A 57671-nucleotide genomic window follows, 5' to 3' on the forward strand; every position below is an offset into this window, starting at 1 on the left:
CCGCATGATGGCCTCGACACCGTCCAGCCGGGGCATCTGCAGGTCCATCAGCACCACGTCCGGTTGCAGATGCTGGTACTGCGCGATGGCTTCTTCACCGTCGGCAGCTTCGCCCAGCAGCCTCAGGTCCGGCTGGGCGCCGAGCAGGGCCGCCAGGCCGTCGCGCAGCAGCGGGTGGTCATCGACCACCAGCACGCCGATGGGAGGGGAGAGCTCAGTCATGGTCAGGTCTGCTCCAGGGCCAGCGCCAGCGCGACGGCCTTCGGTGATAGAGGCGGCGCGCGGGGACCGACAGCGCCACTTCAGTGCCCAGGCCGGGCCGCGTCCACAGCTTCAGCGCCGCGCCCAGCCGCTGCGCGCGCTCGCGCATGCCCTGCAGCCCCCAGTGGCCGGCACCGGCATGGTCGTCGGCAATGCCAACGCCGTCATCGCGGACATGCAGCAGGAAGCAGCGGGCACCGTAGGACAGCTCGACCTCGATGGCGCTGGCGTGCGCATGCCGCAATGCATTGCGGATCGCCTCGCGGCCGATCAGGAACACCTCCTCGGCAGCATCCGGCTGCAGGCGGGGCGGGGTGCCTTCCACGGTCAGGCGCAGTGGGTTGGTGCCCTGGCCGGCGTACTCAGCGTGCACATCGGCCAGGGCCGAGGCCAGATCACGACCCGCGAAGGGACCGTCGCGCAGGGCGTTGACCCGTTCGCGGCCCTCGGCCAGATTGCGTTCGGCCAGCTGCATCGCCGATTCCAGCTGGCTGCGCACGGTTTCCGGTGTCTGTGGTGACTGGCTGATCGCGTGCAGGCGCAGGATCAGGCCCTGGCTGCCCTGCAGCAGCGTGTCATGCAGGTCACGGGCGATGCGCTCGCGTTCGCCGTTGCGCTCCTGCAGCCGGGCCCGGAACAGCGCGGCCAGCTGTCCGCTGCGGATCCGTACGGCCATCACCAGCACCGCCAGCACCAGCAGCGCGCACAGCAGCTTGAACCAGACCGTCTGCATGAAGGTCGGTGCGATGCGGAAGCTGCGATGCGCCGGCACCCGGCTCCAGATGCCGTCTTCGTTGGCGGCCTCCACCTCGAAGCGATAGCTGCCGGGGGCCAGGTTGGTGTAGTAGGCGCGGGTGCTGCTGCCGGCGTCCTGCCAGTCCTCGTCGACACCCGACAGTCGATAGCGGTAGCGGTTGCGTTCGGGCCGGGCCAGTGAAAGGGCCACGTAGTCGATCTGCAGCTGGGTGGTACCAGCGGGCAGGCGCATATTGTCACGCAGTGGTTCGTGCACGTTGCCGTACAGCACATCGCCGATGCGGACGCTCGGCGCCATGCTGTTGACGTGCGCGTGGGTCGTGTCCAGCCATGCCAGGCCCTGGTTGGTGGCCAGCCAGAGCAGCCCGTCACCGGCCAGCACCGCCGTGGAGATCGGACCGCTCTGCAGGGCGACGCCCGGCATGCCGTCCACGGCATCGAACAGGCGCGGCGTCACCGGCAGGCCGGCGCGCAGCGCGTGCCGCAGATGCGCGCTGTCCAGACGCACCAGGCCGCGGCTGCCGTTGAGCCAGAGCCGGCCCTGTGCATCGGCCACCATGCCGGTGATGCCTTCGAGCACGCCCGCAAGGTCGGTGCGTACCGGCATGAAACGTCCGCCGCCCAGGCGTGCGGCCAGGCCCGATTCGCCGGCGACCAGCAACAGATCGCGCTGCCGCAGCAGGGCAGTCACCGGCCCCACTGACAGCCCCTGCGCGGCACCGAAGGTCTCGATCGTGCTATCACCCAGATGGCGCAGGCGTCCATCGGCATACCCCAGCAGCAGCTGGCCGTTGTGGTCCATTGCCAGGGAGGAACAGGCCTGCTCGGGCAGGCGCGGTTCGCGCTGCCAACGGCCCTGCGCGTAATGCAGCACGCCGCGCTCGCCGGCACAGACCCAGGCCTGCTCGTCATCGGGAAACAGCAGTGCGTGCAGTGGCTGGCCGGTGAACGGCGCCGGCAGTGCGATCCGTGCGGTCCGGCCGTTACGCGTGCGCGCGAGATTGACCCAGTCGAATTGCCAGATCGGCGTCGGCGCGCCGCGCGCAGCGGCTTTCAGTTGCGCGCCACTGCCGTCGAGCAGCTCCCGGCGCAGGTCATAAGGTGCCAGATCCTCGCCGTAGCCATACACGCGGCCATCGCTGGCACGGACCAGCGAGCGATACGGATCGGCAGGACCGGCCGACAGCGTTTTCACGCTGCGCGCGCGGAAGCGGTTGAGGCCGAGATTGGTGCCGACCCAGATATTGCCTTCGCGGTCGGCCATGATCGGCACGGCCGACGTTGCGGTCAGGCCATCCGGTGAATCGAAACGTTCCATGCGCACGGCGCGCTTGCCATCGAACGTGACCCTGGCGACCCCACCGTGCGGGCTCATCGTCGCCCACAGCGCGCCATCAGCGGTGAACTGCAGCCGCGCAGCGACCAGCTCCGGCAGGCGGCGTGCTTCGCGCTCGTGCTGTGGCAGCACACCCTCCGCGTTGGCCAGCGGCGAGGTGCCGCGCACGCGGTCGGCCAGCCACACCTCACCCAGCGGGCTCTCCACCAACGTGGCCATCTGCGAGACAGCGATGCCGGTGTCCTCGAAGCGGACGGCACCCGGCGCGCGTTTCCAGATCTTCAGGTCGGCCAGCACCCAGAAGGTATTGCGGCTGTCCTGCAGGACCCACTGCACGCGCCGCTCGGGTAGGCCTGCGCTGGCCGGTGGCGGCCGCCAGCGCTTGCCGTCGAACCAGCGCAGCCCGCCGTTGATGGCGGCCCAGCGGCGTCCCTGCTGGTCGCGGCTGAAGCGCGGCACCACGCCGACCGGAACCCCTTCCGCGCGCCCGAAGTTGCGCAGCTGGCCATTGGCGAACTGGCTGATGCCCGCCTGGAAATAGCCGATCCACAGCGCATCGCCATCGCCGGGCACCAGGGTGACCATGTTGGTGGAGGGAAATCGGCTGCCGGGCGGTGCGGGCTGCCGCTCGAAGCGACGCCCGTCGAAGCGGTACAGCCCGGAGCCGGTGGCCAGCCAGAGCAGGCCGTCGCGATCCTGGGCGATGTCCCAGATATCGCCGGGTGCGCCCTGTCCCACCCGCCAGGCGGTGTGCTCGTAGCCGGGCAGCCCGCTGCTCACTGCCGGGCGCTGCACGGCGTGGGCGGGCAGGGCGATGCACAGCAGCAGGCACATCAGCAACGCCGTCAGGCGACGCAGGGAAGGGAAGGGGCAGCCATGCATGCAGCGCATTCTCGCAGGTGCGGGGCAGGGCGGGGTGACCCGAACGGGGTAGGCGCCTGCCGCGGCACTCGGCTATCACGCCGGCATGGACCACAGAGACTCTCCATGCAGCGCCTGTTCGTGATGTTTCCTGACCGCGGTCCCGGCGCCGGCCTGTTGTGGCTGCGGCTGTGCATGGTCGCAGCGCTGTGCGTGCGCCCGTCCGACGCGGGCTGGCTGACGGCTGCCTGCCTGCTGGTCGCCCTGTCGCTGCTGCTGGGGGTGCTGACGCCGCTGTCGGCGCTGCTGGCCGTGCCGTGCCTGTTCTGGCAGTCCGTGCCGTGGGCCCTGGCGTTGCTGCCGTTGGCCCTGCTGGCACTTGGGCCGGGTGCCTACTCGCTGGACGCGCGGCTGTTCGGACGACGTGTGCTGGAGCGACGGTCTCCCCCATTCGGGTAGGTGCTGCCCTCGTCCGTCGGGGGTAGGGCATCGTGCCGGCGCCCCGCACCATGGGGCACCCCGTCGTGGCACCCCTCCATGGCTACCGTATCCCGCCCTGTTCCGACCGTCGCGGCGCTGCCGCCCCGGCAGGCTGCCGCTCTGCAGCGTGCGCTGCATTACATCGATGAACACCTGTCACAGCCGATGCGGGTCACCGAGCTGGCTGACGCGGCCTGCGTGAGCCGCTTCCATCTGGTGCGGCTGTTCCGCACCGGAACCGGCGCGAGCCCACTGCGCTACGTGCGCCGCCGCCGTATCGAGCGTGCCCGCCAGCTGCTGCCCGTCGTGCAACTGCCGATGTCCTGCCTGGCGCAGCAGCTGGGCTTCTTCGACCAGAGCCATTTCGTCCGCAGCTTCCGCGCGGAGACCGGCTGCAGCCCCGGCCAGTACCTGGCGGGAGATGCAGCCCTGTCCCTTCCCCCTGCCCTTGTTCGCAACGGAGTCCATCCATGAGCCTCGCTACCGCAGTTCCTGCCAAAGGCCTGCTATCGCGCACCGATCACGCACTGGTCCTGATCGATTTCCAGTCGCAGATGGCATTTGCAACCCACACGATCGACATCTCGGCGCTGCGCAACAACGTCGCGCTGATCAGCAAGGGCGCGCAGGGTTTCAATGTGCCTGTGGTGCTGACCACGGTCGCGGAGACCTCGTTCTCCGGCCCGATGTTTCCGGAGCTGCCGGTGATCTTCCCCGGGCAGAAGGTGTTCGATCGTACCTCCATGAACACCTGGGAAGACCAGCCGGTGATCGATGAGATCAATCGCATCGGCAGGCGTCGCCTGGTGATGGCCGGGCTGTGGACCAGCGTGTGCATCGTGGGGCCTGCGCTGTCAGCGCTGGAGCAGGGTTTCCAGGTGTACGTGATCACCGACGCCTGCGGCGATGTCAGCGTGGAAGCACATGAGCGGGCGATCGCCCGCATGGTGCAGGCCGGTGCGGTGCCGATGACCAGCGTGCAGTACCTGCTGGAGCTGCAGCGCGACTGGGCGCGCGGCGAGACCTATGACCTGACCACCGGCATCGCCCGTGATCACGCGGGCGGTTACGGCATCGGCATCCAGTACGCCAAGACCATGTTCGGCGCCCAGGAAGGCGGGCACTGACCATGGATCCGGGGCTCGACCTGGCGCTGCTGATCCTGCGCGTGGCGGCGGGCGGCTTCCTGCTGCCCCACGCGCTGGGCAAGCTGTTCGGCTGGTTCGGTGGCCCTGGCCTGAGCGGTTTCGCGGCCGAACTGCGTGGCTTCGGCCTGCCGTCGGCGGCGCCTCTGCCATTGCTGCTGGCCGGGCTGCAGGTGCTGTCCGGAATGGCCGTACTGCTGGGCTGGCAGACACGCATCGCTGCGCTGGCCGCAGCGGCGTTCATCGGCTTCACCGTGCTGCTGGCCGTGCCCAAGGGCTGGTTCTGGATGCGCGCCGGCGCCGAGTACCCCCTGATGTGGACCCTCGTCTTGCTGGCCATCGCGCTGGCCGGGCCGGGAGCCTGGGCGCTGGACAGCCCCGTATTTCCCGGAGACATCGCATGAACCATGAGCCACTCGATCCCGGCCGCCGCAGCGTCGTACTGGGCACCGGCGCTGCCGTGGCGCTGGGCCTTGCCGGACAGGCCGGTGCCGCCCTCGATTCCGCCCCCAAGGAGCGCCGCATGCACACACTGGTCATCCGCAACGCCCGCATCACCACGCTCGATCCACACCGTCCGCATGCACGGGCGCTGGCCGTACAGGAAGGGCGCATCATCGCCGTAGGCAGCGATGAAGAGATCATGCGTGGTTGGGGAGCCGAAGCCACGCTCATCGACGCGCAGGGCAGGCGACTGGTGCCCGGCCTCAACGACAGTCACACCCACCTCATCCGTGGTGGCCTGAACTACAACCTGGAGCTGCGCTGGGACGGGCTGCGTTCGCTGGCCGATGCAATGGCCATGCTCAAGGCACAGGTCGATCGCACCCCGGCGCCGCAATGGGTGCGCGTGGTGGGGGGCTTCACCGCCGCGCAGTTCCACGAGAAGCGCCTGCCGACCCTGCAGGAGCTCAACCAGATCGCACCGGATACGCCGGTGTTCCTGCTGCACCTGTATGACCGCGCGCTGCTCAACGGGGCGGCGCTGCGTGCATGCGGCTACACCCGCGAAACGCCGGACCCGCCCGGTGGCCAGATCGTGCGCGATTCGCTGGGCAACCCCACCGGCCTGCTGCTGGCCAAGCCCAATGCGTTGATTCTGTATGCGACGCTGGCCAAGGGGCCACGCCTGCCGGTCGAATACCAGGCCAACTCCACCCGTCACTTCATGCGCGAGTTGAACCGGCTCGGCATCACCTCGGTGATCGATGCCGGGGGAGGCTTCCAGAACTATCCGGAGGACTACCAGGTCATCGAGCAGCTGCACCGCGACGACCAGCTGACCGTGCGTATCGCCTACAACCTGTTCACGCAGAACAAGGGCAAGGAAGTGGATGACTTCCGTGGCTGGAGTGAGATCCTGCAGCCCCGCCAGGGCGATGATCTGCTGCGCCACAACGGTGCCGGCGAAATGCTGGTGTTCTCGGCAGCGGACTTCGAGCTGTTCAGCGAACCACGCCCCGAGCTGCCGCCGGAGCTGGAGCCGGAGCTGCATGATGTGGTGAAGCTGCTGGTGCAGAAGCGCTGGCCGTTCCGCATCCACGCGACCTATGACGAGAGCATCGGCCGCATCCTCGATGTCTATGAGCAGGTCAACCGAGAAGTGCCTTTCGATGGACTGCACTGGTTCATCGATCACGCCGAGACCATCACCCCGCGCAATATCGAGCGGATCCGGGCACTGGGTGGAGGCATTGCGGTACAGCACCGCATGGCCTACCAGGGCGAAGCGTTCGTCGAACGCTATGGCGTGCAGGCGGCACGGCACACGCCGCCGGTGAAGCGCATGCTGGCCGAAGGCGTGCCGGTCGGCGCGGGCACCGACGCCACCCGCGTGGCCAGCTACAACCCCTGGGTCGCGCTGTCGTGGCTGGTCACCGGGCGCACCGTCGGCGGCCTGGCGCTGTATGGGGAGGAGAACCTGCTGGAGCGCGAGCAGGCCTTGCGCCTGTGGACGCAGGGCAGCGCATGGTTCTCCGGCGATGAAGCGGTGAAGGGCACCTTGAGGGAAGGCCAGTTGGCCGATTTCATCCTGCTCTCGGCCGATTTCTTCCGCGTCGAAGATGCCCGCATCGCCGACATCACCAGCGTGCTTACCGTGGTCGGTGGCCGCATCGTGCATGCCGGCGAAGACTATGCCGGACTGGCGCCGCAGCTGCCGCCGGCGATGCCGGACTGGTCGCCGGTCAACCGGTTCGGGGGGTATCACGTGGGCGGCGCGGCCACCGGCCTGGCGATGGCGCATCACCATCACCATGGTGCGGCCTGCAGGACCCACGGTGCACACGACCATGCCGCGCGCCACGCAGCACCCAGCAATGATCTGACCGCATTCTGGGGTGCGATGGGATGCTCGTGCTTCGCATTCTGAGCCTCGCCCTGCTGGCCGCGCCGTCCCTTGCGCTCGCCTGCGAGGGGGGCTACTGCAGCGATGCCGCTGATGGCACGTTGCAGTGGGATGCCTCGATGCGTCTGCGCGGCATGTACTACGACCCGACCCGCTTCGGTATCGGCGGCGGCGAGGATGGCTACGGCCTGCTTCGCGCATTGGCGTCGGCCACCTACGGTGAACGCGACTGGAAGGCGATGCTGCAGCTGGGCGTGCACGGCGAGCGTGGGAGGGCCGGTGGACCTGGCAGGACCGATCGGGGTGCGCTGGACGTGCAGCAGGCGTACTGGCGCTGGCAGCGCGGCGGCCTGCATGTGCAGCTCGGGCGGCAGGAGGCGGGCCATGGCAGCTCGCGCCTGCTGTCGGTGCGCGACGGGCCGAATATCCGCCTGGCCTTCGATGGTGCCAGGGTCGGATGGCAGGGCGGACTGGGCGTGCTGGAACTGATGGCACTGCGTCCGGTGGAGAACCGGCCGGGTGCGTTCGATGACCGTGGCGAACGCGGTGCGCATCTGTGGGGTGCCTATGCAACCACGGCGCCAGGCCAGGGTCCGGGCCAGTGGGACCTCTATCTGCTGGACTATCGCCGGGAGGACGCCCGCTTCGCGGCAGGCGCCGGCATCGAGCGCCGGCAGACTCTCGGGGCGCGCTGGTTCGGCCAGGCCGGATCGTTGGACTGGAACAGCGAGCTGGTCGTGCAGGGCGGTGAGCTGCGGACCACCAGCGAGCAGCTTGATATCCGCGCGTGGACGCTGGCCACCGATACCGGTTGGCGTTGGCCGCAACTGCCCTTGCAGCCACGGCTGGGACTGAAGGCCGACATCGCCAGTGGTGATGGCCGCCCGAACGACGCCCGGCTGGGCACCTTCAATGCCCTGTTCCCGAAATCGGCCTACTTCAGCGAAGCCAGCCTGCTGGCGCCGGCGAACCTGATGGACGTGCAGCCAACCCTCACACTGCGGTTGCACGAATCCGTCACCACTGAACTGGGCATGCAGATGGCCTGGAAGCACCGCCGCGCCGATGCGGTGTACACCACGCCCGCACCGCTGGTGGCGTTGCCCGGCGGCGCAGGCGGCGCGCGCAGGATCGGCCGCCAGTACAAATCCGAAACCCGCTGGCAGGCCAGTGCACACTGGCAGTGGCAGCTGCAGCTGGCCTGGGTCGATGCCGGTCCTGCGCTGACGCAGGCCGGTGGCCAGGACACGTTGTTCGCCTCGATCGTTGGAGCATGGCAATGGTGAATGCACGCACATCGCAACCTCCCGCACCGGCCGCAGGTGCCTGGTCCCCGCTGAAGATCCGCATGTTCCGCTCGATCTGGCTGGCGATCCTGGCCAGCAACATCGGTACGTGGGTCAATGACGTGGCCGCGGCCTGGGTGATGGCCGAACGCACAGGATCACCGTTGATGGTGGCCCTGGTGCAGTCAGCCACAACCGTACCGATCGTGCTGCTGGCACTGGCCGCAGGAACCCTGGCCGACATCGTCGATCGCCGCACGTACCTGCTGGCCACCCAGGGATGGATGCTGGCAGTGGCGGCCTTGATGGCGGTGCTGACCTCGCTCGGCATGCTGACGCCGCAGCTGCTGATGCTGCTCACGTTCTGCATGGGATGTGGCGCGGCGATGGCGATGCCGGCGCAGGCAGCGATCGTCTCCGAGCTGGTTCCGCAGCCGATGCTGCCGTCGGCAGTGGCGCTGAATTCGATCGGCATCAACATCGCCCGTTCGATCGGGCCTGCTGTCGGTGGCCTCATCGTCGCCCAGCTGGGAGCCGTGTGGGCCTTTGGCTTCAATGCCATCACCTTCGCTGCGATGCTGTTCGTGGTCTGGGGCTGGAAGCGTGACCCGAAGGCATCGAGCCTGCCGCCGGAAGGCTTCGGTGCCGGACTGAAGGCCGGACTACGCTATGCCAGCCGCGCCGGGCGTCTGCAGGCGGTGCTGATCAAATCGGTCGGCTTTTTCTTCTTCGCTGCGGCGATGAACGCATTGTTGCCGGTGGTGGTGCGAGGGCAGATGCATGGCGGTGCAGGGCAGTACGGCATGCTGCTGGGCTGCATCGGCATCGGCGCGGTTGCCGGGGCGCTGCTGCTGCCTAGATTGCGCGCACAGCTGGACCGCGATCTGCTGGTGTTGCTGGCGACGCTGGCGCTGGCACTGAGCCTGGTTGGACTGGCGCTGACCCGCAGCTGGTACCTGCTGCCGGTGGTGATGCTGGTGAACGGTTTTGCCTGGATCACGGTGCTGTCCTCGTTGCAGATCGCCGCACAGACGGCGGTTCCGGCGTGGGTGAGGGCACGAGCGCTGGCGCTGTACATCATGGTGTTCTCGGCAGGCATGGCCGCCGGCGGCCTATGCTGGGGCGCGCTGGCGCAGCGAACATCGCCGGAACTGGCGCTGCTGGTTGCGGCAGCAGGCGCGGTCATCGGCGGGCTGCTGGTGTGGAGGGTGCGAATCGCTGGCACCGAAGATCTCAACCTGCGCCCTGCGGGTCATTGGCCGGCGCCGGAACTGTCGGTGCCGGTCTCCAACGATCGCGGGCCGGTGCTGGTGACGATCGAATACCGCATCGATGCCGCTGACCGTGCATCGTTCCAGGCGCAGATGCGCGCGCTGGGCACGGTCCGGCGCCGCGACGGTGCGGTGGTGTGGGGCGTGGTCGAAGATGTGGCCAGCCCGGGCATCCATCTGGAGTATTTCGTGACCCCGTCCTGGCTGGAGCACCTGCGCCAGCACGAACGCATCACGGCCGACGACAAGGCGATCCAGGAAGTGCTGCGTGCCCTGCACCGTGGTGAACGCGCGCCGGTGGTACGTCATTTCGTCGGCGGGCATGACCCGTTGCCCACGGCGGTACCGCACCATCACAGCGATATCTGACAGGTAGCGCCGGGCAATGCCCGGCGGATGCTGGATACGTTCGCCGGGCAATACCCGTCGCTACCCCGCAGGAGCGGCGGCGCAGTGGGGCGCCGCCGCGGGACATCATTTGCGGGCGAACGCCAGCAGGTCGGCGTTGAAGCGATCGGCATGGGTGACGGTCAGGCCGTGCGGCGCGCCGGGGTAGACCGTCAGTTCGGCGTCCTTGATGATCTGCGAGGACAGCTTGGCCGACGCATCGAAGGGGACGATCTGGTCGTCGTCACCGTGCACGACCCATGCCGGCACGTCGATCTTCTGCAGATCTGCGGTGTAGTCGACTTCCGAGAATTCATGGATGCAGTCGTACTGGCCCTTCACACCGCCCAGCATGCCCTGCAGCCAGAACGAATCGCGCATGCCCTGGGTGACCGTGTTGCCGTCACGGTTGGCGCCGAAGAAGGGCGTGGCCAGGTCCTGGAAGAACTGCGAACGATCACCGCCGGTGCCCTTGCGGATGCCGTCGAAGACCTCCAGTGGCGTTCCGGCCGGGTTGCCCGCGGTCTTCAGCATCAGTGGCGGTACCGCACCGACCAGCACCACCTTCGCCACGCGCGCGCTGCCATGGCGGCCGATGTAGTGGGCCACCTCGCCACCACCGGTGGAGTGGCCGACCAGGATGGCGTCCTTCAGGTCCAATGCGTCGATCACCGCGGCCAGGTCGTCGGCGTAGGTGTCCATGTCGTTGCCGTCCCAGGTCTGGCTGGAACGACCGTGGCTGCGCCGGTCGTGGGCGATCACGCGGAAGCCGTTCTGGCCCATGAACAGCATCTGCGGGTCCCAGGCGTCTGAGGACAGTGGCCAGCCGTGCGCGAACACGACCGGTTGCCCGGTGCCCCAGTCCTTGTAGAAGATGCGGGCGCCGTCGTTGACGGTGATGTAGTTGCTCATTGCGGTTTCCTTGGCGGAAGGGAAGGACGGCGGCGGCGAAGGTGGCCGTCGCCTGTGGCAGTACAGCGCAGAGGCGATGCAGTGGCTTGCACGGCTGTGCTGGATGAGCACGGATGTGACGCGGATCGCTCTGGCGCGCGGCGCTCGTCGTACCGACCATGAGTGCTGGTCGTGGGAGGGGGTGAAGATGAGGACTCTGCCGGGATGGGGGCTGCTGGCCATGCTGCTGGCGACATCCGCAGCGGCGCAGACCCAGGTCTACAAGTGCACGGACGGCGGGCGTGCGCTGTACCAGCAGACGCCTTGCCAGGGGCAGGCGGAGTGGCGCTGGGAAGTGCCCGCCGAGCAGTCGCTGCCGCGCGGCAGTGCGCCGCCCACCGCCGAGGTGACCCCCACGGGTAACGGTGGACGCAGGCCGGTGCGGCGATCGGGCCGTGCACAGGGGGCGTTGATTCCGATCAGTGCGGATGCTGCGGCCTGTGCACGGGCGCGCAGGGTGCGCACGGAGGCGCTGGCGAGAACGCGCCGGGCGGATTTCGTCCAGCGCAGGCAGTGGGACGATGCCGTGTTCGAGGCCTGCCGCTGAAACGGGTCGCAATCAGGCCAAAAACGACAACGGCGCCGTTCGGCGCCGCTGTCGGGTTCTGTCGGGGGATTCAGCGAACGTCGCTGGCCGCTGCCGGCGCGGGTGTGCTGTCCGGCTTCGGCAGGCTCAATTCGGGGTTGCCCTGTTCGGCCTGCAGGATCTGGATGCGGCGCTGCAGGGCGTCCAGCTGGCTGTTGGTGCTCTGCACATCGGTGCTCAGGCTGACGGCCTGCTGCTGGGCCTGCTGCAGTGACGCGCTGACCTGGGCCGACTGCGCCTGCTGCTGCTCCATTTCCTGCTGCAGGGTACGCAGGCGCTCTTCGTTGTAGGCCACCAGGCGCTCGGTATAGCGCTTGCCGGCTTCCAGGCGGGTGGTATCGATGTAGACCTGCGCGAGCTGTTCGGTCTGCTGCACGAACGTGCGATAGACCCGCTCGGCGTTGTCGACGGCATCGGTCTTGATGACGCGCCAGAAGTTCTTTTCCTGGAACAGGGCGACGTAGTAGGTCAGGGTACTGGCATTGAAAAGCAGGCTGGCGCCGTAGTTGCCGTTGTACGTGGTACGCAGTTCGGTCAGCTGGCGTGCGTCCATCAACTGCTTGAGCTCGTCCACCGTGTTGCGTACCACGGGTGCGCTGCTGCGTACCGGTTCGGCTGCGGCTTCGCGGCTGCTGCGCGCCGCCAGTGCGGACGGTGCCGCCAGCAGCATGGCCACGGCCAGCAGTGCCGCGCCGCGCGCGTGGCGGGCGAAGACGGTGCCCCCTGAAGTTTCTCGCATGTCTGGACCATCCACGGATGAGTGTGGGTTGAGATGGAAGTGTTCCCCGCCCGGGAGTCTAGCATGCGCGGCGGCGGCGCCAAGGGCGCCGGCCCGGCTCAGAACACAAGCTGTGCGCCATTGCACTGGATGGACTGGACGTTGACATCGGTGCGGCCCAGCTCCAGCCCCAGCAGGCTGGCCAGGGTCGTGCTCAGCAGGGAGCCGACGGTGTTGAGCACCGGCTTGAGCGCGGCCAGCACCGGGTTCAGCACGGTGCACAGCACACCGCTGCAGGACACGTTGTTGCCGGGCGTGGTGACACCGCCGCCGGCCGCCGCGTCGAGGAAGCCGTCCGGGGCGGTCTGGATGTACGAGGCCAGATTGGTGCGGACGCAGCCGTTGTAGTCGATCAGGTTGCCCAGCAGGCTGTCGCAGCGGTTGATGAGCAGCCCGCCGACCAGTGAGCCGAGCAGCCCGTCGAGCAGACCCAGGCCCTGTCCCGTCACGGTGGCGCGGTAGCCTGCCCACACCGAGCCATCTTCCCAGCAGGTGCCCAGCCCGATCAGGCAGGGTTTGGGCACGCCCTTCTTGACCGTCCAGTTGCCCAGCGGTGCCAGGTTGCGCGACGGGTCGCCGTCGCGAAGCAGGGGAATGAGCTGGTCGACGTTGTAGCGGCCGCCCGAGGGGAACGCTGCCTGCAGGTAGCGGTCGGCCAGTGCCTTGGCCGTGTCGTTGGCATTCATGCCCTGTGCCGGCGAGCTCAGCATGCCCGACAGGACACGCAGCAGCTCGTTGACCAGGTGCGAGACCGCGTCACCGACGGCCAGGGGATTGATCCGGGTGGTGCCGGTCTGGCCGGCGGCCAGGGTCAGGCTCTGCGTGCCGGTCAGCGCCGGCAGGGTGATCTTGTCGTTGATCAGCGGCCGTCCCAGCAGTGTCAGCAGTTGTTCGTTCTGCAAGGTGGCGTCGCAGACATTGCTCTTGGAGAAACGGTCGGCGGCATTGACCTTGCCGACGCACGCGCGCAGTACCGAGGAGTCCACCTGGATGGTGGCGGTGGGCGGTGCCGCGCTGCACTGGATGCTGGTCAGTGTTCCCATCGCGTTGGCCACGTCCACATGCAATGGCAGGTGCAGGCGCGTGCCCAGCAGGTTGAGCAGTGGCCCCACCCCGAACAGGCGGTCGCTGTCGACGTCGACCATCAGCCGGACCTGTGCGTTGTAGGCCCGCGAACCGACACCGCCGATGGCGATCGACGGCGGTTCGACAACACCTGCCTTGATATCCATGCCGAGCAGGTTGAGGTTCGGCACCGCTACGCCATTGCCATCATTGGCGATGGAGATGGCTGCATTGACCAGGTCAAGCACGTTGATCTGCGACTGCAGCGCACTGCCCACCGTGCCGTCGGGAGAGATCACCTCGGCGAACAGTCCGCCGCCGCCGTTCTGGCTGCCCAGCGCGATATTCACCCGATTGATGTCAAGGCGGGTGGCCACCAGGTCGGACAGCGCACGCAGCTGCACGCCCGCGGTGGTGCTGCGGCCGACCACCGTGGCGGTGGCGTCCACCAGCCGTGCCAGTGAAACCTGGTTCAACGACAGCAGGCGATTGAAGTCGGCCACGCTGAGATTGGCGGTGACCGGAATGCCGAGCGCATTGAGCAGGCCTGACGGTGTGATGTTGGCCTGTGCCAGTCCGTCGTACGACAGCACCGTGGCGTTGGTGACGTCCAGCCCCACCAGGCGCAGAGTGCCCATCAAGGGCGAGTTGCCGTTCGTGCGCAGCAGCTGCGAACCCACCGCGAACACCGCCGTCGGTTCCGAGCGGCGTGCCACGGCCTGCACGGTGATGGTCGGCAGGCTCCCGTTCTGGCCGAAGAATGGCAGCACGCTGCGGGTCGCAACCACCCGCACCGCATTGCGCGGATTGCTGGCGTCGACCGTCTCGCTGAAGCGGTTGCCTCCGCGTGCGGCGCTCCAGTTGCCGCAGCGGACCTGCACCGTGCCCGGGAACTGGTTCTGCGTGAGTGCGCTCTGCCGCGCGGCGCTGTTGTCGCCGTTGTTCGATGTACACAGCTCAAGTCGCTGTGCACCTGCCAGCGCCGCCAGGTCCACGACCTTCTGCGCATCGCGCTTGGCCCAGAACAGGAAGCCGACCTCGATCAGACCCAGCATGGCCACCAGTGCCAGCATCACCAGCATCATGGTGACGGACATGCCGCCGCGCGGGCGGTGGAAACGGGGCTGGCGAGAGCGGTTCATGGCATGCCTCAGCGTCCGGAGTTGGAGGTGCTCTTGGAACTGCCGACATCCGTGTCGAAGAAGGCGGGGATGTCCTGCTCGAAACTCTTCAGGTAGCGCGCGTAGCTGGCGGTGGCCTGATCACCGAGGATCGGCAGCCGCGGGCCGGCCTGTTGCCCGGACGCCTGCAGCTGGAACAGCTGGCGCGTGGCATCACCGACCTCGTTGCGCCGCGGCGCAGCCGGTGCAGCGGCCACCCGGGCAGGAGGCGCGGGCGGCATCGCGGGGGGCGGCGCAGGCGCCGCGAGGTCGACGGTTGCCAGTGCTTCGGCCTGCTGCGGCGCGATGGCAGGGGCCGCTGCCGGGCTGCCTCCCAGCATCTGGCCGGTCAGCGGCGCCTGTGGCGCCTGTGCGTGGGCTCCCGTGGCAAGCAGGCAGCAGGTGACCGCAGGCAGCAGGCGTCGGATCAGGGTCATCGCGGTCATGGCGTGTTCTCGGTCGGGTGGTCGGACGTGCCGAAGCGCTCCAGCATCGACGGCGGCAGACGGGAGGGATCGCGATCGCGGGCGTCACGGCGTGTTTCGGCCGCCAGCCGGCTGCCGGCCGGGGCGGGGGCGGGGGCGCGGGATGGCACAGTGGCGATCCGTGCCGTGCTGCTGGCCGCCGATGCCTGGGCTTGGCGCTGCTGCAGCCGGCTGCGGATCTGCTGGGCCTGCTGCTGGATGCTGCGCCGGGTGTCTTCGTTGAGGTTGGCCTGCGCAGCCAGGCGTTCGGCCGTGGCGTTGTCGCCGCGCAGGACCGCCCACAGCGCCAGGTTGGCGGTCGCCTTGGCGTTGCCCGGTGACAGTTCCAGTGCTTTGGCCAGCGGCTCGCGGGCCTGATCGAAGCGGCCGGCACGCAGACGCGCATACCCCAGGTCACCCAGGTAATCGGTATTCAACGGCTGCAGCTGGGTGGCGCGGGCCAGCGACAGTTCGCTGCCGGCCTCGTCATCGCGATGCGCGGCGATCAGGCCCAGGCCATGTGCCGCGGCGGCGGCCTGCGGCCCGCTGCTGAGTTCGCGGTACAGCGCGGCCGCGGCGTCGGTCTGGCCGGTCTCGCGCAGTGCATTGGCCTGCAGCAGGCGCAGCGCCGGAGGATCGCCGTAGCGCTGGCGGAATGCATCCACATGCGCCAGCGAGGCGTACCAGGCCCCTTGCAGCTGCATGCGCTCGATCAGCTCAAGGTAGGCATTGCGGCTGTCCTGCGGCGCGGGCCCGGGCTCGGCCAGGGTGGGCGCGCGCAGGTACTTCGGGGTGGACGAGGCGCATCCCGCGACGGCAGTGGCAAGAGCAAACAACAGACAGGCGTGGCGCAGAGCAGGCATGACGGTCATCCCATGTTCGACAGGGTTTTGGCCAGCGCGACCAGCGCAGGCCCGGCCAGCACCAGCATCAGTGCAGGCAGCAGGGTCAGCATCATCACCACGGTCATCTTCACCGAGAGCTTGCCGACCTTCTCTTTCAGAGCATTGCGGCGCTGTTCGCGCAGCCGGATGCTGAACTGGCGCAGCGGCTCCTGCACCGCGCCGCCGTGGGCGTGCACCTGCAGGATCAACTGCACCAGGCTGGACAGGTCGTCATCGCCGTAGACATCGCTGAGCCGGCGCAGCGACTGGGCGCGAGTGCGTCCATGGGTGTAGGCGACGTTCGCCTCCTGGATCTCGCCACCGAGCACCGGCAGTGCGTCGCGCAGCTTGTCGCCCAGGGTCTGCAGGCTCTGATCCATGCTGAAGCCAACCCCCTGCAGCAGGCGCAGCAGGTCGATCAGCAGCGGCAACTCGTTGTTGACGGCGCGTCGCTGCCGTTTGACCCACGCGGCCAGCACGAACTTGGGCAGCAGCAGGCCGGCGGCGAGCGCGCCGACGATCACCATGATCCGGGCCAGGCCGGTGGCATCGCTCACGGCCAGGGTCAGCGCCAGCACCAGTACTGCCAGCAGAAGGCGCAGGCCCAGATAGATCGCCGTGCCGCGACGAGTGTTCCAGCCGGCCAGATCAAGCAGCAGGCGATCCTCGCCTGCCAGCAGTGCGGCTTCCAGGCGCCCGCCGCTGAGCGTCCGTCCGAAGCGCTCCAGCCAGCCCAGTGAATCCCTGCGGGCCGCGTCCTCGTCGGCGATCGGATCTCGTGGCTGCAATGCGGTCTTCAGCGTTGCCGCACTGCGGTCCTCGCGATGGCTGCGGACCCAGCCGCCCACACCGAGCAGGGCGACGCCGGCGGCCAGGACCAGCAGGGCAAGTGCGAACCAGGCAGTTGCGCTCATCGGAAACCTCCGCTGCGGATGCTCATAGCGACTTGGCCAGGCGATACAGCAGGAAACCACCGAGCAGTTCCAGGCCCAGGGCGATCAGCAGGATCTTGTGACCGAGCGGATCGTGCAGGACGGGCTGGAAGAACTCGGGGCTGGAGATCGCCATCAGTACGGCGCTGGCGGGCGGAAGCAGTCCCAGCACCCAGGCCGACATGCGGGTCTCGGACGTGGTGGCTGACAGCTCCTGCTGGGCCTGCTCCAGGTCGCGCATGAAATCGCCCATGCGCTGCAGGATCTGATCGGCGCGGCCGCCGATGCGGACGCTGACGCCCATCACCACGGCCAGCACCTTCAGCACCTCCATCCGATAGGGCTGCGCGGCGAGGTTCAGTGCGCGGTCCAGGTCCATGCCGCCCCGCGCGTATCGCACCGTGGTGTCCAGCAGCTCACGCAGCGGCGGCGTCGCCTGCTGCGACGCGACCTGGAAGGCCGACTGCAGGCTGTTGCCGAGCGCGGTCAGGCGGACCAGGTTGTCGAGGAAGTCCGGCAGCTGATGCAGCAGCTTGGCCTGCAACTTGGCGGTGCGGCGCATGATCCACAACCAGCAGCCCAGCAGGTACAGCAGCAGCGTCAGCGGCAGCATCCATGCCGTTCCCAGCCGCAGCATCGCGAACAGCGAGAGGGCCAGGCCGGGCATCAGCAGCATCAGCGGCACCTTCCAGCCGGTGGCGAGGCCCGCGCGTTGCAGCAGGCCATTCCAGGGCAGCGCGCGACGGCCAGCTGCTGCCGGCAGCGGCCGCGATCCATCGTTGGCCGCAGCCGCGTTGCTGCCTGGGCCCGCGCTGCCACGTGCCAGCTGCTGTTCGGCATGCTGCAAGGAGGCCTGCCGCTGTTCGCGGCTGTTGGCGGTGCCCCACAGCCATACCGCCAGCGCCAGCAGCACCGACACGATGCTCAATACGCCCAGCAGCAGGCCAGTCCCCATGTTCAGTAGTCTCCGTAGAGGGATTCGCGCAACAGTTGGCGGAACGGCTCGAGCTTGTGCGAGTGCGGCTGGAAGCCCAGCCCGATCCAGCGGTCGGTCTCCTTGCCACTGCCGTCGATCTGCACTTCGTGGCGGAACATCTCCTGGGTGGTGATCAGGTTGTCGCTGACGCCGGTGATCTCGGTGATCGATACCAGCACGCGCCGGCCACTGCCGAGGCGCGAGATCTGCACGATGAAATCGATCGCGCTGGCGATCTGCCGGCGCAGGCTGTCTTCGCTGCCCTGGAACCCGGCGAAGCCGGCCAGCATCTCGATGCGATAGAGACAGTCGCGTGGCGAGTTGGCATGGATGGTGGCCATCGAGCCGTCGTGGCCGGTGTTCATCGCCTGCAGCATCTCCAGCACTTCCGCGCCGCGCACCTCGCCGACCACGATGCGGTCGGGGCGCATGCGCAGGCTGTTGCGCACCAGGTCACGGATGCTGACGGCGCCCTGTCCCTCCGCACCACCGATGCGGCTCTCCAGGCGCACCACATGCGGATGATTGAGCGAGAGCTCGGCGGTGTCCTCGACGGTGATCACGCGCTCGGTGGGTGGCACGTAGCTGGCCAGGGCGTTCAGCAGCGAGGTCTTGCCCGAGCTGGTGCCGCCGGAGACCAGGATGTTGCAGCGACCCAGCACCATCGCCTTCAGCAGCGCCTGCATCGGCGCATCGAAGGTGCCCTTGGCCAGCAGTTCATCGGGCGTGAACGGGTCCTTGCGGAACTTGCGGATGGAGACCATCGGTCCGTCCACCGCCAGCGGCGAGATGATCGCATTGAGGCGGCCGCCGTTGGGCAGGCGCGCATCCACCATCGGGTTGGAGTCGTCCAGGCGCCGGCCAAGTGGCGCGAGGATGCGGCGCAGGATGCGCAGCAGATGGGTGTCGTCGGTGAAGCGCTGGGTTGCGCGCTTGAGCTGTCCGCCCTGCGAGACATGCACATCCTTGAAGCCATTGATCAAGATGTCTTCGATGGTGGGATCATGCAGCAGGTCGTCCAGCGGGCCGAAGCCGGTCAGCTCCTTGACCAGGCCCTCGGCCACCACCTGCATCTCCTCTTCATTGATCGGGATGCGCCACTCCTGGATGAAACCCACGGTCTGCACCTGCACCCAGCGCGCGATCGTGTCCGGTGCCCAGGAATCGATATCGATGCGCTCGTCCTCGATGCTGTTGAGCAGGTGCTCATGCGCCGCGGACAGCACCTTCTGGTACTGCTCGGTCTCTGCGAACGGCAGATTGCCCGCAACGTGGTCAGGCACGGTGTGGCGGGCGACGGCGTGCGGAAACGGGGTTACTTTGTCTTCCATTGCGATCCACCCAGGGCAAGGGCAAGTCTTTCCCGCAGGCCGTGCGTCTGGACCGGGCATGCAGCCGGATCCAGGCGTTGGACGAGCGGGGCGAGGGCACGCAGGTACGGATCACGCGGCGCGTCCTGCAGCAGCAGGTGGCCGTGGCTGGCGGAGGCACGTACGCGTGGTCGTTCGGGGAGCGTGGCCAGCAGTGGAAGCTCGAACCGTCGGGCGATCTGCTCCGGGCTCATGCCGCTGCTGTCGTCATGGCGGTTGATCACCAGTTGCAGGCGCTTCTCCCGTTCGCGCTGGCCGGACAGATGCTTGAGCGCATGGTCAAGCGAGACCAGGGTGGCGATCGAAGCGTCCGCGACCAGCCAGATCTCGTCGGCCTGGTCCAGCAGCAGCGGTGGCAGTTGACGCAGCGGGCAGCCGCCGGCGTCGCACAGCACGCTGGCAAACACGCCGCGCAGCCGCTGCAGCAGGGCGCCCGGGTCGGACGGTGGCAGCGCATCGCTGCCGCTGGCGCGGTCGAGCAGGACCAGTCCGCTGTCATGGCGCGCCATCGCAGTGCGCGCCAGGGTGGCGTCGATGCGGCTGGCATTGCGCAGTGCGTCTTCGTAGTGGAAGCGGCTGTCCAGATTGAGGTAGAGCGCCAGGTCGCCCGCCGGCTGCGCCAGTTCCAGCAGCAGACCGTCCTGGGTGCTGGCCTCGCCCTGCGCCAATGCATGGGTCTGCTGTGCAAGCACGGCCAGATGCGCGGCCAGTGTGCTGGTGCCGACCCCGGCACGTACGCCCAGCAGCAGGATCAACCGCGCCTTGTGCGGCTGGTGTGCGGCAGCGGCGGGCCGGGGCGAGAGCGCGCGGCGCAGCGCGGCCTCGATGCCGGTGTTGTCGCTGTCCAGGTCGAGCACATCGCGCAGGCCGGCGCGCAGCGCCATCACCACGCCTTCGACCTGCCCGGCACTGGTGGCGCCAACGGCGACCAGCGCAAGGTCCGGCTGGGTCTGCTGCAGCTGCTGCGCCAGCACGGTCGAGGCGGCGGCGTGCTCGGGGCGGAAGTCGAGCAGTACCAGATTCTGCGGACCGCGTTGCAGGTCCTGCGCGGATGTCGGCTCACCGCTGTCCTGCCAGTGCAGGGTGGTGGCAGGCGGCAGCTTGGCCGCCAGCCGCGGCAGCAGTTCGCGATCCATCCCGTACAGGACCAGGTTCATCGGCGGTCCTTGCGGATGCAGCGGCTGGGCAGTGGCGTAGGGCATGGGCGTGGTATCGCAGGCATCATGGATTCAACGTGAGAAACCGGGCACCGGGTCTTGGCTGACCGGACCCAGCAGCCAGGAACCCCACTCAGGCAGGTTGGGCCGGGCCTCGCGCTCGCCTGGCAGTGCCAGCTCGGCATTGCGGGCGAGGGGCTGCACCAGCCGTGGCGTGACGATGATCACCAGTTCCTTGTCCTGGCGCTTGTAGTCAAAATCGCGGAAGAACGAGCCGATGATCGGCAGGTCGCCCAGCAGCGGGATCTTGTTCACCGTGGAGGCGACCGTCGAGCTGACGAGACCGCCGATCACGAAGCTCTCGCCATCGCCCAGTTCCACCGTGGTATCGGCACGGCGGGTGCTGATCGACGGAATCTGCACACCGTTGAGGGAAATGGCGTTGGTGTAGTCGAGGTCGCTGGCTTCCGGCGCCACCTTCAGGGCGATGCGGTTGGGCGCGAGCACGGTCGGGGTGACGGTCAGGCCGATGCCGAACGGCTTGTAGGTGATGGTGGTGGTCCCCAGGCCCTGGGGTTCGAGGATCGGCAGTTCACCACCGGCGAGGAAGCTGGCGCTCTGGCCGGACAGCGCGACCAGGGTCGGCTCGGCCAGCACCCGGGCCATGCCATTGGACTGCAGCAGATCGAGGTCCGCATTCCACAGGCCCTTCGTCGAGCCGAACACCAGGCGGAAGGCCGACGAGATGGGCGATTCCGATTCGTTGCTCGAATTGCCCTCCTGCATGCCGGGCAGCACGCCGGTGTTGCCCGGCAGGATGCCGCCCGGACGAGCGAAGCCATAGGCAAAACCGCCGTTGCGGTTCTGGAAGCTGATGCCGACCTGTTTCAGCGCGGTCTTGTTGAACTCGACCACCTTCACCTCGACCTGGACCACACCGCCGCTGGCGATGGTGGAGGCATCGGCCAGCTGGCCATCCTTGCCCAACGCCATCGCGGCCGCCTTCTGTTCCTGCATGTGCGAGAGCGCACTGTCGGTGCTTCCCTGCAGCAGGCCCTGCTGGTCCTGCTGGGTGAACACCAGGCCGCTGGAACCCGCATCGGCCGCCCCCTGCACCGCGCTCTGCACGCGGACCTGCACGCGCTGTGGCTCCGACTGCTTGCGGTGCCACAGCAGCAGGGTGGTGGTGCCGGGGGCCTTGCCGACCAGCAGCGCCTGGCGCTGGCCTCGCAGCATCACGATATCGGCGACGCCCGGATCGGCGATGGCCACCCGTTCCAGGTCCGCGGGCAGTGTCCATGGCCGCTGTTCGCGGGCCTGCAGCACCAGGTCGTCAGCAGCCACGCTGGTCGCAGGCGCCAGCAGCACCAGCAGCAGAGCGAGCCAGCGCTGGCGGGAGGAGGGGCGTGGACTCTGGCGACGTTCGGTCATGGAAGCTCTCGGTGCAGGTCAAAGGGAGCCGCGGGGCGCAGAACCATCGCCGCGGATGATCTCGATTCCGGATGCGCGCGGTGCGCTGCGGCGGGCGGCGGGGGGCTGTGCCGGGGCGTCGTTCACCGTGCGTGCGCGTGCGTTGCTGCGACCGGCCAGGGCATCGCCATCGATGCCGGCGAAGGCGTGGTTCTCGGGGCGCTGCAACGCCAGCTGCTGTTCCGCGTCCAGGCCACGCAGCGGGTCGATCACACCCCGCGCCTGCGGGAACAGGGCCAGGTCGGGCTGGCCGGCGTCGGCGGGATTGCGCAGCGCGAGGTAGAGCTTGCCCTGCTGCGCGCCCAGCAGCAGCCGGTTGGCATCGGCCACCGGCACCGCCAGCACGGCGCTGCGGGCCGGCTGGGCTGCGTCACCGCTACTGCCGCCACCGCTGCTGGCGTTGCTGGTGATATCCGCCGCGCGCGGGTCTGCACGGTTGCTGGTATCGGCGCTGGCATTCGTGCTGCCCGTGTTCGGGGCGATGTCCTGCTGGCCATAACTGAGCACGCGCAGGCGCGACAGCAGAAGGCGGGTCTGTGCGGCGTCGGGTGCCGCGTTGTAGCTGGCAGGTTCGCTGCGCAGGTTGAGGAACACATCGACGAAATCGCCCGGCAGGATACGGTTGCCGGCACCGACCAGTTCATCCACCGGCACCGCCAGTGCACGCTCGCCGGGCCGCAGCTGCAGCGAGAAGCCCTGGGCCAGCACTGCGTCGCTGATGGTGCTGCCTTCGGCGATGTCCTGCACCGGCACCTTGCCGACCACGGCGGCCAGGTCGGCGGCGGCGCCCGGCACCGCCGCGCTTCGACGGGCCAGGCGCACGCCATTGGCAGTGATCGGTTCACCGGCCGGCAGCCGGGCGATGGCCTCGACCACCGTAATGGCCTGTGCGTCGGCGTGAACGACCGGAGCCGCGCTTTCCGTCGAAGGGGCGGGCCTGCGGCCGATCACGAATGCGATCAGCGCCAGCAGCACCGCGAGTGCGATCAGAGCGATGGCGGCGATGCGGGTCAACTTGAGCATGGAACCGTCTCCTGTACCGTCAGTTGCCGGAGCCGAGGTCGAGCTGGGCGACCGCGACGCTGCGGATGGGGGCCCGCATCACCCAGCCGTAAAGCGTGGCGGTGCCGGGGAAGAAAGGGTGGGCGGCGTAGTCGTAGCGGACGGTGACCGTCATGCACTGCGCGGTCGCCATGCCCGCGCAGGGTGCCTGCGCCGAGACCTGGATCGGACCGGTGCCGCCGGCGCTGCAGTCGGGGTTCTGCCTGGAGAACTGCAGCAGCCATTGCATCGACTGGCGTGCTGCGACGCACGCGGCGGTGCGTCGTTCGTTGGCGGTTCCGAAGCGCAGCGATGCGCGCGCGCCTTCGGCAGCAGCCGTTGCAAGCGTCTGCTGGGCAGCCATGATCAGCACGCCGGAAAAAGTGAACAGCAGCAGCGGCACCAGGCCGAGGATCATCATCAGCGCGTATTCGACGGCAACCACGCCACGCTGGCGCCGCGGACCGAGGGTGTTCATGCGAGACCTCCGTAGGTCGTGGCCAGGAGCCAGCCGATCGCCGCCAATGCGAGGTAGGCCGCATAGGGAATGCCGCGGCGCCCCTGGCGGGCAGCCTCCATTCCGCGCAATGCGGGGTGTGTCTGCCATTGCTCGCTGGCGCGCGATACCTGCAGCTGCACGCGCATCGGCAGGTGCATGCCCAGCTGACGCCCGAGCAGGATCGCCACTGCGTGGGCGCCGGCGGCAAGGCTGGCCACTACCCATATCGGCAGCAAGGCATGCCATCCCAGCAGCAGGCCGAGCACGGCAAAGAATTTCACGTCGCCTGCGCCCATCCAGCGTAGTGCGTAGAAGGGCAGGAGCGCGAGCAAGCCGGCAACGGCACCGAGCAGGTGCGCCGGCCATGGCAGTCGTGGCTCACCAAATTGCCCGGCGACGAGCAGAGGTATTGCGAGTGCGCACGCAGCCAGCAGCCAGGCATTGGGCACCCGGCGGGCATACAGATCGCTGATCGCGATCCGCAGGCACACACCGATGGCCAATAGTCCCAGCAGTGTCATCGCACTCCCCTTCGTCCGTCACTGGACCGTCTGCAACCGCATCCCGGCCTGCGGCCACCGTGGTCGCGGATGGCGCGACCAGCGGTGGTGCGTCCGCAGGTCGCTCAGGTGGTTGCTTCGGTGGCGATTGCCGAAAGGCGGGTGAACAGCGTGGTGAAGAATTCCGTGATCTGGGTGCGGCCCACGGCAATCAGGATGCCGGCGATCACAGCGGCCAGCAGCCCGTACTCGAGTGCGGTCACGCCATCTTCTTCTTTCAGGAACTTGCGGATGGAAGCGTTCATGACGGTTGTCTCCCTCTACCTGTCAATGGCAACAAGACACCTGCATCGGCCGGTTGCCCGACTCCGTCGGGACCGTCCATGGACCTCTGCCATCCTGGCGGAGGTGGCAATGCGGGACTGTCCCGCATCGCTAAAGCAGGGTGATCTCCGCCAGGGAGTGCAGCGACCGCGCATGTGCGACCGCGCGGCACCAGGCCGGTGGTCGCAACGTCATCGAGCAGCGCGTGCATCGTCATGCTGTCCCCTGGGTGTGACCGCATCGGAGCGGTTCGATCACCGTGATACCGACTTTGCCTGAATGGCGGCCGGGCGCAACCGGAACCTATATGCAAATTCGGCAGGAATCTCTTATTCCTGATAATCGGTTGCTTATTCTGTGATGAAGCGCCGCTCCCAGGCGTAACGATTCATCGTGATGTTAATAATGTGACCCGGGTTAACGCATGCGAGAATCGTGCCACTGGCGCCCACATTTCCTTCACGCCGGGCGCGGGTTGCTGTATTCCCGTGCGACCTGTTTACCTGCGTGGATTATCGGGCATACTCGTATTCAAGGTTTGGTACTTTCAAGGTGGAGCCGGCCAGTGGCCGCATCCATCACGGCAACGGATGATGCTCTTGGAAACCGCGCGCACCTGTAGGGCAGTGGGGGTTGCGGCGGGCAGCTGACCAACGGGGGACGACACTGTCATGGTTGATGGTGGGGTGGTTGACAGCGACGACGGCGAGCTCCGGTCGATCGACCTGGCCACGCTGAGCGGTGTGCTTCGCGTATGCGATGTGGAACTGTTGCTGCTCGACGGCAATGGTCCGCGCGCGGCGTTCGCTTCGCGCGTGCATGAGGAAGCCCTGTTCTGCAGCATCAGCTGCGGATTCCATTGCCGTGGCCGCTTCATGCTGCCGCCGGACTGGGCGATGCTGGGGTATCTGCAGGCCACCGACGAGGCGGTGAGCTGGTGCCATGGCGTACCGCTGGCGGCCGGGATGGCGTTGACCGTGCTTCCCGAAGGCATCAGTGAATTCACCCTCAGCCCCGGTACCCGCTTGACCCTGATGCTGGTGCCGGTATCCCGCGTGCAGCGCAAGCTGACCGAACTGAGCCTGCGCAGCACACCGCCGGCGGGACAGGCGCTCTCGCTGTTCAATCTGTCCGGTGATGATGCCCCGCTGGCGCTGCATTACCAGCAGCTGCACCAGCAGCTGGGGCAGGGTGCCAGCCTGCAGCCGGAGGAAACCGAGCGGCTGCTGCATGAGCACATCCAGGCCCTGCTGGGTGCCGGTGCCGTCGATCGCCCGGGGTGCAGCCGCGCACGGCGTACGCATTACCTGATCGCCCAGCGCGCCGAGAATTTCATGCGGCTCAACCTGCGTCGCAATATATACATGAATGAAATCTGCGACGCCGCCGGTGTCAGCGAGCGTGGCCTGCGCTATGCATTTGAAGATCTGTTCGGTACGTCGCCCAACCGTTATCTGTCCATGCTGCGCCTGTGTGCAGCCTGCCGCAGCCTATCGATGGCCGACTCCAGCAGGCGTTCTGTCAAGGCGATCGCGCTGAGCTGTGGCCTGTGGGATCTCTCCCGCTTTGCCGACAATTACCGGAAGGTGTTCGGTGAACTTCCGCGGGATACCCTGATGCGTGCACCCGCGCAGTTGGGCCAACCGGCCTGAGTCTTGCCCCACAGGGGCTTTCACGGCATTGCTGCCGGTTTTGCATATCCGGCTGCCGAATCCGGCCGTGGATTTGCCGGATTGCGCGATTGCCCTGCCGGATTGAAGTGCGCCACGCCTCCGCGAACCGTTGAAATGTCAGTCACCTGCCTAGCGGCAAGTCCACTGTCATTCAAGTTGTTCGCCTACGGGGGAAATGCTCATGAACCGCATCTACCGGCGTGTATGGAACCGCCAGCTCAATGCTCTGGTTGTGGCCTCGGAACTGGCCACCGGCGATAGCGGCGGCACCGCATCACGCGATCCGCGCACCTCCCTGCTGACGCCCAGCGCCCTTGCGCTTGCACTGCTGTGCGTGCTGGCCAGCGGGCCGGCATCCGCAACCGAATCCAACCAGTCGCTGCGCGATCTGCAGGCGCTGGCGGCCAAGTACACCCAGACGTTGCCGGTGAAGGTCGATGCCGAAGTCGCCTTGGCTGCAGCCGCGCGACAGGCGCAGGCCACGCCTGCGATCAGTGCCGATACGCGTGTGGGCCTGCAGCTGAGCACGGCCTCGCTGCCGCTGGTGCACGAGGTCCTGCCGGCCGCCGTGCAGGTGAAGCTGGGGGCGAACGCATCGCCGCAGCATGTGCCCACGCCAGCGCTGGCCGCTGATGTGCGGGCCCAGCTCGGCATCGGAGCAGGTACCCAGGTGGATACCTCACTGGCAGCGAACGTTTCCTCCGGCTCCGCTTCGCCGCTGGGGCTGACGGCCGATGCGAAGGCAAAGGCCAGGGTCGGCATCGCGGGTGCCCCGGTGGCATCGGTGGGTGCCGGCGCCAAGGCGGCAGCGGGTATCACGACGTCCTCGCAGGGATTGTCCGGGTTGAAGGCCGGCATCGACGGCAACGCCGACTCGCATCTGGCCATCGCCGGACATCGAATCGAGGGCCAGGGCAAGGCCTCCGCAACCGCAGCGGTGAGCTTGCCCGCCAAGGAAGAACTGCCGGGCGAGACCGATGATCGCGCGATCACGGCGGCGTTCGATGCAGGCGTCGCCGGCAAGGTGCGCGTGCAGGGCCCGGGTGGCCAGGACGTGGTGGCCGATCGCAACCTGAAGCTCGCGGGCCGGACCGTCGTGAGTGCGCAGGCCAGCACGCTCGGTCTCGGAGGCCTGCATCACGGCGCCCTGGGCGATCTTGGCGGTGCGGTGGGTGGCGTAGTGCACGGCGTAGTCGGCACGGTGGGCAGCGCAGCAGGCGAGACGCTGCACGAAACCGTCGGCACCGTAGGTAGCGCAGTGGGCGGCACGCTGCACAACACCGTGGGCGCAGTAGGTGGCACGCTTCACGGAGCTGCCGGCACGGTCGGCGGTGCTGTGGGTGGCGTAGTGCACGACGTGGTCGGCACGGTGGGCAGCGCAGTAGGCGGAACGCTACACGAAACCGTCGGCGCCGTCGGCGGTGCGGTGAGCGGTGTACTGAACGGCACTGTCGGCACCGTGGGTGGCGCAGTGGGCGGCACGCTGCACAACACCGTGGGCGCAGTAGGCGGCACGCTCCACGGTGCTGTCGGTACGGTCGGCAGTGCGGTGGGCGGTGTACTGAACGGCACCGTCGGCAACGTCGGTGGTTCCCTGGGCGACACGTTGAACAACACCGTAGGTGCTGTAGGTGGCGTCCTCGATGGAACCGTCGGCACCGTCGGTGGTGCTGTGGGTGGCGCGCTCAACGGCACGGTCGGCACGATCGGCAGCGCCGTAGGCGGCGCTTTGAACGGCACCGTGGGTGCGGTTGGCGGTGTCCTCGATGGAACCGTCGGCACCGTCGGTGGTGCTGTGGGTGGCGCGCTCAACGGCACGGTCGGCACGGTCGACAGCGCCGTAGGCGGCGCGTTGAACGGCACCGTGGGTGCGGTTGGCGGTGTCCTCGATGGAACCGTCGGCACCGTCGGTGGTGCGGTGGGTGGCGCGCTCAACGGCACAGTCGGCACGATCGGCAGCGCCGTAGGCGGCGCGTTGAACGGCACCGTGGGTGCGGTTGGCGGCGTCCTCGATGGAACCGTCGGCACGGTCGGTAGCGCCGTAGGCGGCGCTTTGAATGGCACGGTGGGTGCAGTCGGCGGCGTCCTCGATGGAACCGTCGGCACCGTCGGTGGTGCGGTGGGTGGCGCGCTCAACGGCACGGTCGGCACGGTCGGTAGCGCCGTAGGCAGCGCTTTGAACGGTACCGTGGGTGCCGTAGGTGGCGTCCTCGATGGAACCTCCGGCACTGTCGGTGGTGCAGTCGGTGGCGCGCTCAACGGCACCGTAGGTGCAGTCGGCGGTGTCCTGGATGGAACTGTCGGCACCGTTGGCGGTGCGCTCAACGGCACCGTCGGCACGGTTGGCAGTGCCGTGGGTGGCGCTCTGAACGGCACCGTAGGTGCGGTCGGCGGCGTCCTGGATGGAACCGTCGGCACCGTTGGCGGTGCGCTCAACGGCACGGTTGGCACGGTCGGCAGCGCCGTAGGCGGCGCTCTGAACGGCACCGTAGGTGCAGTCGGCGGTGTCCTGGATGGAACTGTCGGCACCGTTGGCGGTGCGCTCAACGGCACGGTTGGCACGGTTGGCAGTGCCGTGGGTGGCGCTCTGAACGGCACCGTAGGTGCGGTCGGCGGCGTCCTGGATGGAACTGTCGGCACGGTCGGCGGTGCAGTCGGCGGTGCGCTGAACGGCACGGTCGGCACGGTCGGCAGCGCGGTAGGCGGCGCGTTGAACGGTACGGTAGGTGCAGTCGGTGGCGTCCTGGATGGAACTGTCGGCGCGGTCGGCGGTGCAGTCGGCGGTGTGCTGAACGGCACCGTTGGCACAGTCGGCAGCGCCGTAGGCGGTGCTTTGAACGGCACCGTGGGCGCAGTCGGTGGTGCAGTCGGAGGCGTGCTCAACGGCACGGTCGGCGCAGTCGGTGGTGCGGTGGGTGGTGTGCTCAACGGCACCGTCGGCACCATCGGAGGTGCCGTGGGCGGTGCACTCAACAATACGGTCGGCTCGGTCGGCAGCGTTGTCGGTGGCCTGCTCGGGGGTGGCAGCACCACGCCGGGCAGCGGGCTGGACGGCGTACTCACCGGCACGCTCGGCAACGTCGGCGGTGCGGTGGGCAACCTGCTGGAGGGCAACCTCAACGGTACCGTCAACAATCTCGGCGGCGCAGTCGGCGGGCTGGTGGGCGGCACGCTGGGTGGCCTGGGCCTGACCCAGCCCTCGGCGATTCCGCCGGACAGCCCGAAGGCACCCGCTCCGGCTGATCCGAATGCGGGACTCATCATCGGTACCGGTGGCCTGGTCGGCAACGTCGGCCAGCTGATCGGCCCGACGACCAGCAGCCTGTTCGGCGGTGACGGCTATCTGCACAACGGCAATCTCAAGCTCAGCAACGCGAACGTGATGCAGGCCTACTCCACGGTCAACGTGCTCGGCCTGCCGGTCGTGAACCTGTCACCGGTCGGCAGCACCCTCAATGGCCTGGGCGGCGCGGTGACCGGTGGCAGCTCGCACCTGACCCTGATCGGTGGCGTCACTTCCGACAGTTACATCTACAACATCAACAACGGCAACCCCGGTGGCCTGCTGGGCCTGCTGCTGCCGACCGATTCGCCGGCATGGGCCGCCAAGTGCCTGGATATCGCGTTGGCCGACATCTCCTGCTGGGCGGTCAACGCCGCACAGGATTACCAGGTGCTGATGGGTGACGGTGCCTTCGCCAACGGCTCCAAGGAAGTGGTGATCGGCGCCAATGCCCGCCATGAGCTGCCGAAGGTGGATGCCAACGTGGCGTTCCCGGGAGCCGGTCCCAACGATCCCACCAATCCAACCGGCGTGCCGACTGCGGACTACGCCGCGCGCATGGGCCACTCGGTAATTGTCGGCGACAGCGCGGTGGGTACTGCCAACGGCCAGACCCTGCTGGGTGCGGAGGCGACCTCGAACCAGGCCAATTCGGTGGCACTGGGCTACCGTTCTGCTGCGCTGCGCGGCGCACAGGCCAGCTACAGCGCCTATGGCCTGACCGCCGCCCAGGTCTCTGCCGGTGAAGTTTCGGTGGGTACCGCCAACGGTGGCGAGCGCCAGATCACCAACCTGGCTGCGGGTAGCGCCAACACCGATGCGGTCAACGTCGCCCAGTTGAAGGGTGCGATCAGCCTCATCGACGATGTTTCGGCCGGCGCGGTGATGTACGACGTCGATGGCGCAGGCAATCCAGACTATCGCCGCGTCACGCTCGGCAACGGCACCGGTACCACCACCATCGGCAACCTCGCCGCGGGTGCGGTCACCGCCGGCAGCCTGGAAGCCGTCAACGGCGGCCAGCTGGCCACCACCAACGCCGCCATCGCCGGCTTCTTCGGTGGCATCACCGCCTTCGATCCGGTCAGTGGCGCCTTCACCGCGCCGCTGTTCGAGATCAGCACGATCTCCACCGATGGCGCCATTGCGCAGGGCCTGTACAACAATGCGACCGATGCCTTCGACGCCGTCGACGGCTCGCTGGTCAATCTCAACACGCAGATCAACGATATCCGCAACGGCGGCACCAAGTACCTGCGGGTGAACTCCACGGGCGTGGAGGCAGTGGCCACCGGTGCCGACTCCATCGCGGTCGGTACCAACGCCCGCGCCACGGCGGCCAACGCGATCGCGGTCGGTGCCGGCAGCCTGGCTGACCGTGCGAACAGCGTGTCGATCGGTGCAGCGGGTGCCGAACGCCAGGTGACGAATCTGGCCGCCGGTACGGCTGCCACCGATGCGGTGAACCTGGGCCAGCTGCAGGCCTCGGAGGAAGGCGCGCTGCGCTACGACCTCAATGGCGATGGCAGCGTCAACTACGCCAGCGCCACGCTGGGTCAGGGCGGCACGGCGACCACGCTGCGCAACCTCGGCCCGGGCCAGGTGAGCGCCACGAGCACCGAAGCCATCAATGGTGCCCAGCTGTTCGCTGCCAACCAGGCTGTCGCCACCCATCTCGGGGGCGGCGCGGCGGTCAATGCGGCCGGTGTGCTGACCGCGCCGACCTACACGATCAACAACATCGCCGCCAATGGCACCATCAGCCAGGGCAGCTACAACGACGTCGGCACCGCCTTCGACGCGGTCAGCAATTCGCTGGCCAATGTCGCCGACCAGACCGACGATATCGACAAGCGCGCGGTGAAGTACGATGTCGATGGCAGTGGCAACGTCGTCAACACGGTCACCCTGAGTGGTACCGGCACGGGTGCGGTGAAGGTGACCAACGTGGCGGCCGGCAGCATCCTTGCAGGCAGCAGCGACGCCATCACCGGCGACCAGCTGTTCAGCACGAACTCGACCATCGCCAGCTACTTCGGAGGCAGCACGGCCTTCGACGGCACCACCAATCTGTGGACCGCGCCGTCGTTCAGCATCTCCAGCATCGCCACCGACGGCACCCTGACCGCCAACGACTACAGCAACGTCACCGCGGCGTTCTCCGCGGTGGACGGTTCGCTGAGGGTGCTCAACCAGCGCATCACCAACGGTGGCGGCAGCCCGTACCTGGCAGTGAACTCCAGCGCCGCGGCGGCCGCTGCGGCAGGTGCGGAGGCGCTGGCGGTGGGTCCGCAGGCCAGTGCGGCAGGTGCTTCGGCCGTGGCAGTCGGCAACGGTGCCAACGCCAGCGCGGACAACAGCGTGGCACTGGGTGCCGGCTCGGTGGCCAGCGTCGGCGCGCAGAGCGGCTATACCGGTGCCTATGGTCAGACGGGTGCCAGCAATTCGGCAGGCGAAGTGTCGGTCGGCAGCAGCGGCAGTGAACGCAAGATCACCCACGTTGCCGACGGCTCGGACGATCACGACGCGACGAATGTCGGCCAGCTGAAGAATGGCGTGAACTATGCCATCGATCAGTCCAAGGCCTACACCGACCAGAAGATCCAGAACATCACCAACGTCGCCGGCAGCTTCCGCGCCAACAACAGCAACAACCTGGCCGATCCGGCCGCGACGGGCGCCAATTCCGCAGCCGGTGGTGCAGGATCGACGGCCGCCGGTGCCAACTCGACGGCCCTGGGCAACGGCTCGCAGGCACAGGCCGACAACTCGGTGGCCCTGGGCGCAGGGTCGGTGGCCAACCGTGCCAACACGGTTTCGGTGGGGGCCAGCGGCGCCGAACGGCAGGTGGTCAATGTGGCAGACGGCACCCAGGCCACCGATGCGGTCAACGTGCGGCAGCTGCAGGCCTCGCAGCAGGGCACCATCCGCTACGACACCACCGTCAACGGAGCCACCAACTTCAACAGTGTCACTCTCGGCAGCAGCACCAGCGGCCCGACGACGGTCCGCAACGTTGCCGCCGGTACGGCAGGCACCGACGCGGTCAATGTCGACCAGCTGAAGTCCGGCATGGCGCAGACCCTGGACTGGTCGAAGGCCTATACCGACGAGCGCATGGGCGGCTTCGAGCGTGACCTGCGCAGGACCGACAACCGCGCTTCGGCCGGCATCGCTTCGGCCATGGCCACGGCCTCGCTGCCGCAGCCGAGCGAAGCGGGTCGCAGCATGGCCTCGTTCGCCGCCGGCAGCTACAACGGCGAATCGGGCGTGGCGGTGGGCCTGTCCGGTGTCTCGGAAGGAGGCCGCTGGATCTACAAGTTCAGCGGCTCCACCAACAGCCGTGGCGAGGCCGGTGTGGCCGTCGGTGCCGGCATCCAGTGGTAACCGCCGTAGCCGGGCCGCAATCGCGGCCCGGTTGCCGCGCAAACGTCTACAGGGGGAATGACATGAATCAGCATCGCATCGCCCGCGCTGGCCGCATCGCCGCGTCGCTGGGCCTGATCCTCGCCGCCGGCCTGCTGGCCGCCTGCCGCAGCCACGCGCCCGCCGGTGAGGGTCCGGCGGAGGCCACTGCAGTGGCCTTCCCGGAAGTCTCCAAGGCGTCGCTGAAGGAGGGTACCTATCCCGACATCGCCGACCTGCGCCGCTTCGCGCCCGGGATGAGCAAGCGGCAGCTGTACAGCCTGCTGGGTACGCCGCACTTCAACGAAGGCATGTGGGGCGTGCGCGAGTGGAATTACCTGTTCAACTTCCGCACCGCACAGGGCGCCGAGTACTTCACCTGCCAGTTCCAGGTGCGCTTCGACAACAAGGGCATCGCCCAGGCCGGCTACTGGAAGCCCGAATCCTGCGCCGCCGTGCTCGACCCGCCGCGGCCACCACCGCCGCCGCCGGCACCCGCGCCACTGCCCGAACAGCCGCTGCGCCTGGCCGCCGATGCACTGTTCGGTTTCGACAGCGCGGTACTCAGCGCCGAAGGCCAGCAGGCGGTGCAGGGCATCCTGGCGCAGGTCCGTGAGGCCAGCAAGGTGCAGTCGATCCAGGTCGTCGGCTACACCGACCGTATCGGTGCGGCCAGCTACAACCAGCAACTCTCGCAGAAGCGGGCCGAAGCGGTGCGCACGGCCCTGGTGCAGGGCGGAGTGCCGCCGGGCAGCATCAGTGCCGAAGGGCGCGGCGCGGCTGAACCGATCGTGCAGTGCACGCAGCGCAACCGTCGCGAGCTGATCGCGTGCCTTGCGCCGAATCGCCGGGTGCAGATCGTCGGGATCGCGCACCCGCGCTGAAGTCTCCCGCGCCGTGGCCAAGCCCCGGCATCCCGAGTCCCCCCTGACCACCGGCAGGACGTGGCCACGTCTCCCCCGTCGTCCACCCCTGCCGGTGGCTCAGGTTTTCATACGGTGCACGCGATGAACGCCCAATTCCTGCCTCTGTCCATGAAGACGGAAACCACCCTCAGCGTGTATGGCCAGCTCGGCAATCATGCGGTCGTGCGCATCCCCGGGCGGCGCCTGCCGGGCCTGATCCTGCAGGCCGATACCGTGGCCGGGTTCCTGGCCCAGCTGCAGGAAACCCAGGCCTGCCTGCGCAGTGGCCGGGCACAGCGTGCCGATGCAGAGCTGGACATGCTGATCGACATGCTGGAGCAATGGTACGCGTTGATCGAGTCGCGGCTGGCCGATGCCGGCGAAGCGCTGTAGCAGCGGGGCGGGCGATCAATCGGCGTCTTCGACGCGCTCGCCCATCAGCTCGCGCTGGCGCTTGTCCAGCTCCTCGGCGTAGCGCCTGCGCACGAAGGCCTCGGAAACAATGCCCAGCAGCTGGCCATCGGCGGCAACCACGGCCAGTTCGTCGGCCTGCGTCCGGTCGAAGCACTGCATCACGCTGACCACATCCGCGCCCGGCAACAGTGACACCTCGCGGTTCTCGGCCAGATCGCCAACGGGTGTCTCCGGCTTCACGCCGTCGGCGTAGACGCGCGGAATCTGCACGATGCCGGCGTAGTGGCCTTCGCTGTCGATCAGGACCACGCGACTGCCGGAGCCCAGCGGGAAACGCTGGCGGAACGCAGCGGCATCCAGCCCGGCCGGAGTGGTGGCAACGCCCTTGCGCATCATCCGCCCGGCGTTGAGGGTGTGGATCCAGCCGACGTCGCGTGCGCTGCGGATGGTTTCGCCGCGCAGATGCATGCGCCATGTCGAGAACGAGTAACCGAACCACTGGCGGACCAGTGTGCTGGAGACCAGTACCGCGCTCATCACCACGCTGGTCAGCAGGAAGTCGTGGGTGCCTTCCAGCACCAGCATGGCCATGGTCATCGGCGCGCCGACCACTGCGGCGGCCAACGCGGCCATGCCCGCAAGCGCCGCGGACGTGGCATCAACCACGGGCACGCCGGTGGCCGTCGCCAGCAGGCCGGCAAACAGGGTGCCGACCAGGGTGCCCATGAACAGCGACGCAAAGAAAAGACCACCTCGGAAGCCGAAGCCCAGCGAAATGCCCGAGGCCAGAAGCTTCAGGGCGAGCAGGCCGCCGATCCAGATCAGTGGCAGCTGCGTGGTCAGGTCCAGGTGCAGCGCACCGTGACCGGAGGAAAGCACCTGCGGGCTGGCCATGGCCAGTGGAATCAGCAGGAGGCCGCCGACCACCGGGCGCCCCCACAGGGGCAGTGGACTGCGCTTGACCACGCCTTCGATGGAGGCGATCAGTCGCATCACGCCGATCCCCACCATCGCGCAGCAGCAACCGAGCAGGCCGTAGATCGCGTAGTCGGCGGCGCGCACATCGATGGTCGAGGCTGCGGGCAGCAGGTACGCCTCGATGCCAGCCTGGTCGGCGACGAATGCACCCGCCAGTGCGGCCAGGGCCACAGGCGCGAGAGCGGCGGGCGTGTAGGCGCCGATGACGATCTCGAACGCGTAGAACGCGCCGGCCAGCGGAGCCCCGAAGGCCGCGGCGATGGCGCCGGCGGCACCGGCACCGACCAGGATGCGCACATCATTGCGGCGCAGGCGCATGACACGGCCCAGCTGCGAGCCGCTGCCCGCACCCATCTGGGTATACGAAGCCTCAAGGCCGACGGACGCACCGCAGCCGTTCGACAGCAGGGTCTGGGTGAGCACGATCAGATTGTCGCGCATCGACATGCGACCGCCATGCAGGGCATTGGCCTCGACCGCGTCGAGCAGCGGGCGCTTGCGCCGCGCGGCCGCCAGGCTGACCAGCCCGACCAGCAGGCCGCCCAGCGGCAGCACCAGCAGGGCGGTCCAGCTGAGCGCGGGCAGGGAGCTGAGGCGCATGCCGGGTTCCAGCCCGTACAGCGCACTCTGCAGCCCGCGCGCGATGTCCGATTGCAGCAGCGTCAGGCCACCGGCGATCAGGCCGACTAGCAACGCCAGTGCGATGAACCACAGGTCGCTGCCACGCAGGCGCAGTCGCAGGCCCTGGAAGGCCAGATGCAGGCGCGATGGTGGAACCGTGGAGGCCATGGTGGCGGCATGATACGCCGCCATCGTGATCGCCACCGTCACCGCATCGGGCATTTACCGCATCAGAAGCGGTAGCGTCCCTGCAGGTAGAAGGTGCGTGGCGCGGCCACCATGCGCCCGGCATTGCCGTCGACATTGCGGGTGTACCAGCGCTTGTCGGCCAGGTTGTTCACGCCGGCCGTGATCTCGCTGTCGCCCAGCCCCGGAACCTGCCAGGCCACCTGCGCATTCCACAGCCGCACCCCCGGCACGCGGCCCACACGTGCATCGGCGCTTTCCTGCCAGGTGTTGGCAGCGTCGGAGAACTGGCCGCTCTGGTGCGTGCTGGAGACATTGAAGGTCCAGGCCGACAGCGCATAGCGGGCGCCGATGCTGTCGGTGTCGCGCGAGTAGAAGGGCACGTCCCGGCCGCGGTTGTCACCGGACTGCTGGATCGCCTTGGTCCAGGTGTAGTTGGCGTACAGTTCCAGTCCGGCCAGCACGCTGTCTTCGGCGAAGCGGTATTCGAGCGCGCTTTCCACACCCTTGTGGTCGGTCGCACCGATGTTCTGGAAGGTGGGCGGGGTAATCCCCGGCACCTGCAGGATCTGGTTGTCGAAGCGCATCCTGAACACCGTGACGTCCGCGCGCAGTGCGCCGTCCTGCCAGCGGGCGCCCAGCTCGGTGGTCCTGGCCACCTCCGGATTCAGCGGATTGCTGGCGGTCTGCGAGTTCAGCTGGATGTTCTGCACGGGCCCGAACGAGGTGGTGTAGTTGCCGAACACGGTCAGCTGCGGGGTCAACAGGTAGGCGACGTTGAGCGAGGGCAGGGCTTTGTCGTTGCGGCTGCTGAAGGTGGTGCCGCCATCGGCCTGGCGGCGGTCCATGTCGATCCATTCCATGCGCACCCCCGGCGTGATCCGCCACTGGCCGATGGCGATGCGGTCGTCGAGATGGAAGGCGTGGGCGTCGGTGGCATTGTCGAAGCGGTTGATGGGGCTTGCGGCGCCGGTGCGGCGGGTCACCGTGTAGCTGCGGTCGTTGCCACGCTCGCGCAGGAAGCGGTAGCCGGCGGTGACGTCGTGCACACTTGCCCCCCAGTGCAGGCGCTGGGTGTAGCGCGGTTCGATGCCGAGCACGCGGTAGTCGCGCGGCTGCACGCTCACCTGGGTGTTGGCAGCGTTGATCAGCGAGCTGGCACGGGTGCTCTCGTTGTAATAGGCCAGTACCTCGAACTCGCTGGTGTCGGACAACGTGTGGGTGTAGCCCAGATCGATGCCCGTGCGGTGGCCCTTCCAGAAGTCATCGGGACGCGTGTTCTGGAACGGATCCGCCTCGTACTGCGCGCGGGTCAGGCCGCCTTGCGTCAGCGAGCGGACGTCGTAGTAGGACAGCTTGGCACGCAGCGTCTGCTGGTCGTCGATGGCGTAGGCGAACTTCAGTGCCAGATCGTTGAAACGGTCGTCGCTGCCTTCGCGCCAGCCGCGACCGTCCTGGCCGGAATAGAGCAGGGCGACGCCCAGGCCGTTGTCGCTGGTGCCGCCGAGGAAGGTGTTGTACTGGGTGCTGTCGCCGCCGCCATGGTCATGGGCGTTGTAGCGGATCCCGACCTCGCCGTGCAGGCCGCTCTGCTGCGGAATGGCGCGGGTGCTGAAGTTGATGATGCCGCCCACGTTCTGCGGCCCGTAACGCACGGCTCCGCCGCCGCGCACGACGTCGATCGATTCGATGTTGGACAGGCTGGCCGGCGCGAACGACAGCTGGGGCTGGCCGTAGGGTGCGACGGCCAGCGGCACGCCATCCAGCAGCACCGTCGAGCGGGGTGAGTAGCGGCCGGTGAGGCCGCGCACGCCGATGTTCAGCGACACCGAACTGCCGGCGGTGCCGGAGTTGTCGGTGACCTGCACGCCGGGGATGCGGCGCATGGCGTCGCCGATGCTGGTCGCGCCACTGGCCTCGATGCGCTGGCGATCGACCACCGTACGTGCCCCGGCGAAGCTCTTGACGCTGTCATGCAGGCCGGTGCCCAGCCAACTGCCGGAGACCTGGATGCTGTCGAGCGTGGTCGGCGCGTCCTGGGCGAGGGCCGAAGCAAGGGGCATCAGGCACAGGGCGAGGGCTGCCACCAAGGGCAGCTGGGCCGGTTTCGGGGTGTGGAGGGGCATCTGGACGGCGCAGGGAAGGTGGTAAATGAGAATTATTGCTGATTCCATTCGTGAATGGAATCGAAGGCCGATGGCCTCCGGGGTCGGGTGGTAAAGTGAATGACTGCCTCCTGACTCACCGAGATCCGTCATGCCTGCAGCTGTCTTCTATCCCGTCGGAACCCCTGGCCAGCCGTGGGGAGCGGCGGAACGGGAGCAGTGGCGTGCGCGCCAGCAGCGCCTGCGCCGCTACGACGAGGAAGTACTGCCGCGCATCGAGGCACTGGCAGCGCGCTTCGACAAGGTGGCCTACGGCCAGCTCGACTACGCGGGAGAGACCTATACCCTGTTCGCCCTGCGCAGCCGCGACTGGAACCCGGCGCTGCCGGCGGCGCTGGTCACCGGCGGCGTGCACGGCTACGAAACCAGTGGCGTGATGGGTGCCCTGGAGTTCCTTGAAAAGCACGCGGCCGATTACGCGGGCAAGGCCAACCTGCTGGTGGCACCGTGCGTCAACCCGTGGGGCTTCGAGCGCATCAACCGCTGGAACTTCGACGCGATCGATCCGAACCGCAACTTCCGTGCCGGTGGTCCGGCTCGCGAATCAACCGCGCTGATCGAGCTGATCGAACCCCTCAAGGGCCAGTTCGTGCTGCACATCGATCTGCATGAGACCACCGACAGCGATGAAAGCGAGTTCCGCCCTGCGCTGGCGGCGCGCGACGGCAAGCCGTTCGAACCGGGCCTGATTCCTGATGGCTTCTACCTGGTGGACGACAGCGCCAATCCGCAGTCGGCGTTCCAGCAGGCCGTGATCGCGGCGGTGGAAAAGGTGACCCACATTGCACCGGCCGACGACAAGGGCGAGATCATCGGCTCTCCGGTGGTGGCCCATGGCGTGATCGAGTACCCGCTGGTGGAACTGGCCCTCTGTGCCGGCATCACCGGTGCGCCGTACACCACCACCACCGAAGTCTACCCGGACAGCCCGCGCGCCACGCCGCAGCAGTGCAACGACGCGCAGGTGGCCGCGGTCTGCTCCGCGCTGGACTACGCACTGGCGCATCGCTGAGGGGGAGTGCCGAGCCCATGCGCGGCTGCGGTTGCAACAACCTTGATACATCCCGGGCCGATACGGCCCGGCGCTACCGCAGCGCGTCGGCCCACCACAGTGCGGCCGGCCCGGGCGGCGTGTCGCGTCGCCATACCAGGTCGCTGTGGATGCGCCGCGGCCAACCGGGCAGGGCCAGTTCCACCAGGTGTCCGCGGTCGTAGCGCTGCACCAGCGCTCTCGGGAGTTCGGCCCAGCCGATGCCTTCCTCGGCCATTTCCATCACCATCAGGTAGTCCGATGCGGTCCAGGCCGGGCCGGCGACGGCACGCGCGTGATCGACCTGTGCGCTCAAGCGAATCTGCCGATGGCGGGCAAGCTGCGGTGCGGCGCGCGCACCGGCCGCGGCCAGTGCGTGTCCGTGCGCGACATACACCGCCAGCTCGCTGTGATGGGCCAGGGGCTGTGCGATCACTGCATCCGGATAGCGCTCTTGGCGAGGCAGCAGGCCCAGTCCGGCGCGGCCGCTGCCGACCAGTTCCAGCACATCGTGCCCTTCAGCGTCGAGCCACTCCAGTTCGATTTCGGGAAAGGCTTCAGCGAAACGCTGCAGCACCTGTTGCGCCGGGTCCAGCTGGTAAACATCGGAGAACACCACCGTCAGCCGGGGTTCGACAGGTGCAGCCAGGCGCACGCTCAGCTGCTGCAGGCGCGCATCGGCAGCCAGGATTTCCTGGGCATGGCCCAGCACCTGCCGCCCCGGGTCGGTAAGCTGCGGATAGCGCCCGCTGCGGTCGAACAGGGATACGCCCAGATCGGCTTCCAGATGGGCGATGGCGGTGCTGACCGTCGATTGCGTCTTGCGCAGGCGCCGCGCGGCAGCCGAGAAGGAGCCCAGTGCGGCAGCCTCGACGAACGCCTGCAGGGATTCAGGAGAGTAGGGCATCGATCCATCGCTCATATCGATGGATTCCATTTTTGATCCATCGTAAATGGCGATGATACTGGACACCATCGCCCCTGTCAGCGGGCGCTGTGAATCCTGCTGGAGTTTTCCCATGACCCGTCGTGTTCCCGCCCCAGGCCCCCTGATTGCCTGGGCCTGCCTGACCGTGGCGATCGTCGCCGAAGTGGTCGGCACGTCCTTCATGGCCCATGCCGCCCGCGCCGGTGGCTGGACCGGCTACCTGGTGATGGCCGGGGCGCTGGCGTTGTCCTATTACTTCCTGGCGCTGTCGGTACGGCGCATCGCGGTCGGCGTTGCGTACGCGGTGTGGGAGGGGCTGGGGCTGACCCTGCTGACCCTGGTCGGCATTGCGGTGTTCGGCGAGAGCCTGTCGATGCAGCAGCTGGCCGGCCTGCTGCTGGCGGTGGCCGGCATTGTCTGCGTCACCCTTGGGGAGGCGCACTGATGAACACAACGGCACTGTTCTTCGTGATCTGTTCCGCACTGATCGACGTCGCGGCAAACATGATGGTGGCCAAGTCTGAAGGCTTCCGCCGCTGGCAATGGGGTGTCGCTGCCGTCGTCATGGTCTGGATCGCCTTCGCGCTGCTGGGCCAGGCAGTACGCCACCTGGACCTGGCCACGGCCTATGCGCTGTGGGGTGCCATCGGCGTGATCGGCACCGCTGCCTGCGGGCGCCTGCTGTTCGGCAATCGCCTGCGGCCCATCGGCTGGATCGGCATTGCACTGGTGACGGGGGCGGTGCTTCTGCTCAGTACCGCATGAGCGGCGACGATTGCAGACCGGAGCGCGCTGTCCGACACTGCGGTTTTTCCGCAACGGAGTGCCGCCATGTTCAGCCACATCACCGTCGGTTCCAATGATCTTGCGGTCTCGCGCCGCTTCTACGACGCACTGTTCGCAGCCATCGGCGGCCGACCGGGCATGACCGATGAAGATGGAAAACTGGTCTACGTCAAGGACGGGCGGATGTTCATCGTGACCCCGCCCATCGATGGCCAGCCGGCGTGCCACGCCAATGGCGGCACGATTGGTTTCGCGCTGGAGACTCCGCAGGCAGTGCACGCCTGGCAGGACGCAGGCATCGCCCACGGCGGCAGCGCCATCGAAGATCCGCCGGGCGTACGCCACAAGGCCGGGCGGCAGCTGTACCTGGCCTACCTGCGCGATCCCGACGGCAACAAGTTGTGCGCCGTGCACGTGATGCGCTGAACTTCGCGGCGCGCGCGTGATACCACGCGCGTGCTGTCCCTGTGCTGTCATCGCGCGACAGCACTTCATCCTGCGTCCACCGCCGTTCAGCCAGAATCCGCCGGCTCACTCTTTGATCGACCGGAGAACGCCGCCCCGTGGAAGCCCTGGAGCCGCAACAATCCCCGGTGCGCACCCTGCGGCCTGTATTCGCCTTCGCGGCGATCATCGTCGTGGCGTTCGCGCTGTTCGTCAGCCTCTATCCGATCGGTGCCGGTCGCCTGCTGCTCAGCGCACAGGACTGGGCGGCACTCAACGTTGGCTGGTACTACCTGCTGGCGATGACCCTCTATCTGGTGTTCGTGGTCGGCGTGGCGCTGTCCAAGTATGGTGGCATCAAGCTCGGTGCCGACCATGACGAGCCGGAGTTCAGCTATCTCTCGTGGGCGGGCATGCTGTTCGCCGCGGGCATCAGCATCACCCTGTTCTTCTTCTGTGTCTCCGAGCCGCTGACCCATTACCTGCAGCCGCCGCAGGGCGATCCCGCCGCCGGCGAGGCCGGCGCGCGCCAGGCCATGCAGCTGCTGTTCCTGCACTGGGGCCTGCATGGCTGGGGCGTGTTCGCGCTTGCGGCGATGGCCATGGCCTACTTCGCCTATCGCCACAACCTGCCGTTGGCGCTGCGCTCGGCGCTGTATCCGCTGATCGGCAAGCGCATCAACGGCCCGATCGGCTATACCGTGGATGCGCTGGGCATCGTCGCCACCGTGTTCGGCATCGGCGCCGACATGGGCTTCGGTGTCCTGCACCTCAACGCCGGGTTGTCGCACCTGTTCGACATCCCGCACTCGAACTTCGTGCAGATCGCCCTGGTCGCCAGCATGATGGGGGCGGCGGTGGCCGTGGCAGTGTCCGGCGTGGAGAAGGGGGTCCGCTGGATGGCCAACATCAACATGCTGCTGGCGATCGCGCTGGTGCTGTTCATGCTGTTCGCCGGGCCCACCCAATACCTGTTCGGCACGTTGATGCAGAACCTGGGCGACTATCTGGGCAGCGTGGTCGGCAAGAGCTTTGACGTGTACGCCTATGGCGGACGGCCGGCATGGCTGGGCGGCTGGACGGTGTTCTACTGGGCCTGGTGGATCGGCTGGGCGCCGTTCGTCGGCCTGTTCATCGCCCGCATCTCGCGCGGACGTACCATCCGCGAATTCGTGTTCGGCGTGCTGCTGATTCCGCTCGGCTTCACCCTGGCCTGGCTGTCGATCTTCGGCAACAGCGCGCTGGACCAGGTGCTGCACCATGGCCAGCAGCAGCTGGCACAGCTGGCCGTGGATGACCCACCGACCGTGCTGTACGCATTGCTTGATGGTTATCCGTGGAGCCGCACGGTGATGGCGGTGACCGTGCTGGTCAGCTTCATCTTTTTCGTGACATCGGCCGATTCGGGCGCGGTGGTGCTGTCCACGCTGTCGTCGCACGGCGGCGCTCCGGAAGACGATGGCCCGCGCTGGCTGCGCGTGTTCTGGGGCACGGTGATCGCCGTGCTCACCGCAGGCCTGCTGCTGGCGGGCAGCATCGATGCGTTGAAGTCGGCGGTGGTGCTGGCGTCACTGCCATTCTCGGCGGTGCTGCTGCTGATGATGTGGGGCCTCACCCGGGCGTTCAGCGATGAGTCGCACCGCAAGCGCGCGCTGCAGTACCGGCCATCGCCGCTGATCGGCGACGATCGCCACCACCAGGGCTGGCGCCAGCGGCTTGCGCAGGCCATGCACTTCCCGGTGCGCGACCAGGTCTACCGCTTCATGGATGACACGGTGAAACCGGCGATGGAAGCCGTGGCCGAGCAGCTGCGCGAACAGGGCTGGGACGTACATACCCGCATCGAAGCCGGCGACATGGAACTTTCGGTCAACCATGGCGAGCAGCAGGACTTCCTGTATCGGGTGATCCTCCGCGGCTACCTGACGCCGTCGTTCGCCGCCCAGCAGCTGCGCAACCAGCGCTACTACCGCGCCGAAGTGCATCTGTTCGAAGGCAGCCAGGATTACGACCTGGTCGGATACAGCCGCAAGCAGATCATCAACGACATCATCAGCCAGTACGAGCGGCACCTGCAGTTCCTGCACCTGAGCCGGTGACGTGCAACCGCCGGGGCATGACCCGGCGGTCGGTGGTGGCGCGCAGCCACGCCATCACGGGCGCAAGAGCACCTTGCCGTTGCGGCCGGAACCTGCGCCGGCCTTGACCGCCGCGGCGACATCATCGAGTGCGAACACCTGTTCCACCGGCAGCGTCAGTTCGCCGCCGGCTGCACGCTGCAGCAGTTCGCCCACCAGCCGTCGCTTGTCGTCCACCGCCATCGCCTGGCTGACCTTGCTGCCCCAGAAGCCTTTCACGGTGGCTTCCTTGTAGATCAGGCCTCCGGCGGGGATGCGCATGGGCTCGCCGCTCATCACGCCGAAGGACACCAGCGTGCCGTGGTGGCCGAGCAGGTCGACCAGGTCACCGCTGGCGTCGCCGCCGATGGAATCCACGGCGGCCGCCGCCTGCGCTTCACCGGTCACTGCACGCACGCGGTCCTTCCAGCCGTCCACCGAGGTATCGAATACATGATCGATGCCGAGCGCCTGCAGCTGCGCGACTGCATCGGCGTTGCGCACCAGGTTGGCCACATGGACACCACGTGCCCGCGCCAGCATCGCCAGCGACTTGCCGACCGCGCCATTGGCGGTGTTCTGCACGATCCATTGGCCTGGCTCGACATGCAGGAATTCCAGCAGCATCAGCGCACTGAGCGGCATGGCAATCAGCTGCGCAGCGGTCTCGTCGGGGATCGATTCGGGCATCGGAATCACCATCCGTGCCGGCGCGATGAATGCTTCGGCCCAGGTGCCGTGCACCGAGGCGGCAGCGACACGCTGACCGACCCGAAGGCCTTCGACGCCGTCGCCAACCGCGTCGACCACGCCCAGTGCCTCGCTGCCACCGATCGCCGGCAGCGTCGGCTTGTAGCCATACAGGCCGCGCACGGTCAGCAGATCGTGGTTGTGGATGGAGGCGAGCACGGTACGGATGCGCACCTCGCCAGGACCAGGTTCAGGCAGGGCGGCCTCGGCGACGGCAAGGACGTCGGACGGGTCGCCGAAGGAGGAGTACTGGGCAGCGCGCATGGGGGATGTTCCGCGGAAAGTGGAGGTTGTATCGAAGTGGGGATGCGTGCGGCGTCGACAAGGCGGCGCAGACGCAACACGGCATCCTGCGACGGTTCGTCGCGGAGGGCGCTATTTACTGCATCTTGTGTTGACGATATCCATCATCCCCACTATGTTGGGGCCGTCACTCCCGGTCAGCCGCCGCCGCCGGACGATGCAAGACACGTCCCGCGGCCCGCCCCTGAAGGCTTGCCGTGTCGACGCGGCCGCCCTCGTGCGGACTCAGGTCGCCCCCACGGCCCGGATACCGGCCGCAGGCGCAGGCACTTGCCGACGATCTGGTGTTCCCGCGCTTTGGCATCCCACCCAATCGCCCCGTGCGCCGGTATCGCGTGCAGGGCCGCCATGGCATCGGCGCAATCGTGCGTGCGAGCCTGGAGACGCAGGACCATGACTGAATACACCTACCGCGCGGCCGATCCGGCCGGCGCCGGCGACGCCCTGCGCGCCGGTGGCGAGCGCGTGCCGACCTGGATCACCAAGGAGGCCGGCAACCGACGCCTGCCGTTCGACGCCGGGCGCCTGCAGCGCAGCATCGACGCCATCCATGCCGAGTTCCCGCAGCTGGACGTAGCCGACTACCGCCGCGTGGTACAGGCGATGGTTGAGCGCAAGCCCAGCATCAGTGCCGACGACCTGGTGGACCTGCTGATCCGCGAGGCGGAATCCCGTGTGGACCTGGTCGCGCCGGACTGGGAGCGGTTCGCCGCCCGCATCTACCTGCGCCGCCTCTACAAGCGCGCCAGCCGCAACCGCTTCTACGATGTCAGCCTGAAGTACGGCTCGTACGTAGGCCTGCAGGAGAGCCTGGCCGACCGTGGCGTCTACAGCAATGACATCCTGCGCTGCTACTCCAAGGAGGAGCTGCAGCAGGCCGGAGAGATGATCGATCCCGACCGCGACCGTCTGTTCGCGTACAACGGCCTGTACCTGCTGGCGACGCGCTACCTGGCCAGCGACCGCAGCCGCGAGGTGTACGAGTTGCCGCAGGAGCGCTGGCTAACCATCGCCCTGTACCTGATGCAGGAGGAGAAGCCGCGTGAGCGGCGGATGCAGCTGGTCGGCGAGGCCTACTGGGCGCTGTCGAACCTGTACATGACGGTGGCCACGCCGACGCTGGCCAACGCCGGCAAGGTCGGTGGACAGCTGTCCAGCTGCTTCATCGATACAGTGGACGACAGCCTGCAGGGCATCTATGACTCCAATACGGACATTGCCCGGGTTTCCAAGCACGGCGGGGGTGTCGGCGCCTACCTGGGCTACGTGCGCAGCAGCGGTGCACCGATCCGGGGTGTGCCCAACTCGTCCGGCGGCGTAGTGCCCTGGATCAAGCAGCTCAACAACACCGCGGTATCGGTCGATCAGCTCGGCCAGCGCAAAGGCGCGGTGGCGGTATACCTGGACATCTGGCACCGCGACATCGAGGCCTTCCTCGATCTGCGCCTGAACAACGGCGACCAGCGCCTGCGCGCGCATGATGTGTTCACGTCGGTCTGCGTCCCCGATCTGTTCATGGAGGCGGTCGAGCGTCGGGCCGACTGGTACCTGTTCGACCCGCATGAGGTAAAGCAGGCCAAGGGCTGGTACCTGCAGGACTTCTACGATGAGACGCGCGGTGCGGGCAGCTTCCGCGACCGCTACGCGGAGCTGGTGGCCGACGAGCGCATCAGCCGGCGCACCGTGCGCGCGATCGATCTGTTCAAGCGCATCATGCTCAGCCAGCTGGAGACCGGCAATCCATTCCTGTTCTACCGCGATGAAGTCAATCGCAGGAACCCGAACAAGCATGCGGGCATGGTCTATTCCAGCAACCTGTGCACGGAGATCCTGCAGAACATGAGCCCGACGCGGATGATCCAGGAGATCGTCAGCGGCGACCAGATCGTCACCACCCGCCGCGCCGGCGATTTCGTGGTGTGCAACCTGTCCTCGATCAATCTCGGACGGGCGGTCACCGCGCCGGACGATCTGCTGGCGAAGGACGTGCTGGAACGGTTGATCCCGATCCAGGTGCGCATGCTGGACAACGTGATCGATCTCAATGCCTTGCCGGTGCCGCAGGCCACGATCACCAACCGCAAGTACCGGGCCATCGGCCTGGGCACGTTCGGCTGGCATCACCTGCTGGCGCAGCAGGCGATCCCGTGGGAATCGCCGGAGGCCGAGGCGCTGGCCGACCGCCTGTACGAACGCATCAACTTCCTGACCATCCAGGCCAGTGCCGAACTGGCGAAAGAGAAGGGCCAGTATCCGATGTTCGCCGGCAGCGACTGGCACACCGGCCGCTACTTCAGCGACCGCGATTACCGTGATGCGGCCTGGCAGGGCCTGGCGCGTGAGGTGGCCCGCCATGGTCTGCGCAATGGCTGGCTGCTGGCGGTCGCGCCGAACATGAGCACCGCCCAGATCGCCGGTTCCACGGCCTCGATCGATCCCATCTACAGCGCGTTCTACTACGAGGAGAAGAAGGACTTCCGGCGACCGGTCGCAGCCCCCGGGCTGTCGCTGGAAACCTGGCCTTACTACGAGAAGGGTGCCTACAAGGTGGACCAGTTCGCCAGCGTCCGGCAGAACGCCCGGCGCCAGCGCCATGTGGACCAGTCGATCAGCTTCAACCTGTATGTGCCCAGCACCATCCGTGCGAGCACGTTGCTGGAGCTGCACCTGAGCGCATGGCGCGCGGGACTGAAGACCACCTACTACGTGCGCTCCAACGACATCGACATCAGCGAATGCGAGTGGTGTTCAAGCTGATCGCTGCGCCCCAGCCGCGGTAGCGCCGGGCCATGCCCGGCGAGCGCACCGCGCGGCCACTCTACATTCCGCCGGGCATGGCCCGGCGCTACCTCTGCAGGAACGATCATGGCAACGCCGCTTGACCGCATCAAGATCCTTGAACCACGCCATCCCAACCGCAGCACCGGCATCATCAACGGCCGCACCAGCGGCATACTGAACTGGAACGACATTCCGTACCCCTCGTTCTATCGGGCGTACAAGGAACTGTCGACCAACTTCTGGATCCCCGACGAAGTGGACATGAAGCTGGACGCACGCCAGTACGGTGAACTGTCCGGACGCGAGAAGAACGCCTACGACTCGATCATCGGCCTGCTGGCCACGCTCGATTCGCCGCAGACCCGGTTCATCTACAACGTCGCCGAGTACATCACCGATCCGGCCGCGCATGCCAATGCGGCGATCATCGGCCAGCAGGAAGTGATACATAACGAAAGCTACAGCTATGTGCTGGCGTCGATCACCGATCTGCCCAACCAGAACCGGGTGTTCGAACTGGCCCGCACGCATCCGACCATCATCAGCCGCAACGCGCCGATCATGCAGGCGTACGACGACTTCATGCGCGACAAGACCGCCGAGACGCTGCTGAGGTCGCTGATCCAGTCGTCGATCCTGGAGGGCATCAACTTCTATTCCGGCTTCGCCTATTTCTACAACCTGGTGCGGCAGAACCGCATGACCGGCACCGGCAAGATCATCAGCTTCATCAACCGCGACGAGCTGGCCCATACCAAGTTCATCAGCGAGGTGATCCGCGCCATCGTCGGCGAGAATCCGGAACTGCAGACCAACGAGCTGACGGCTTACGTACACAGCGCCTTCGAGCATGCCATCACGCTGGAGACGCAATGGTCGTCGGAAGTGCTGGATGGCATCGACGGCATCGATGTGGACGAGATGGTGCGCTACGTGAAGTACCGCGCCAACAAGATGGCCGGCATGCTGGGTATCGAGCGGCTGTACAGCGATACGACCGACAATGTGATGCCGTGGATCAAGGCCTACGCCGACAACTTCACCGAAACCAAGACCGACTTCTTCGAGATGCGCAATGCAAGTTACAAGAAGACCAACGTCGACAACGGCTTCGACGATCTCTGAGCGGGGGCCGGCGCTGGGCATCCTGATCGTGGTCGCCTCGCTCAGTGGCAATACCCGGGAGCTGGGACGGCAGATCGCCGAGCGGTGTCGCGCGGCGGGTCACGCGGTGCATTGGCAGGAGGCCGACGACCTGCGCCAGCCGGCTCCGCTGGCGGCCGATGAAGCCGACCTCGTGCTGCTGGGCAGCTGGACCGACAACGCCGGGCGCACACCGGCGGAGATGAAGGCATGGGTGGCCGGCATTGCCGGGCTGGGTCAGCGGCCGCGACAGGTAGCCGTGTTCGGCACCGGTGAGACACAGTGGGGCCAGGAGTACTATTGCGGCGCCGTGCACCGCCTGATGCGCTACTTCCACAGCAGCTACCCGCCGCTGGAGATTGAACAGATGCCGCACGGCGAGCGCCACGCCGCCGCCATCGACGCCTGGACCGACGCGGTCCTGGCCCATTACCGGAGTACCACCGATGCAGATCATCGACGCCACCACGCCTGAGCAGCTCCAGCAGCTGTTGGCCGAACATCCCCGGGTCCTGGTGGATTTCCACAAGGACCAGTGCCCGGGCTGCCGGATGCTGGAGATGTCCCTGCAGCGCGTCGCCAGCAGCGGTGCGGGGCAGGGCATGACCCTGCTGCGGGTGCAGCTGGAAGTGCTGGGTGAAGCCTTCTTCAGGGAGCTGGGGCTGCGGCAGACACCAACGCTTGCGCTGTTCCGTGACGGCAATGAACGCATCCGCCTGGCCGGATTCCAGTCGCCACAGCAGATCGAGGCTGCCATCGCCCTGCATCTGTAGAGCGGGGCCAGGCTCGACAGCGCTGCACGCGTGCGTCGAGCATGGCCCGGTGGCGGCCCTCGGCCGTCAGGCGCCGGCGAAGGTGTCGACCAGCAGCTTCACATTCAATGCCACGATCACCAGCGCGATCAACCAGGCGATCGTACCCAGCCACCGCGGCGCCACCAGTGCGCCCATGGTCACCTTGTCGGTCACGATCCGCACCAGCGGAATGATCGCGAACGGCAGCTGCATCGACAGCACCACCTGGCTCAGCACCAGCAGCTTCACCGCGCCCTGGTCGCCGAACAGCACGATCACCACCACCACCGGAATGATCGCCAGCGCCCGGGTCAGCAGCCGCCGCAGCCAGGGCGGCAGGCGAAGGCGCAGGAAGCCCTCCATCACGATCTGCCCGGCCAGCGTCGCGGTCACCGTGGAATTCAGGCCCGATGCCAGCAGTGCCACCGCGAACAGCGTCGCCGCGGCGCCCACGCCCAGCATCGGTGCCAGCAGCTGATGCGCCTGCTCGATGTCTTCCACGTCGAAGCGACCGTTGGCATGGAACACGGCTGCGGCCAGGACCAGGATGCTGGCGTTGATGAACAGTGCCAGCGTCAGGGCCAGCGTGCTGTCGGTCACCGCCCAGCGCAGCGCGCTGCGGCGACCCTCGTCGGTACGCGGGTACGCTCGGGTCTGCACGATGGACGAGTGGAGGTACAGGTTGTGCGGCATGACCGTGGCGCCGATGATGCCGATCGCGATGTACAGGGCGTGCGGATCGGTGACCACCTGTGCGCGTGGAATGAAGCCGCCAAGGACCGCCATGACAGGCGGCGCGGCCATCGCGATCTGGACCACGAAGCAGGCGAAGATCACCATCAGCAGCGCGATGACGAAGGCCTCCAGCGCGCGGAAGCCGCGGTTCATCAGCAGCAGCACCAGCAGCGTGTCCAGCGCGGTGATCACTGCACCCCACAGCAGCGGCAGGTCGAACAGCAGTTTCAGTGCGATGGCGGTGCCGATCACCTCGGCCAGGTCGCAGGCGATGATGGCTGCCTCGCACAGCGCCCACAGGGCCAGGTTGACCGGCTTCGGGTAGCGCGCACGACAGGCCTGGGCCAGGTCCAGCCCGGTGGCGATACCCAGCCGCGCCGAGAGCGCCTGCAGGATCACCGCCATCAGATTGGACACGAGGATGACCGACAGCAGCAGGTAGCCGAAGCGTGAGCCGCCGGCCAGGTCGGTGGCCCAGTTGCCAGGGTCCATGTAGCCGACCGAGATCATGTAGCCCGGGCCGAGGAACGCCAGCAGGCGGAACCACCAGTGGCCCTTGTCGGGTACCGCCACCGAGGCATTGAGTGCACCCAGGCTGGCCGGGGCAGGGGCCGAAGGGTCATCGGGCGCCAGGGTGTTCATGCGCTTAATATAGCCACTGCTATATCCAATAGCAATGTGAAACAATCGTCTTTATCGCGTCACTGGTCCAGAATTCAGCTTCATTCCCGGACGACTTCGGCAGGACAGGCGCACGCGTGGGCAAGAGCGACGATTCGACATCGCCAAAGAATCCCCCCTTGATCGAGGCCGAGCGCCAGGTCGAGAGCTTCCGGCAGGTGCGCGAGGCGCACCGGATGGAACTGGTGGAGGACTATGTCGAGCTGATCTCGGACCTGCTGGCCGATGGCGGCGAGGCCCGCCAGGTCGACATCGCCACCCGCCTGGGGGTGGCGCAGCCGACGGTGGCGAAGATGCTGCGGCGGCTGGCCCGCGACGGCTGGGTCGTGCAACGGCCCTATCGTGGTGTCTTCCTGACCGCCGAGGGCGAGGCGCTGGCCCATGCCAGTCGCCAGCGGCACCAGACGGTGGAGCGCTTCCTGCTGGCGCTGGGCGTGGATGCCGATACCGCCCGGCGCGATGCCGAAGGCATCGAGCATCATGTCAGCGAGCAGACGCTGGCCCTGTTCGAAGCATTCGTGCGCAAGGCCGAGGGCGGGTAGGGCCGGTGCCCGCGATCTGAAGGGTGGCGGTAGCGCCGGGCCATGCCCGGCGGCTGCATGCGCTCGGAAGGAGGGGTAGCGCCGGGCCATGCCCGGCGGCCGTGGAAGGAGCCGCAGATCACTCAAGCGGCGGGCAGCGCGCCTGTTCCTGTGCGCATGCCCCTGCCTGCCACAGCTTCAGCACAGGCTGCAGACCCTCATAGCGCCGCCCATGCCACCCCTTCGCCAGCACGCGACCTTCCGCGTCGATCAGCACCAGATTGGGCGGCGCGGGGCCGGCCAGGGCCTGCAGCACCGGCATGCGCGCGGCCCTGCGCGGGTCCAGCACCGGCCACGGCATGTCCTGGCGGCGCATGTAGCGGCGCAGCGCGGCCTCGCTCTCATCCTGGCTGACGTACACCACCTCGGTGTCCGCACCGGCCTCGCGCAGTGCGTCACGCACGCTGCGCAGGGTCGGCACGAAGGCATGGCAGGGCGCGCACCAGTCCGCACCGAAGTACAGCGCGATCAATCGCGGCGGCGGCGACCACTGCATCGGGCGCAGCGATCGCGCCTCTGGTCGCATCAGCGACGCCGAGACCTGCGCGTGCAGATTCTCTGCCGCGACCGGCGCGGCCAGCAGCGCGCTGCCGGCGCACAGCAGAACGCGCAGTGCTTCAGAACGCATAGCGCAGGCTGACATACCACGAGCGCGCGAAGCGGGGCCCGTAGACGTAGTCGCTGTCGCGCAGCGCGCCGGCTTCAAGATCCTTCTGCCGCTGATCGAACACGTTCTTGACTCCGGCTGCCACGGACACCTCCTGTTCGGCGCCCACCCCCAGGTGGCGATGCCAGCGGGCACCCAGGTCGGTCACCCAGAAGGCACGGGTGCGATGCAGTTCACCCAGCCGGTTGTTCAGCACCGGCATTGAACCGGTGTGGCGCAGCGCGATGAAGGTCTCCCACGGTTCTGAAGGCAGCCAGCCGAGCTGGGCCAGCCCGGTCCAGCGAGGGGTCTTGAGGTAGTCGCGGCTGTCGATCACGGTGTCGCCGCCCTCGCCGGTGTCATCGAAGATGCGCTGGGGTTCGCGGAAGCGCGAGCGGTACCACGATGCGCCCGCGGTAAGACGCCATTGCGGCGAGGGTTGCCAGCCCAGATTGGTTTCCATGCCCAGTACGTCCGAGCCCGAGGCGTTGTAGCGCAGCTGGCCGAGCCGGCCGTCGGCGCCGCGCAGGATCTCGCCCAGCGCAAAGGTGTCACGGATGCGCGCGTAGGAGGCGGTGGTATCCCACGTCCACACCGGCTCGGCCGGATCCGAACGCCAGTCGAAGCCGAGCAGGGTGGTCAGCGCACGTTCCTCCTTCAGGCCGTCGGCATTGCGCACGCGCACCTGCTCGCCACCGAGCGTGTCCACATGCACATCCTCGACGAAGATTTCCGGTGCGCGGAATCCGCTGGCAATGCCCGCCCGCCACTTCAGGTTCTCCGTGGCCTGCCAGGCCAAGGCGACACGCGGTGAGAGCACCGCGTTGTCCAGTTCGGAACTCTTGTCCACGCGCGCGCCGATCACCAGGTCGATGTCCTCGCGCAGGCTCCATTCGTCCTGCACGAAGGCGCCCAGGTTGTGGAAGCTGGCGTCCTCCAGCACGGCCAGGCGCTGGCCGTCACCGGTCTGGTTGTCGTCGCGCAGGCGCTCGTGCTTGTACTGGACGCCGAACGCCAGCGCATGCGCGCCCAGCCGCCAGTTCAACTGGCTGTCGAGGTAATGCAGCGGATTGTGGGTGCGTCCGTATTGCCGCCAGGAGCGCGAGGCGGCGCTGCCGGCCACGGTGGGGTCCAGCTCGGAGGGATCGTATCCGGCTGCCGACGGGTCGGTGACCACATCGCCGAGACCGCCATAGAAGCTGTCGCGATCGATGTCGGCGAACGCATAGGCCAGGCGGAAGTCGATGTCCGGGCTTACGTCCTGGTCCCAGGACACGCTGCCACGCCGGTACGTGGTGTCGAGCGATTCTGCGATGTTGGCCAGATACTCCGGCTGGTCAAGGCGGTTGCCGCCGCGCCGGGTTTCATCGGTGACCTGCACGTCCACGCGCAGCCGTGTTCCCGGTGTGGGCGCATACCACGCCTGCAGTCCACCGACCTTGAGATCCTTGCGCGTGATCTCGGTGTAGTCATCACCGTTGTAGTCGATGCCCCTGTTCCAGTTGCGCTGGGCGATCACAGACAGCCCGGCATCGACCTGCGCGGCGACCAGATCCAGCCGGACATCTGCATTCTTCTGCGGCGTGCCACGCAGCACATCCACGCCGGCCTGCACATGGCCACCACTGCGCGAGGGCAGCGGCGGAACCAGGTTGATCACGCCGGCCACCGCGCCGGGTCCATACAGCGCCGAGCCACCACCCTTGACCACTTCGATGCGATCGACGAAGCCGGCGGGAATCTGCTCCAGGCCGTAGACGCTGCCCAGCGTGGACAGCAGCGGGATGCCGTCGAACAGCAGCTGGTTGTAGGCACCCGGCAGGCCCAGCAGCTGCACTTCGCTGGTGTTGCAGTTCTGGCAGTTGCTTTCCACGCGCAGGCCATTGATCAGTTCGACCGCACGGGAGAAATCGGTGGCCGCACGCAGCGCGATGTCCTCCCTGCGCAGCACTTCGGTACGGATCGGCACATCGGCAAGCAGGCGCTCGCTGCGCGTGGCGGTACTGACCTTGACCTGCACCCGGTCCAGCTGCGTGGGCGAGGGCGTGCCGGCTAGTACCGGGGTCGACAGGGCAAAGAAGATGGCGGTGGCCAGCGGAAGGTGGCACGGCGGCACGGCGTGGGGCATGGAGGCGTCGTCCTTGGGGAAGAGAGCGGCGAGGGCGACCTGGCTGGTGCACATGAAAGCAAATGCTCATAGATATAGCAATGGCTATATCAGGCGCGACGGTGCTTTCATGGGCACGGCACAGGGCGGCTCATCAGGAGCGACGGTGTTATAACATTACAATAGACGACGTCACCCCTGCCGGATGTCATATCCGGCAGGGGTGTTCAGGCGCGGGTTCCGGGCGGGACGCCGGGTGTCACCAGGCGGCGCGCAGGCCGACCTGTGCACCGTGGTTGCGATAGCCGCTGTCGCCGCGCTGCACGCGCAGGTCGCCCCAGGCACTCCAGCGTTGCCCCAGCTGCAGCTGCGCGCCCGCCTGCATTTCGTAGCGGCTGTCGGGCGTCTTGGCGCTCAACAGCTCTTCATTGAAGCGCATCGAGGGATCTCGCTGGCCGCGCAGCCAGTTGACCGCCAGGAAGGGTTGCACGCGATTGCCGCGCAGGGTGCTCTGTCCAAACAGACGCACACCCAGCCGACTGTTCAGCCCGATGCTGCGGCCGTCCTCGACCCGCGTTCCGTTGTCCTCAACCAGGCTGTCACTGTCATAGTCGGTCCAGGTCAGCTGTGCCTGCGGCTGCAGGTACAGAGTGCTGGCCTCGCGGGTGCGGATCGCCCAGGCGTAGCCGAGCTCCAGCGACGCGCTGCGGACGTCCGCATCGTAGGTTTCCGCCGCAATGCCCTCGCCCTGCACATCATTGTCGAAGCGGGCAGCCTGCACCCAGCCGTCCACGTACAGACCGCCGCTGCTCTGTGCATCCTGTACCCAGCCCAGGTACACGCCTGCCGATTTGCCCTTGATCCTGCCGCGGGTGCCATAGCCGGACAGCATGGAGACTGCGCGGGTGGTGGCGTCGCCGGTGCCGAGCATCACGCCCACCTGGCCGCGCCCGTCGCTCCAGCGCCACAGATCGCTGCCCAGCTGCAGGACGTTGAGATGCGTGCGAGCATCGACCTGGCCGGCAATGCTGGCCTGGATCTGATCGCGGCCACCACGCACCCAGGTTCCCGGGCGCGCGCGGTCGAAGCCCGGTTCGCCGCGATCGTGGCGGCGTACCTGGAACATCTGCTCGGCCGCGATCTGGTTGGCCAGATAGGCACCGGGCTCCGGGCGCAGCACGGGTTCGGGATCGGGGTCAGGATCGGGAGGAGGAATCACCGGATCCTCCGGATCGCACTCCGGCAGGGAAGGATTGATATCGCATGGATTGCCCGTGTAGGCCGAGGTCAGGTACCAGTTGCCGTTGGCCGTCGTGGCCGAGCCTTTGTGCAGGAAGTACTCGTACATGCCGCCGATGGCGCGGCCCTGCAGCGCGAAGCTGCCGTTGCTGGCGCCATCGACCTGGACCAGCAGGATGCCGTCGACCGTCTGCGCGCCAGCGCCCGCGATGTTGTTGACAATGACGTTGGTGGCGCCGCTGGTGGCGCCGGTCACATGCAGGCGCGAACTGGCGGCGGCGTCGCCGGCCAGCACGGTGTTGAAATGGAGGGTGCCGCCGTTGCCGGTGTAATCGCCATTGACGGTCAACTGCGGATACGCCGCCTGACCCTCCGCGCCGAGCAGGATGTGGCTGCCCGCGCCGAGGGTGAGGTTGCCGGTGCTGCTGTCGCCGGACAGCGTCCAGCGTCCGCCCTGGTCGACGATCACCTCAGCCGGGCCGGTGATCTGTCCGGTCAGCACCAGCCCATCGAGGAAGCGCAGGGTCGTGCTGGCGGTATCGGCGATGACGAAGTTGCCGTTGAGGGTGGACGTGCGGGCGGTGAAATCGAGTGCCAGATCGGGGTCGACTTCCACCAGATTGCCGTTGCCACCGATGAGCGTTGCGCCGTTCTGGACGGTGAGGCGCGCCAGCTCGGGCGTACGGCCAATCTCCATTCTCACCTTGACGGCGGGACCGGCGGTGCCCTCCACGCGTGATCCATCCACGAGTACATGCCAGTCCGCAGGGTCCGCATAGGGGGGTTGGCTCGCACTTGAGTTCGCCAGTAGCAGGCCGATGTCGCTGCCGGTGGCGGCGGAGCCATCACGCAGCTCGATCGAGCCGGCCAGGCTGCGCATGCCGATGGCTCCCGAGAAGGTCGAGCGCTCGGCAACGATGGTGCCGCCCCCACTGGCCTGAGCACCAATGGCGGCACCCGACACCTTGCTGTCGATGAACTGGACGAAGCTGAGAGGCTGAGGGGTGGGGGTAATCAGCGCGCTGGTTGTAAAGCCGAAGCCGCTGGCATGCGTATTGACGATCTCCGACCTGAGGAAGCGGCCCTGCGAGTTGGTTATCGATCCTCCCGCTCCCGACGCATTGCTGGTAATGGTCGTGTCCGTCGCATTGACGACGCCCCCCTCGCTGGCACCCACGCGACCCACATTGACGCCATTGAGGTTCAATGTTCCGCGGACGGAAAAATCACGGCCCTCATAGGGGCTTCCCGGATCCACCGTCAGCGTGGTGCCGGCCGGGACAAAAACTGACTGGGCATGACCTGTCAGCGGCACGCCGACGCAGGCCGCCAGGGCCAGCGCAAGCGGAGCGACCTGCGCGGGCAGGGCGCGTGAAGCGGATCTCATCGTGTACATGGTTTCTCTCCAGAACGTTGGATGGGCCCGTCCCCACAGGCCGGAGGCGGCACTCTGCGGGGCGACGGCCCGAAGAGCCATGCAATTCGTCTGAAACACCTGCAACGTTTTCCATCCAGCTGCAGCCCGCATTGGCCTATTCAGCTGCGGAATTCGTGGGTGCTGGATAGTCCTCGCGAAGTGAAAACGGCATGAAGCGCCCGTCAGGCTCATGCGAGAACACTTTCACCGATCTAAATCGTGATGTGAGTCACGCAATCGCCCCGGCGGCACCGGCAGACATGCTGCGGCGCAACATCGCAGCGCGGTGGCGCATGGCCACCTGTGCGATCAGCCGCGGCGGAAGGCGGCCGGGGTGCGGGCGCCGACGATGATCATGCGGATCATCGTTGAGATCTGTTCGACCAGTTCCGGATCTTTCTCAGGCGGCAGGTCCATCGCGGTGGCGCCCATCGCGAACACCAGGCGGGTGATCGCCTTGGCCACCAGTTCCGGTGCATGCAGCACCGCGCCGTCGAGGGCCGCCAGGCGCACCAGGTCGTGCTGCAGCTCTTCCTCGAAGTAGTGCAGCTCGCGCTCGACGGCGTGCTTGAAGTCATCCGAGCCGACCGCACCTTCGCGCAGCAGGACGTGCAGCAGCTTGTCGTCTGCGCGCAGCTGCTCCATGAAGGTCTCCACTGATACCCGCACCACGCTGGTGGCGGAGGAGGTCGCGCGCTGCCGCGCCTCGCCGATGATGGTGCGCAGCGAGCGGCCGGCCACATCGATGAGGGCCACGGCGAGTTCGTCCATGTCGCGGAACTGCCGGTAGAAGCTGTTCGGCGCGATGCCTGCCTCACGCGCGACCTCGCGCAGGCTGAGGGTGGACAGGCTGCGGTGCGGGCCGATCAGCTTCAGGGCTGCGGCCAGCAGATCTTCGCGGCTCACCGTACGGCGGGCCGGGCTCTGCGCATCTTCGGGTATCGACAGGACGGTGGCAGCGGCCATGAGGGTTCCGGTGGGGCAAGGCTGAATCATACCCAATCCGGTTCAATATACACGTGTATACACAGGTGTATGTGCGCCCGTATAGTGGCTGCCATGAGCGCTGTCGTCCGTCCGTCCCCGTTTTCCCTGCACCGCTGGCTGTCGCCCACGCTGTTCGATTTCTGGGCCGGCCAGATCAATCCGTTGTGGACGCTGCGCGAGCCCTTGGCACGCCTGGTCCGACGCGAACCAGCGGGCGAGGGCGCGGCCACCCTGATCCTGCGCTGCAACCGGCACTGGGCCGGCATGCGCGCCGGCCAGCACGTC

Annotated in this window: 48 protein-coding genes (2 of these 48 cut by a window edge); 23 read left to right on the forward strand and 25 right to left on the reverse strand. The window is 67.5% G+C overall.

The annotated features are described in order from the left end of the window. On the reverse strand, window positions 1-222 hold the 5' portion of the coding sequence (locus tag ABE543_RS00200) for a response regulator transcription factor (protein ID WP_346475090.1). It extends 432 nt beyond the left edge of the window; the window shows 222 of its 654 coding nt (coding positions 1-222); its start codon is at window positions 220-222; its stop codon lies beyond the left edge, outside the window. Continuing rightward, window positions 215-3244 (reverse strand): triple tyrosine motif-containing protein, encoded by a 3030-nt coding sequence (locus tag ABE543_RS00205; RefSeq protein ID WP_346475091.1) that lies wholly within the window; start codon window positions 3242-3244, stop codon window positions 215-217. The genes ABE543_RS00200 and ABE543_RS00205 overlap by 8 nt, the downstream gene beginning before the upstream one ends. A gap of 96 nt (window positions 3245-3340) precedes the next feature. Between ABE543_RS00205 and ABE543_RS00210 the strand changes: the two genes are divergently transcribed. The 7 genes from ABE543_RS00210 (at window position 3341) to ABE543_RS00240 (ending at window position 10112) form a co-directional block, all read left to right on the forward strand. Continuing rightward, window positions 3341-3673 carry a hypothetical protein gene (locus tag ABE543_RS00210; protein ID WP_279941610.1) on the forward strand — a complete coding sequence of 111 codons (333 nt, stop codon included), beginning with the start codon at window positions 3341-3343 and terminating at the stop codon, window positions 3671-3673. Between the two features lie 78 nt (window positions 3674-3751). Next, entirely contained in the window at window positions 3752-4168 is a 417-nt protein-coding gene (locus ABE543_RS00215; RefSeq protein WP_065175261.1) for an AraC family transcriptional regulator, read from the forward strand. Beyond that, a complete protein-coding gene (locus ABE543_RS00220; protein WP_346475092.1) occupies window positions 4165-4821 on the forward strand; it encodes a hydrolase in 657 nt (218 codons plus the stop codon). The genes ABE543_RS00215 and ABE543_RS00220 overlap by 4 nt, the downstream gene beginning before the upstream one ends. Window positions 4822-4823: 2 nt before the next feature. Next, window positions 4824-5243: a DoxX family protein gene (locus ABE543_RS00225; RefSeq protein ID WP_065182957.1), complete on the forward strand. Its 420-nt coding sequence runs from the start codon at window positions 4824-4826 to the stop codon at window positions 5241-5243. A gap of 119 nt (window positions 5244-5362) precedes the next feature. Beyond that, complete coding sequence (locus ABE543_RS00230; protein WP_277381795.1) at window positions 5363-7210, forward strand: amidohydrolase; 1848 nt, start codon at window positions 5363-5365, stop codon at window positions 7208-7210. Then, entirely contained in the window at window positions 7189-8472 is a 1284-nt protein-coding gene (locus tag ABE543_RS00235) for an alginate export family protein (protein ID WP_346475093.1), read from the forward strand. The genes ABE543_RS00230 and ABE543_RS00235 overlap by 22 nt, the downstream gene beginning before the upstream one ends. After that, a complete protein-coding gene (locus tag ABE543_RS00240; protein ID WP_346475094.1) occupies window positions 8466-10112 on the forward strand; it encodes an MFS transporter in 1647 nt (548 codons plus the stop codon). Before ABE543_RS00235 ends, ABE543_RS00240 begins: the two co-directional genes overlap by 7 nt. A 105-nt stretch (window positions 10113-10217) precedes the next feature. Here the strand turns inward: ABE543_RS00240 and ABE543_RS00245 are convergent, their stop codons facing one another. Continuing rightward, the gene (locus tag ABE543_RS00245; RefSeq protein WP_065175255.1) at window positions 10218-11042 is read right to left on the reverse strand and encodes an alpha/beta hydrolase; all 825 of its coding nucleotides are present in this window, start codon (window positions 11040-11042) and stop codon (window positions 10218-10220) included. A 187-nt stretch (window positions 11043-11229) separates the two neighbouring features. Here ABE543_RS00245 and ABE543_RS00250 point away from each other — a divergent pair, with 187 nt between their 5' ends. Then, window positions 11230-11628, forward strand: a complete 399-nt coding sequence (locus ABE543_RS00250; RefSeq protein WP_155760168.1) for a DUF4124 domain-containing protein — start codon at window positions 11230-11232, stop codon at window positions 11626-11628. 70 nt (window positions 11629-11698) lie between these two features. Here the strand turns inward: ABE543_RS00250 and ABE543_RS00255 are convergent, their stop codons facing one another. From ABE543_RS00255 to ABE543_RS00315, 13 genes are all read right to left on the reverse strand, one after another. Then, window positions 11699-12406 carry a DUF2968 domain-containing protein gene (locus ABE543_RS00255; RefSeq protein WP_065175254.1) on the reverse strand — a complete coding sequence of 236 codons (708 nt, stop codon included), beginning with the start codon at window positions 12404-12406 and terminating at the stop codon, window positions 11699-11701. Between the two features lie 98 nt (window positions 12407-12504). After that, a complete protein-coding gene (locus ABE543_RS00260) occupies window positions 12505-14652 on the reverse strand; it encodes a TadG family pilus assembly protein (protein ID WP_346475095.1) in 2148 nt (715 codons plus the stop codon). Between the two features lie 8 nt (window positions 14653-14660). Further along, on the reverse strand, window positions 14661-15116 hold the full coding sequence (locus tag ABE543_RS00265) for a DUF3613 domain-containing protein (protein WP_065182949.1): 456 nt from the start codon (window positions 15114-15116) through the stop codon (window positions 14661-14663). Next, window positions 15113-15997 carry a Flp pilus assembly protein TadD gene (locus ABE543_RS00270; RefSeq protein ID WP_322522644.1) on the reverse strand — a complete coding sequence of 295 codons (885 nt, stop codon included), beginning with the start codon at window positions 15995-15997 and terminating at the stop codon, window positions 15113-15115. The genes ABE543_RS00265 and ABE543_RS00270 overlap by 4 nt, the downstream gene beginning before the upstream one ends. Window positions 15998-16002: 5 nt before the next feature. After that, window positions 16003-16932, reverse strand: coding sequence for a type II secretion system F family protein (locus tag ABE543_RS00275; protein ID WP_346475096.1), 930 nt, complete (start codon window positions 16930-16932; stop codon window positions 16003-16005). A gap of 22 nt (window positions 16933-16954) precedes the next feature. Continuing rightward, the gene (locus tag ABE543_RS00280) at window positions 16955-17905 is read right to left on the reverse strand and encodes a type II secretion system F family protein (RefSeq protein WP_346475097.1); all 951 of its coding nucleotides are present in this window, start codon (window positions 17903-17905) and stop codon (window positions 16955-16957) included. A gap of 2 nt (window positions 17906-17907) precedes the next feature. Continuing rightward, window positions 17908-19257 carry a CpaF family protein gene (locus tag ABE543_RS00285; protein ID WP_065182946.1) on the reverse strand — a complete coding sequence of 450 codons (1350 nt, stop codon included), beginning with the start codon at window positions 19255-19257 and terminating at the stop codon, window positions 17908-17910. Beyond that, window positions 19242-20498: a fimbrial protein gene (locus ABE543_RS00290; protein ID WP_065175248.1), complete on the reverse strand. Its 1257-nt coding sequence runs from the start codon at window positions 20496-20498 to the stop codon at window positions 19242-19244. Before ABE543_RS00290 ends, ABE543_RS00285 begins: the two co-directional genes overlap by 16 nt. 27 nt (window positions 20499-20525) lie before the next feature. Then, entirely contained in the window at window positions 20526-21884 is a 1359-nt protein-coding gene (locus tag ABE543_RS00295; protein WP_111185926.1) for a type II and III secretion system protein family protein, read from the reverse strand. A gap of 18 nt (window positions 21885-21902) precedes the next feature. Beyond that, on the reverse strand, window positions 21903-22946 hold the full coding sequence (gene cpaB, locus ABE543_RS00300; protein ID WP_164152538.1) for a Flp pilus assembly protein CpaB: 1044 nt from the start codon (window positions 22944-22946) through the stop codon (window positions 21903-21905). 19 nt (window positions 22947-22965) lie between these two features. After that, window positions 22966-23442: a TadE/TadG family type IV pilus assembly protein gene (locus ABE543_RS00305; protein WP_111185924.1), complete on the reverse strand. Its 477-nt coding sequence runs from the start codon at window positions 23440-23442 to the stop codon at window positions 22966-22968. After that, entirely contained in the window at window positions 23439-23984 is a 546-nt protein-coding gene (locus ABE543_RS00310; RefSeq protein WP_065182942.1) for a prepilin peptidase, read from the reverse strand. Before ABE543_RS00310 ends, ABE543_RS00305 begins: the two co-directional genes overlap by 4 nt. A 104-nt stretch (window positions 23985-24088) precedes the next feature. Next, window positions 24089-24268 (reverse strand): Flp family type IVb pilin, encoded by a 180-nt coding sequence (locus tag ABE543_RS00315; protein WP_065175243.1) that lies wholly within the window; start codon window positions 24266-24268, stop codon window positions 24089-24091. Between the two features lie 690 nt (window positions 24269-24958). Between ABE543_RS00315 and ABE543_RS00320 the strand changes: the two genes are divergently transcribed. From ABE543_RS00320 to ABE543_RS00335, 4 genes are all read left to right on the forward strand, one after another. Beyond that, window positions 24959-25939: a helix-turn-helix domain-containing protein gene (locus ABE543_RS00320; RefSeq protein WP_065175242.1), complete on the forward strand. Its 981-nt coding sequence runs from the start codon at window positions 24959-24961 to the stop codon at window positions 25937-25939. A 202-nt stretch (window positions 25940-26141) separates the two neighbouring features. Continuing rightward, complete coding sequence (locus ABE543_RS00325; protein ID WP_346475098.1) at window positions 26142-32630, forward strand: ESPR-type extended signal peptide-containing protein; 6489 nt, start codon at window positions 26142-26144, stop codon at window positions 32628-32630. A gap of 62 nt (window positions 32631-32692) precedes the next feature. Continuing rightward, window positions 32693-33532: an OmpA family protein gene (locus ABE543_RS00330; protein WP_262218290.1), complete on the forward strand. Its 840-nt coding sequence runs from the start codon at window positions 32693-32695 to the stop codon at window positions 33530-33532. A 123-nt stretch (window positions 33533-33655) separates the two neighbouring features. After that, entirely contained in the window at window positions 33656-33946 is a 291-nt protein-coding gene (locus ABE543_RS00335; RefSeq protein WP_053517836.1) for a hypothetical protein, read from the forward strand. Between the two features lie 15 nt (window positions 33947-33961). On the opposite strand, the gene ABE543_RS00340 is transcribed toward ABE543_RS00335, so the two are convergent. Both ABE543_RS00340 and ABE543_RS00345 read right to left on the reverse strand, forming a co-directional pair. Beyond that, window positions 33962-35734: a chloride channel protein gene (locus tag ABE543_RS00340; protein ID WP_346475205.1), complete on the reverse strand. Its 1773-nt coding sequence runs from the start codon at window positions 35732-35734 to the stop codon at window positions 33962-33964. A gap of 62 nt (window positions 35735-35796) precedes the next feature. Beyond that, window positions 35797-37878 (reverse strand): TonB-dependent siderophore receptor, encoded by a 2082-nt coding sequence (locus ABE543_RS00345; RefSeq protein WP_346475099.1) that lies wholly within the window; start codon window positions 37876-37878, stop codon window positions 35797-35799. 130 nt (window positions 37879-38008) lie between these two features. Here ABE543_RS00345 and ABE543_RS00350 point away from each other — a divergent pair, with 130 nt between their 5' ends. Next, window positions 38009-38929 carry a M14 family metallocarboxypeptidase gene (locus ABE543_RS00350; protein WP_346475100.1) on the forward strand — a complete coding sequence of 307 codons (921 nt, stop codon included), beginning with the start codon at window positions 38009-38011 and terminating at the stop codon, window positions 38927-38929. Window positions 38930-39002: 73 nt separating this feature from the next. Here the strand turns inward: ABE543_RS00350 and ABE543_RS00355 are convergent, their stop codons facing one another. Beyond that, on the reverse strand, window positions 39003-39854 hold the full coding sequence (locus tag ABE543_RS00355) for a LysR family transcriptional regulator (protein ID WP_065175330.1): 852 nt from the start codon (window positions 39852-39854) through the stop codon (window positions 39003-39005). 112 nt (window positions 39855-39966) lie between these two features. On the opposite strand from ABE543_RS00355, the gene ABE543_RS00360 reads away from it, so the two are divergent. From ABE543_RS00360 to betT, 4 genes are all read left to right on the forward strand, one after another. After that, the gene (locus ABE543_RS00360; RefSeq protein ID WP_053517832.1) at window positions 39967-40320 is read left to right on the forward strand and encodes an SMR family transporter; all 354 of its coding nucleotides are present in this window, start codon (window positions 39967-39969) and stop codon (window positions 40318-40320) included. Further along, window positions 40320-40640, forward strand: coding sequence for a multidrug efflux SMR transporter (locus ABE543_RS00365; protein WP_065175236.1), 321 nt, complete (start codon window positions 40320-40322; stop codon window positions 40638-40640). The genes ABE543_RS00360 and ABE543_RS00365 overlap by 1 nt, the downstream gene beginning before the upstream one ends. Window positions 40641-40706: 66 nt before the next feature. Next, window positions 40707-41087, forward strand: a complete 381-nt coding sequence (locus tag ABE543_RS00370; protein ID WP_065175235.1) for a VOC family protein — start codon at window positions 40707-40709, stop codon at window positions 41085-41087. 137 nt (window positions 41088-41224) lie between these two features. Continuing rightward, window positions 41225-43204, forward strand: a complete 1980-nt coding sequence (betT, locus tag ABE543_RS00375) for a choline BCCT transporter BetT (RefSeq protein ID WP_346475101.1) — start codon at window positions 41225-41227, stop codon at window positions 43202-43204. 54 nt (window positions 43205-43258) lie between these two features. Here betT and ABE543_RS00380 read toward each other — a convergent pair whose 3' ends face one another. Continuing rightward, complete coding sequence (locus ABE543_RS00380; RefSeq protein WP_053517825.1) at window positions 43259-44236, reverse strand: zinc-binding dehydrogenase; 978 nt, start codon at window positions 44234-44236, stop codon at window positions 43259-43261. 432 nt (window positions 44237-44668) lie between these two features. On the opposite strand from ABE543_RS00380, the gene ABE543_RS00385 reads away from it, so the two are divergent. From ABE543_RS00385 to ABE543_RS00400, 4 genes are all read left to right on the forward strand, one after another. Next, window positions 44669-47032 (forward strand): ribonucleoside-diphosphate reductase subunit alpha, encoded by a 2364-nt coding sequence (locus tag ABE543_RS00385; protein ID WP_346475102.1) that lies wholly within the window; start codon window positions 44669-44671, stop codon window positions 47030-47032. Window positions 47033-47137: 105 nt separating this feature from the next. Then, window positions 47138-48181 (forward strand): ribonucleotide-diphosphate reductase subunit beta, encoded by a 1044-nt coding sequence (locus tag ABE543_RS00390; RefSeq protein WP_262218324.1) that lies wholly within the window; start codon window positions 47138-47140, stop codon window positions 48179-48181. Between the two features lie 13 nt (window positions 48182-48194). Further along, a complete protein-coding gene (locus tag ABE543_RS00395) occupies window positions 48195-48674 on the forward strand; it encodes a flavodoxin (RefSeq protein WP_197571186.1) in 480 nt (159 codons plus the stop codon). Next, window positions 48646-48972, forward strand: a complete 327-nt coding sequence (locus ABE543_RS00400) for a thioredoxin family protein (RefSeq protein WP_346475103.1) — start codon at window positions 48646-48648, stop codon at window positions 48970-48972. The genes ABE543_RS00395 and ABE543_RS00400 overlap by 29 nt, the downstream gene beginning before the upstream one ends. 66 nt (window positions 48973-49038) lie before the next feature. Here the strand turns inward: ABE543_RS00400 and ABE543_RS00405 are convergent, their stop codons facing one another. Next, window positions 49039-50370: an Nramp family divalent metal transporter gene (locus ABE543_RS00405; protein ID WP_346475104.1), complete on the reverse strand. Its 1332-nt coding sequence runs from the start codon at window positions 50368-50370 to the stop codon at window positions 49039-49041. Between the two features lie 116 nt (window positions 50371-50486). Here ABE543_RS00405 and mntR point away from each other — a divergent pair, with 116 nt between their 5' ends. Next, on the forward strand, window positions 50487-50951 hold the full coding sequence (gene mntR / locus ABE543_RS00410; RefSeq protein WP_053517818.1) for a manganese-binding transcriptional regulator MntR: 465 nt from the start codon (window positions 50487-50489) through the stop codon (window positions 50949-50951). Window positions 50952-51069: 118 nt separating this feature from the next. On the opposite strand, the gene ABE543_RS00415 is transcribed toward mntR, so the two are convergent. The 4 genes from ABE543_RS00415 to fabR all read right to left on the reverse strand — a co-directional run bounded on the left by ABE543_RS00415 (window position 51070) and on the right by fabR (window position 57365). Further along, window positions 51070-51618, reverse strand: coding sequence for a thioredoxin-like domain-containing protein (locus ABE543_RS00415; RefSeq protein WP_164152555.1), 549 nt, complete (start codon window positions 51616-51618; stop codon window positions 51070-51072). Further along, window positions 51608-53764, reverse strand: coding sequence for a TonB-dependent receptor (locus ABE543_RS00420; RefSeq protein ID WP_346475206.1), 2157 nt, complete (start codon window positions 53762-53764; stop codon window positions 51608-51610). Before ABE543_RS00420 ends, ABE543_RS00415 begins: the two co-directional genes overlap by 11 nt. Window positions 53765-54002: 238 nt before the next feature. Further along, window positions 54003-56378, reverse strand: coding sequence for an autotransporter outer membrane beta-barrel domain-containing protein (locus ABE543_RS00425; protein ID WP_346475105.1), 2376 nt, complete (start codon window positions 56376-56378; stop codon window positions 54003-54005). A 330-nt stretch (window positions 56379-56708) separates the two neighbouring features. After that, complete coding sequence (gene fabR / locus ABE543_RS00430) at window positions 56709-57365, reverse strand: HTH-type transcriptional repressor FabR (protein ID WP_053517811.1); 657 nt, start codon at window positions 57363-57365, stop codon at window positions 56709-56711. Window positions 57366-57458: 93 nt separating this feature from the next. Here fabR and ABE543_RS00435 point away from each other — a divergent pair, with 93 nt between their 5' ends. Further along, a protein-coding gene (locus ABE543_RS00435; RefSeq protein ID WP_263174543.1) for a ferredoxin reductase crosses the window boundary here: on the forward strand, window positions 57459-57671 show its 5' portion. Its footprint extends 858 nt past the window's final position; 213 of the gene's 1071 nt are visible here — the first part of the coding sequence; the start codon lies at window positions 57459-57461; its stop codon lies beyond the right edge, outside the window.

The sequence above is a fragment of the Stenotrophomonas sp. TWI169 genome (assembly GCF_039674705.1).
Taxonomy (GTDB): Bacteria; Pseudomonadota; Gammaproteobacteria; order Xanthomonadales; family Xanthomonadaceae; genus Stenotrophomonas; species Stenotrophomonas maltophilia_P.

What these genes read in the sequence shown, in the direction of transcription:
- ABE543_RS00205 (WP_346475091.1), bottom strand. Translation starts at nt 3,244, where the DNA reads ATGCGCTGCATGCATGGCTGCCCCTTCCCTTCCCTGCGTCGCCTGACG.
- ABE543_RS00210 (WP_279941610.1), top strand. Translation starts at nt 3,341, where the DNA reads ATGCAGCGCCTGTTCGTGATGTTTCCTGACCGCGGTCCCGGCGCCGGC.
- ABE543_RS00215 (WP_065175261.1), top strand. Translation starts at nt 3,752, where the DNA reads ATGGCTACCGTATCCCGCCCTGTTCCGACCGTCGCGGCGCTGCCGCCC.
- ABE543_RS00220 (WP_346475092.1), top strand. Translation starts at nt 4,165, where the DNA reads ATGAGCCTCGCTACCGCAGTTCCTGCCAAAGGCCTGCTATCGCGCACC.
- ABE543_RS00225 (WP_065182957.1), top strand. Translation starts at nt 4,824, where the DNA reads ATGGATCCGGGGCTCGACCTGGCGCTGCTGATCCTGCGCGTGGCGGCG.
- ABE543_RS00230 (WP_277381795.1), top strand. Translation starts at nt 5,363, where the DNA reads ATGCACACACTGGTCATCCGCAACGCCCGCATCACCACGCTCGATCCA.
- ABE543_RS00235 (WP_346475093.1), top strand. Translation starts at nt 7,189, where the DNA reads ATGCTCGTGCTTCGCATTCTGAGCCTCGCCCTGCTGGCCGCGCCGTCC.
- ABE543_RS00240 (WP_346475094.1), top strand. Translation starts at nt 8,466, where the DNA reads ATGGTGAATGCACGCACATCGCAACCTCCCGCACCGGCCGCAGGTGCC.
- ABE543_RS00245 (WP_065175255.1), bottom strand. Translation starts at nt 11,042, where the DNA reads ATGAGCAACTACATCACCGTCAACGACGGCGCCCGCATCTTCTACAAG.
- ABE543_RS00250 (WP_155760168.1), top strand. Translation starts at nt 11,230, where the DNA reads ATGAGGACTCTGCCGGGATGGGGGCTGCTGGCCATGCTGCTGGCGACA.
- ABE543_RS00255 (WP_065175254.1), bottom strand. Translation starts at nt 12,406, where the DNA reads ATGCGAGAAACTTCAGGGGGCACCGTCTTCGCCCGCCACGCGCGCGGC.
- ABE543_RS00260 (WP_346475095.1), bottom strand. Translation starts at nt 14,652, where the DNA reads ATGAACCGCTCTCGCCAGCCCCGTTTCCACCGCCCGCGCGGCGGCATG.
- ABE543_RS00265 (WP_065182949.1), bottom strand. Translation starts at nt 15,116, where the DNA reads ATGACCGCGATGACCCTGATCCGACGCCTGCTGCCTGCGGTCACCTGC.
- ABE543_RS00270 (WP_322522644.1), bottom strand. Translation starts at nt 15,997, where the DNA reads ATGCCTGCTCTGCGCCACGCCTGTCTGTTGTTTGCTCTTGCCACTGCC.
- ABE543_RS00275 (WP_346475096.1), bottom strand. Translation starts at nt 16,932, where the DNA reads ATGAGCGCAACTGCCTGGTTCGCACTTGCCCTGCTGGTCCTGGCCGCC.
- ABE543_RS00280 (WP_346475097.1), bottom strand. Translation starts at nt 17,905, where the DNA reads ATGGGGACTGGCCTGCTGCTGGGCGTATTGAGCATCGTGTCGGTGCTG.
- ABE543_RS00285 (WP_065182946.1), bottom strand. Translation starts at nt 19,257, where the DNA reads ATGGAAGACAAAGTAACCCCGTTTCCGCACGCCGTCGCCCGCCACACC.
- ABE543_RS00290 (WP_065175248.1), bottom strand. Translation starts at nt 20,498, where the DNA reads ATGCCCTACGCCACTGCCCAGCCGCTGCATCCGCAAGGACCGCCGATG.
- ABE543_RS00295 (WP_111185926.1), bottom strand. Translation starts at nt 21,884, where the DNA reads ATGACCGAACGTCGCCAGAGTCCACGCCCCTCCTCCCGCCAGCGCTGG.
- cpaB (WP_164152538.1), bottom strand. Translation starts at nt 22,946, where the DNA reads ATGCTCAAGTTGACCCGCATCGCCGCCATCGCTCTGATCGCACTCGCG.
- ABE543_RS00305 (WP_111185924.1), bottom strand. Translation starts at nt 23,442, where the DNA reads ATGAACACCCTCGGTCCGCGGCGCCAGCGTGGCGTGGTTGCCGTCGAA.
- ABE543_RS00310 (WP_065182942.1), bottom strand. Translation starts at nt 23,984, where the DNA reads ATGACACTGCTGGGACTATTGGCCATCGGTGTGTGCCTGCGGATCGCG.
- ABE543_RS00315 (WP_065175243.1), bottom strand. Translation starts at nt 24,268, where the DNA reads ATGAACGCTTCCATCCGCAAGTTCCTGAAAGAAGAAGATGGCGTGACC.
- ABE543_RS00320 (WP_065175242.1), top strand. Translation starts at nt 24,959, where the DNA reads ATGGTTGATGGTGGGGTGGTTGACAGCGACGACGGCGAGCTCCGGTCG.
- ABE543_RS00325 (WP_346475098.1), top strand. Translation starts at nt 26,142, where the DNA reads ATGAACCGCATCTACCGGCGTGTATGGAACCGCCAGCTCAATGCTCTG.
- ABE543_RS00330 (WP_262218290.1), top strand. Translation starts at nt 32,693, where the DNA reads ATGAATCAGCATCGCATCGCCCGCGCTGGCCGCATCGCCGCGTCGCTG.
- ABE543_RS00335 (WP_053517836.1), top strand. Translation starts at nt 33,656, where the DNA reads ATGAACGCCCAATTCCTGCCTCTGTCCATGAAGACGGAAACCACCCTC.
- ABE543_RS00340 (WP_346475205.1), bottom strand. Translation starts at nt 35,734, where the DNA reads ATGGCCTCCACGGTTCCACCATCGCGCCTGCATCTGGCCTTCCAGGGC.
- ABE543_RS00345 (WP_346475099.1), bottom strand. Translation starts at nt 37,878, where the DNA reads ATGCCCCTCCACACCCCGAAACCGGCCCAGCTGCCCTTGGTGGCAGCC.
- ABE543_RS00350 (WP_346475100.1), top strand. Translation starts at nt 38,009, where the DNA reads ATGCCTGCAGCTGTCTTCTATCCCGTCGGAACCCCTGGCCAGCCGTGG.
- ABE543_RS00355 (WP_065175330.1), bottom strand. Translation starts at nt 39,854, where the DNA reads ATGCCCTACTCTCCTGAATCCCTGCAGGCGTTCGTCGAGGCTGCCGCA.
- ABE543_RS00360 (WP_053517832.1), top strand. Translation starts at nt 39,967, where the DNA reads ATGACCCGTCGTGTTCCCGCCCCAGGCCCCCTGATTGCCTGGGCCTGC.
- ABE543_RS00365 (WP_065175236.1), top strand. Translation starts at nt 40,320, where the DNA reads ATGAACACAACGGCACTGTTCTTCGTGATCTGTTCCGCACTGATCGAC.
- ABE543_RS00370 (WP_065175235.1), top strand. Translation starts at nt 40,707, where the DNA reads ATGTTCAGCCACATCACCGTCGGTTCCAATGATCTTGCGGTCTCGCGC.
- ABE543_RS00380 (WP_053517825.1), bottom strand. Translation starts at nt 44,236, where the DNA reads ATGCGCGCTGCCCAGTACTCCTCCTTCGGCGACCCGTCCGACGTCCTT.
- ABE543_RS00385 (WP_346475102.1), top strand. Translation starts at nt 44,669, where the DNA reads ATGACTGAATACACCTACCGCGCGGCCGATCCGGCCGGCGCCGGCGAC.
- ABE543_RS00400 (WP_346475103.1), top strand. Translation starts at nt 48,646, where the DNA reads ATGCAGATCATCGACGCCACCACGCCTGAGCAGCTCCAGCAGCTGTTG.
- ABE543_RS00405 (WP_346475104.1), bottom strand. Translation starts at nt 50,370, where the DNA reads ATGAACACCCTGGCGCCCGATGACCCTTCGGCCCCTGCCCCGGCCAGC.
- ABE543_RS00415 (WP_164152555.1), bottom strand. Translation starts at nt 51,618, where the DNA reads ATGCGTTCTGAAGCACTGCGCGTTCTGCTGTGCGCCGGCAGCGCGCTG.
- ABE543_RS00420 (WP_346475206.1), bottom strand. Translation starts at nt 53,764, where the DNA reads ATGCCCCACGCCGTGCCGCCGTGCCACCTTCCGCTGGCCACCGCCATC.
- ABE543_RS00425 (WP_346475105.1), bottom strand. Translation starts at nt 56,378, where the DNA reads ATGTACACGATGAGATCCGCTTCACGCGCCCTGCCCGCGCAGGTCGCT.
- fabR (WP_053517811.1), bottom strand. Translation starts at nt 57,365, where the DNA reads ATGGCCGCTGCCACCGTCCTGTCGATACCCGAAGATGCGCAGAGCCCG.